This is a genomic window from Citrobacter sp. 50677481 (assembly GCF_001463265.1).
GTDB classification, from domain to species: domain Bacteria; phylum Pseudomonadota; class Gammaproteobacteria; order Enterobacterales; family Enterobacteriaceae; genus Citrobacter_A; species Citrobacter_A sedlakii.
In genome coordinates this window covers 1-57,671 of sequence record NZ_LNHZ01000039.1, presented here as the reverse complement: position 1 = coordinate 57,671, position 57,671 = coordinate 1, and the positions used below count along the sequence as shown (strand labels likewise).

Annotated in this window: 53 protein-coding genes (1 of these 53 running past the window's edge); 17 read left to right on the top strand and 36 right to left on the bottom strand. The window is 54.4% G+C overall.

The window, feature by feature from the left end:
* A protein-coding gene (locus tag APU02_RS09995) for a DUF3748 domain-containing protein (protein ID WP_060569969.1) crosses the window boundary here: on the bottom strand, window positions 1–1,166 show its 5' portion. It extends 61 nt beyond the left edge of the window; only the first 1,166 of its 1,227 coding nucleotides appear in the window; its start codon is at window positions 1,164–1,166; the stop codon falls past the left edge of the window.
* Window positions 1,167–1,265: 99 nt separating this feature from the next.
* Here APU02_RS09995 and cbrA point away from each other — a divergent pair, with 99 nt between their 5' ends.
* Window positions 1,266–2,372 carry a colicin M resistance lipid reductase CbrA gene (cbrA, locus tag APU02_RS09990; protein ID WP_060569968.1) on the top strand — a complete coding sequence of 369 codons (1,107 nt, stop codon included), beginning with the start codon at window positions 1,266–1,268 and terminating at the stop codon, window positions 2,370–2,372.
* Here the strand turns inward: cbrA and APU02_RS09985 are convergent.
* The 10 genes from APU02_RS09985 to dnaA form a co-directional block, all read right to left on the bottom strand.
* Complete coding sequence (locus APU02_RS09985) at window positions 2,369–3,706, bottom strand: MFS transporter (protein WP_060569967.1); 1,338 nt, start codon at window positions 3,704–3,706, stop codon at window positions 2,369–2,371. The genes cbrA and APU02_RS09985 overlap by 4 nt on opposite strands.
* Window positions 3,707–3,782: 76 nt before the next feature.
* Window positions 3,783–4,931: a galactonate dehydratase gene (gene dgoD / locus APU02_RS09980; protein WP_042287229.1), complete on the bottom strand. Its 1,149-nt coding sequence runs from the start codon at window positions 4,929–4,931 to the stop codon at window positions 3,783–3,785.
* The gene (locus APU02_RS09975; RefSeq protein ID WP_060569966.1) at window positions 4,928–5,545 is read right to left on the bottom strand and encodes a 2-dehydro-3-deoxy-6-phosphogalactonate aldolase; all 618 of its coding nucleotides are present in this window, start codon (window positions 5,543–5,545) and stop codon (window positions 4,928–4,930) included. The genes dgoD and APU02_RS09975 overlap by 4 nt, the downstream gene beginning before the upstream one ends.
* On the bottom strand, window positions 5,529–6,407 hold the full coding sequence (locus APU02_RS09970) for a 2-dehydro-3-deoxygalactonokinase (protein ID WP_060569965.1): 879 nt from the start codon (window positions 6,405–6,407) through the stop codon (window positions 5,529–5,531). The genes APU02_RS09975 and APU02_RS09970 overlap by 17 nt, the downstream gene beginning before the upstream one ends.
* The gene (dgoR, locus tag APU02_RS09965; protein WP_042287238.1) at window positions 6,404–7,093 is read right to left on the bottom strand and encodes a D-galactonate utilization transcriptional regulator DgoR; all 690 of its coding nucleotides are present in this window, start codon (window positions 7,091–7,093) and stop codon (window positions 6,404–6,406) included. The genes APU02_RS09970 and dgoR overlap by 4 nt, the downstream gene beginning before the upstream one ends.
* Before the next feature lie 269 nt (window positions 7,094–7,362).
* The gene (yidA, locus tag APU02_RS09960) at window positions 7,363–8,175 is read right to left on the bottom strand and encodes a sugar-phosphatase (protein WP_060569964.1); all 813 of its coding nucleotides are present in this window, start codon (window positions 8,173–8,175) and stop codon (window positions 7,363–7,365) included.
* 111 nt (window positions 8,176–8,286) lie between these two features.
* Window positions 8,287–10,701: a DNA topoisomerase (ATP-hydrolyzing) subunit B gene (gene gyrB / locus APU02_RS09955; RefSeq protein WP_042287244.1), complete on the bottom strand. Its 2,415-nt coding sequence runs from the start codon at window positions 10,699–10,701 to the stop codon at window positions 8,287–8,289.
* A gap of 28 nt (window positions 10,702–10,729) precedes the next feature.
* Window positions 10,730–11,803, bottom strand: coding sequence for a DNA replication/repair protein RecF (gene recF / locus APU02_RS09950; protein ID WP_060569963.1), 1,074 nt, complete (start codon window positions 11,801–11,803; stop codon window positions 10,730–10,732).
* Between the two features lie 147 nt (window positions 11,804–11,950).
* Window positions 11,951–13,051, bottom strand: coding sequence for a DNA polymerase III subunit beta (dnaN, locus tag APU02_RS09945; RefSeq protein WP_042287249.1), 1,101 nt, complete (start codon window positions 13,049–13,051; stop codon window positions 11,951–11,953).
* A 4-nt stretch (window positions 13,052–13,055) separates the two neighbouring features.
* Window positions 13,056–14,462: a chromosomal replication initiator protein DnaA gene (dnaA, locus tag APU02_RS09940; protein ID WP_060569962.1), complete on the bottom strand. Its 1,407-nt coding sequence runs from the start codon at window positions 14,460–14,462 to the stop codon at window positions 13,056–13,058.
* Between the two features lie 605 nt (window positions 14,463–15,067).
* On the opposite strand from dnaA, the gene rpmH reads away from it, so the two are divergent.
* From rpmH to APU02_RS09905, 7 genes are all read left to right on the top strand, one after another.
* Window positions 15,068–15,208: a 50S ribosomal protein L34 gene (gene rpmH, locus APU02_RS09935; RefSeq protein ID WP_000831330.1), complete on the top strand. Its 141-nt coding sequence runs from the start codon at window positions 15,068–15,070 to the stop codon at window positions 15,206–15,208.
* A 16-nt stretch (window positions 15,209–15,224) separates the two neighbouring features.
* Window positions 15,225–15,584, top strand: coding sequence for a ribonuclease P protein component (gene rnpA / locus APU02_RS09930; protein WP_042287256.1), 360 nt, complete (start codon window positions 15,225–15,227; stop codon window positions 15,582–15,584).
* Complete coding sequence (yidD, locus tag APU02_RS09925; protein WP_001307474.1) at window positions 15,548–15,805, top strand: membrane protein insertion efficiency factor YidD; 258 nt, start codon at window positions 15,548–15,550, stop codon at window positions 15,803–15,805. The genes rnpA and yidD overlap by 37 nt, the downstream gene beginning before the upstream one ends.
* A gap of 2 nt (window positions 15,806–15,807) precedes the next feature.
* Window positions 15,808–17,451, top strand: coding sequence for a membrane protein insertase YidC (yidC, locus tag APU02_RS09920; RefSeq protein ID WP_060569961.1), 1,644 nt, complete (start codon window positions 15,808–15,810; stop codon window positions 17,449–17,451).
* A 106-nt stretch (window positions 17,452–17,557) separates the two neighbouring features.
* The gene (gene mnmE / locus APU02_RS09915; protein ID WP_060569960.1) at window positions 17,558–18,922 is read left to right on the top strand and encodes a tRNA uridine-5-carboxymethylaminomethyl(34) synthesis GTPase MnmE; all 1,365 of its coding nucleotides are present in this window, start codon (window positions 17,558–17,560) and stop codon (window positions 18,920–18,922) included.
* Between the two features lie 201 nt (window positions 18,923–19,123).
* Window positions 19,124–19,873 (top strand): 4'-phosphopantetheinyl transferase superfamily protein, encoded by a 750-nt coding sequence (locus tag APU02_RS09910; protein ID WP_042287283.1) that lies wholly within the window; start codon window positions 19,124–19,126, stop codon window positions 19,871–19,873.
* Window positions 19,874–19,883: 10 nt separating this feature from the next.
* Window positions 19,884–20,450 (top strand): NADPH-dependent FMN reductase, encoded by a 567-nt coding sequence (locus APU02_RS09905; protein ID WP_060569959.1) that lies wholly within the window; start codon window positions 19,884–19,886, stop codon window positions 20,448–20,450.
* Window positions 20,451–20,511: 61 nt separating this feature from the next.
* On the opposite strand, the gene adeP is transcribed toward APU02_RS09905, so the two are convergent.
* Complete coding sequence (gene adeP, locus APU02_RS09900) at window positions 20,512–21,849, bottom strand: adenine permease AdeP (protein WP_060569958.1); 1,338 nt, start codon at window positions 21,847–21,849, stop codon at window positions 20,512–20,514.
* A 166-nt stretch (window positions 21,850–22,015) separates the two neighbouring features.
* Between adeP and yieH the strand changes: the two genes are divergently transcribed.
* Window positions 22,016–22,681 carry a 6-phosphogluconate phosphatase gene (yieH, locus tag APU02_RS09895; protein WP_060569957.1) on the top strand — a complete coding sequence of 222 codons (666 nt, stop codon included), beginning with the start codon at window positions 22,016–22,018 and terminating at the stop codon, window positions 22,679–22,681.
* A gap of 45 nt (window positions 22,682–22,726) precedes the next feature.
* On the opposite strand, the gene phoU is transcribed toward yieH, so the two are convergent.
* From phoU to asnC, 20 genes are all read right to left on the bottom strand, one after another.
* Window positions 22,727–23,452, bottom strand: coding sequence for a phosphate signaling complex protein PhoU (gene phoU, locus APU02_RS09890; RefSeq protein ID WP_012907987.1), 726 nt, complete (start codon window positions 23,450–23,452; stop codon window positions 22,727–22,729).
* Between the two features lie 26 nt (window positions 23,453–23,478).
* On the bottom strand, window positions 23,479–24,252 hold the full coding sequence (gene pstB, locus APU02_RS09885; protein ID WP_015961095.1) for a phosphate ABC transporter ATP-binding protein PstB: 774 nt from the start codon (window positions 24,250–24,252) through the stop codon (window positions 23,479–23,481).
* A 47-nt stretch (window positions 24,253–24,299) separates the two neighbouring features.
* Window positions 24,300–25,190 (bottom strand): phosphate ABC transporter permease PstA, encoded by an 891-nt coding sequence (gene pstA / locus APU02_RS09880; protein ID WP_042287297.1) that lies wholly within the window; start codon window positions 25,188–25,190, stop codon window positions 24,300–24,302.
* A complete protein-coding gene (gene pstC / locus APU02_RS09875; RefSeq protein WP_060569956.1) occupies window positions 25,190–26,149 on the bottom strand; it encodes a phosphate ABC transporter permease PstC in 960 nt (319 codons plus the stop codon). Before pstC ends, pstA begins: the two co-directional genes overlap by 1 nt.
* Before the next feature lie 124 nt (window positions 26,150–26,273).
* A complete protein-coding gene (gene pstS, locus APU02_RS09870; protein WP_042287304.1) occupies window positions 26,274–27,314 on the bottom strand; it encodes a phosphate ABC transporter substrate-binding protein PstS in 1,041 nt (346 codons plus the stop codon).
* 317 nt (window positions 27,315–27,631) lie between these two features.
* A complete protein-coding gene (glmS, locus tag APU02_RS09865) occupies window positions 27,632–29,461 on the bottom strand; it encodes a glutamine--fructose-6-phosphate transaminase (isomerizing) (protein ID WP_042287315.1) in 1,830 nt (609 codons plus the stop codon).
* Between the two features lie 318 nt (window positions 29,462–29,779).
* The gene (gene glmU, locus APU02_RS09860) at window positions 29,780–31,150 is read right to left on the bottom strand and encodes a bifunctional UDP-N-acetylglucosamine diphosphorylase/glucosamine-1-phosphate N-acetyltransferase GlmU (RefSeq protein ID WP_060569955.1); all 1,371 of its coding nucleotides are present in this window, start codon (window positions 31,148–31,150) and stop codon (window positions 29,780–29,782) included.
* Between the two features lie 311 nt (window positions 31,151–31,461).
* Window positions 31,462–31,881, bottom strand: a complete 420-nt coding sequence (locus APU02_RS09855; protein ID WP_001251971.1) for a F0F1 ATP synthase subunit epsilon — start codon at window positions 31,879–31,881, stop codon at window positions 31,462–31,464.
* Between the two features lie 20 nt (window positions 31,882–31,901).
* Complete coding sequence (gene atpD, locus APU02_RS09850) at window positions 31,902–33,284, bottom strand: F0F1 ATP synthase subunit beta (protein WP_042287321.1); 1,383 nt, start codon at window positions 33,282–33,284, stop codon at window positions 31,902–31,904.
* A gap of 26 nt (window positions 33,285–33,310) precedes the next feature.
* The gene (gene atpG / locus APU02_RS09845; RefSeq protein WP_042287324.1) at window positions 33,311–34,174 is read right to left on the bottom strand and encodes a F0F1 ATP synthase subunit gamma; all 864 of its coding nucleotides are present in this window, start codon (window positions 34,172–34,174) and stop codon (window positions 33,311–33,313) included.
* 50 nt (window positions 34,175–34,224) lie between these two features.
* A complete protein-coding gene (atpA, locus tag APU02_RS09840; protein ID WP_042287327.1) occupies window positions 34,225–35,766 on the bottom strand; it encodes a F0F1 ATP synthase subunit alpha in 1,542 nt (513 codons plus the stop codon).
* Between the two features lie 12 nt (window positions 35,767–35,778).
* The gene (atpH, locus tag APU02_RS09835; RefSeq protein WP_060569954.1) at window positions 35,779–36,312 is read right to left on the bottom strand and encodes a F0F1 ATP synthase subunit delta; all 534 of its coding nucleotides are present in this window, start codon (window positions 36,310–36,312) and stop codon (window positions 35,779–35,781) included.
* Window positions 36,313–36,326: 14 nt separating this feature from the next.
* Entirely contained in the window at window positions 36,327–36,797 is a 471-nt protein-coding gene (gene atpF / locus APU02_RS09830) for a F0F1 ATP synthase subunit B (RefSeq protein WP_003023796.1), read from the bottom strand.
* A 59-nt stretch (window positions 36,798–36,856) separates the two neighbouring features.
* The gene (atpE, locus tag APU02_RS09825; RefSeq protein WP_000429386.1) at window positions 36,857–37,096 is read right to left on the bottom strand and encodes a F0F1 ATP synthase subunit C; all 240 of its coding nucleotides are present in this window, start codon (window positions 37,094–37,096) and stop codon (window positions 36,857–36,859) included.
* A 46-nt stretch (window positions 37,097–37,142) separates the two neighbouring features.
* On the bottom strand, window positions 37,143–37,958 hold the full coding sequence (atpB, locus tag APU02_RS09820; RefSeq protein ID WP_042287334.1) for a F0F1 ATP synthase subunit A: 816 nt from the start codon (window positions 37,956–37,958) through the stop codon (window positions 37,143–37,145).
* An 8-nt stretch (window positions 37,959–37,966) separates the two neighbouring features.
* Complete coding sequence (gene atpI / locus APU02_RS09815) at window positions 37,967–38,347, bottom strand: F0F1 ATP synthase subunit I (protein WP_042287337.1); 381 nt, start codon at window positions 38,345–38,347, stop codon at window positions 37,967–37,969.
* 616 nt (window positions 38,348–38,963) lie between these two features.
* Window positions 38,964–39,587 (bottom strand): 16S rRNA (guanine(527)-N(7))-methyltransferase RsmG, encoded by a 624-nt coding sequence (rsmG, locus tag APU02_RS09810; protein ID WP_042287339.1) that lies wholly within the window; start codon window positions 39,585–39,587, stop codon window positions 38,964–38,966.
* Between the two features lie 106 nt (window positions 39,588–39,693).
* Complete coding sequence (gene mnmG / locus APU02_RS09805; RefSeq protein ID WP_060569953.1) at window positions 39,694–41,583, bottom strand: tRNA uridine-5-carboxymethylaminomethyl(34) synthesis enzyme MnmG; 1,890 nt, start codon at window positions 41,581–41,583, stop codon at window positions 39,694–39,696.
* A 378-nt stretch (window positions 41,584–41,961) separates the two neighbouring features.
* The gene (gene mioC / locus APU02_RS09800) at window positions 41,962–42,405 is read right to left on the bottom strand and encodes an FMN-binding protein MioC (protein WP_042287345.1); all 444 of its coding nucleotides are present in this window, start codon (window positions 42,403–42,405) and stop codon (window positions 41,962–41,964) included.
* Between the two features lie 90 nt (window positions 42,406–42,495).
* A complete protein-coding gene (gene asnC, locus APU02_RS09795; protein WP_000433016.1) occupies window positions 42,496–42,954 on the bottom strand; it encodes a transcriptional regulator AsnC in 459 nt (152 codons plus the stop codon).
* Window positions 42,955–43,105: 151 nt separating this feature from the next.
* Here asnC and asnA point away from each other — a divergent pair, with 151 nt between their 5' ends.
* The gene (gene asnA, locus APU02_RS09790; RefSeq protein ID WP_060569952.1) at window positions 43,106–44,098 is read left to right on the top strand and encodes an aspartate--ammonia ligase; all 993 of its coding nucleotides are present in this window, start codon (window positions 43,106–43,108) and stop codon (window positions 44,096–44,098) included.
* A 4-nt stretch (window positions 44,099–44,102) separates the two neighbouring features.
* Here asnA and viaA read toward each other — a convergent pair whose 3' ends face one another.
* Window positions 44,103–45,554, bottom strand: a complete 1,452-nt coding sequence (gene viaA / locus APU02_RS09785) for an ATPase RavA stimulator ViaA (protein ID WP_060569951.1) — start codon at window positions 45,552–45,554, stop codon at window positions 44,103–44,105.
* On the bottom strand, window positions 45,548–47,044 hold the full coding sequence (gene ravA, locus APU02_RS09780; RefSeq protein ID WP_060569950.1) for an ATPase RavA: 1,497 nt from the start codon (window positions 47,042–47,044) through the stop codon (window positions 45,548–45,550). The genes viaA and ravA overlap by 7 nt, the downstream gene beginning before the upstream one ends.
* A gap of 221 nt (window positions 47,045–47,265) precedes the next feature.
* Between ravA and kup the strand changes: the two genes are divergently transcribed.
* From kup to rbsR, 7 genes are all read left to right on the top strand, one after another.
* Window positions 47,266–49,134 (top strand): low affinity potassium transporter Kup, encoded by a 1,869-nt coding sequence (gene kup / locus APU02_RS09775; protein WP_042287358.1) that lies wholly within the window; start codon window positions 47,266–47,268, stop codon window positions 49,132–49,134.
* A 196-nt stretch (window positions 49,135–49,330) separates the two neighbouring features.
* Window positions 49,331–49,750: a D-ribose pyranase gene (gene rbsD, locus APU02_RS09770; RefSeq protein WP_042287361.1), complete on the top strand. Its 420-nt coding sequence runs from the start codon at window positions 49,331–49,333 to the stop codon at window positions 49,748–49,750.
* A 7-nt stretch (window positions 49,751–49,757) separates the two neighbouring features.
* A complete protein-coding gene (rbsA, locus tag APU02_RS09765; RefSeq protein ID WP_042287363.1) occupies window positions 49,758–51,263 on the top strand; it encodes a ribose ABC transporter ATP-binding protein RbsA in 1,506 nt (501 codons plus the stop codon).
* Between the two features lie 5 nt (window positions 51,264–51,268).
* Window positions 51,269–52,234, top strand: a complete 966-nt coding sequence (gene rbsC / locus APU02_RS09760; RefSeq protein WP_042287366.1) for a ribose ABC transporter permease — start codon at window positions 51,269–51,271, stop codon at window positions 52,232–52,234.
* Window positions 52,235–52,258: 24 nt separating this feature from the next.
* Complete coding sequence (rbsB, locus tag APU02_RS09755; protein ID WP_042287369.1) at window positions 52,259–53,149, top strand: ribose ABC transporter substrate-binding protein RbsB; 891 nt, start codon at window positions 52,259–52,261, stop codon at window positions 53,147–53,149.
* A gap of 112 nt (window positions 53,150–53,261) precedes the next feature.
* Window positions 53,262–54,191 carry a ribokinase gene (rbsK, locus tag APU02_RS09750; protein ID WP_060570011.1) on the top strand — a complete coding sequence of 310 codons (930 nt, stop codon included), beginning with the start codon at window positions 53,262–53,264 and terminating at the stop codon, window positions 54,189–54,191.
* A 3-nt stretch (window positions 54,192–54,194) separates the two neighbouring features.
* Entirely contained in the window at window positions 54,195–55,193 is a 999-nt protein-coding gene (gene rbsR, locus APU02_RS09745; RefSeq protein WP_082636810.1) for a ribose operon transcriptional repressor RbsR, read from the top strand.
* Here rbsR and mdtD read toward each other — a convergent pair.
* Window positions 55,159–56,586 (bottom strand): multidrug transporter subunit MdtD, encoded by a 1,428-nt coding sequence (gene mdtD, locus APU02_RS09740; RefSeq protein WP_060569949.1) that lies wholly within the window; start codon window positions 56,584–56,586, stop codon window positions 55,159–55,161. The two genes, rbsR and mdtD, sit on opposite strands and share 35 nt — an antisense overlap.
* 11 nt (window positions 56,587–56,597) lie before the next feature.
* Window positions 56,598–57,302: a FadR/GntR family transcriptional regulator gene (locus APU02_RS09735; protein ID WP_060569948.1), complete on the bottom strand. Its 705-nt coding sequence runs from the start codon at window positions 57,300–57,302 to the stop codon at window positions 56,598–56,600.
* Window positions 57,303–57,671 lie beyond the last annotated feature (369 nt).

Genomic DNA, 57,671 nt, shown 5'->3' with positions numbered 1-57,671 from the left:
ACCCACTTGCCATCCGGCGAGAACACGACGGCATCCGCAGACGGCGGATTCCCGTGTTGCTGGGTCAGAAACGTCGTCACCCCGTTTTGCGCATCGCAGCAGGCGATGCGGTTATCCAGCACAAATCCCAGCCATTTTCCCGACGGATGCCAGTTAAACGCAGACTGTATGCCCGTAGCATGGCGCGTCAACTGCCGCGGTTCGCCACCCTGCGCCGGAATAAGCCAGAGCTGCACAATCCCTTTATCATCGCGCATCAAAAAGGCAATTTCGCTTCCCTGTGGATTGCTACGTACCCAGTGGCGCGGCACGTTGACCAGCCCCGGGAAACGACGCGAGTGGGTGAACGTCAGGCGACGCTGATTCACGCCGCGCGGCGGCGCGGGCAAGGTTGACGCCGTACCTTCCAGCGGCGCGTCGCCGGGGGTTTTCCAGCCCGCCTCATCCTGAGGGAGATCGACCAGAAACAGTTCCGGCACCTTTTCGCCCGTCACGGAAAGCGTGTCGCCAATAAACGCCAACGCAGCGTTACCCACCCAGCCTTCTTCGTAGGCGCGGTTGATTTCATCGCTACCCGGCTGTGGCGAAGGCGTGGTCTGACTGACCAGCACACACCAGTGGCTGCCGCTGTACTCACGGGGATGCTCTGCGGAAACAGTAACCGGACCATACGGCGTCGCGACGCCAACGTTGCGTAAATCCAGCGCCAGGTCGCGCTCATGAAGCACATGATCGTTATAGGTAAAGCTGACAAATTTCCCGTTCGGGCTAAACACATGGACATGACTGCCGCCACGCAACGCGCCAGGCGTCCAGGGCGCGGTGATGTCCATCGCATCAAGAGTCGACACGCTTCCCGCTTCAGCGATGACTCCGCGACGGTGATGAAAATCGTACTGCCAGTGCGCATCCGGATGCTCCGGTCCGTGAATGAACACATATTTTTCAACCTGCGGATGAACGGTCACGACGCCAACGTGCGCCCCCCGATCGGCACGGTAAATCACCTCCCGCTCAGCGGTATATATATTGACCCGCTCAATGGTATCTCCCGTAAACGACGCGCCGGACGGGCGAACATCAAAAACCAGCCAACTGCTGTCCGGCGTCCAGGTATTGATATTGGTAAGCTGATGATGACGCGGCGTAAAGGTGACTTGCTTCATGAGTTAGCCCGTTGCAAAACGATTTTGCTCATCATACTTCACAAGGACTTCACTTTCAGGCTTTAGCGTAGCGTCATCTTTATTTTTGCGGACAGAAAGATGGAACATTTCGACGTTGCGATTATTGGCCTTGGCCCGGCGGGCGCAGCCCTGGCGCGTAAGTTAAGCGGTAAGATGCGGGTCATCGCGCTGGATAAAAAGCGTCAGTGCGGAAACGAAGGCTTTACTAAACCTTGCGGCGGCCTGCTGGCGCCAGATGCACAACGTTCATTTATTCGCGACGGAATGACGCTCCCTGTGGACGTGATCGCTAATCCGCAAATATTCAGCGTTAAGACGGTAGACGTTGACGCAGCCCTCACGCGTAACTACCCGCGCAGTTACATCAACATTAATCGCCATGCCTTTGATTTATGGATGAAGTCGCTGATCCCTGACGATGTGCAGGTTTACCATGACAGCCTGTGCCGTAAAGTCTGGCGGGAAGAGGGCAAATGGCACGTTATTTTTCGCGCCGACGGCTGGGAGCAGCAGATTAGCGCCCGCTATCTGGTCGGTGCCGATGGCGCAAACTCACTGGTACGCCGTGCTCTTTATCCACAACATCGGATTCGCAAATACGTCGCTATCCAGCAGTGGTTTGCGGAAAGCCATCCGGTGCCGTTTTATTCCTGCATTTTCGATAACGCCGCCACGGACTGTTATTCCTGGAGCATCAGTAAGGATGGCTATTTTATCTTTGGCGGGGCGTATCCGATGAAGGACGGACAAGCCCGTTTTGAAGCATTAAAAGCCAGGATGGAAGTATTTCAGTTCCGCTTCGGCAAACCGGTAAAAAGCGAGAAATGCACGGTTCTGTTCCCGTCGCGCTGGGCGGACTTCGTCTGCGGTAAAGAGAATGCCTTTCTGATTGGCGAAGCGGCAGGATTTATCAGCGCCAGCTCGCTGGAAGGCATCAGCTATGCGCTGGACAGCGCGGAGATCCTTCACGGTATTTTCGGGCAGAAAACAGCGGACAAAAATAGCGCTTACCAAAAAGCGACCCGCAAATTACGCCTTAAGCTGTATGGCAAAATCCTGAAGAGTCGGGTATTAACCTCGGCGATGACCCGTAGATGGATCATGCAAAGCGGCGTGGCGCATATTCCCGTAACGCAGGATGACCAGCCCACCGTTAACGCTGGCAGGCTGGTAAACACGCCTTAACCGACGCGTTTTACATCCCCCACCAGCAGGATATAAGAAAGGGCGCCCACCAGGGCAACGGCTGAAATATAGACCAGCGCCGGGCCAAAGCCGTAATCCTGCGCCAGGTAACCAATAACCAGCGGTACGGTGATCCCGCCGAGCCCACCGACAAAGTTAAACACGCCGCCGGTCAGGCCGATCAGTCGCATCGGGGCAAGCGATGAAACCAGCGACCAGGTGATAGAGGCAAACCCATTGCCAAAGAAGGCCAGCGCCATCAGAGTCATAATCCAGACCGGATCGTTGGTGTAGTTAGCCCCCATAATACAGGTTGAGATTAACAGGCCGCAGATAATCGGCGTTTTACGCGCCACGCCGAGGGAGAAGCCTTTTTTCACCAGTTTGTCTGCCAGCCAGCCGGAAAGCAGGACACCGAAGAACGCGGCGAGGAAAGGCACCGTCGTCATAAAACCGGCTTTCAGGGCAGTGATGCCTTTTTCCTGCGTCAGGTAGTTCGGAAACCAGGTCAAAAAGAACCACAGCGTCGAGGTTACCGCAAACTGCCCCAGATAGACGCCCACCAGCTTGCGGTGAAACACCAATTTCCAGTCGGCTTTGCTCAGCGGCTGGCGCGCCTCTTTCTTCACCGGCGCGTCGCCGTCCACCAGGCCGCCGCCGTCACGAATATAGTCCAGTTCCGCTTTGCTGATACTTTTGGTCAGGCGCGGCGGCTGGTAGACCTTAAACCAGATCAGCGACCAGATAATGCCAATCCCGCCAGTGACGATAAACACCCAGTGCCAGCTCAGCAGCTCCTGGATCCAGATAAGGAGTGGAGTGAGGAATGCCAGGCCGACAAACTGCCCTGAGGTGTAAAAACCCACAGCGGAAGCGCGTTCATGCTCCGGGAACCAACTGGTCACCATCCGGTTGTTGGTTGGGAAAGCGGGCGCTTCGAAAATCCCGGTAATCGCACGCAGGCCAATCAGCGACAGCAATCCGGTCGCGAATCCCTGGAACAGGGTCGCCACCGACCAGCCGAGAATGGCAATAAAGTAAGTCAGGCGCGACCCCACGCGGTCAAGGAACCAGCCGCCGGGGATTTGGCACAGCGTATACAGCCAGGCAAACGCCGAGAAAACATAGCCCATTTCCGCTTTGCTGATGCCAAACTCCTCCTGGATATGCGCTGAAGCCACGGCAAGGTTGGCGCGGTCAACATAGCAAATCACCACGGTAATAAAGATCATAATCAGCGTCACATAACGACGACGCCCGGTTTTTGCAGCAGTAACTGGAATATCCATCGCAATCTGTCTCCAGATTTTGGGCATAGCGAAGCCGCTCACCATGCCCTGTAATTTACAGAGGGTGTGTTTAATTTTTTTAATTAAAAACGTAACCGGAATGCGCGAAGTATGGCGCGTATTACCACTCCGCTACGCTGCCGTCTTCATGACGCCATAAAGGATTACGCCAGTCCGGCGCATTTTTGCTCAGCTCGATGACCTTCGCTTCATCAATTTCTACGCCCAGACCCGGTTTCATTAATGGCCTGAAGAAACCGCCTTCCATGTTGAAGTCTTCTTTATTCTTCACAAAGTCGAGCAGCTCCGCGCCCTGGTTGTAGTGAATACCCATGCTTTGCTCCTGGAACACCGCGTTGCGGGAGACAAAATCCACATGCAGACAGGCCGCCAGTGCGATGGGTCCAAGCGGGCAGTGCGGCGCCAGGGCCACATCGTACGCTTCCGCCATCCCGGCAATCTTGTAGCATTCAGTGATGCCGCCCGCGTGGGAGAGATCGGGCTGTAATATCGCAATGCCGCCGGCTTCCAGCACGCGTTTGAACTCAAAGCGCGAGAACATACGTTCACCCGCCGCGATCGGAATGTGCGTCTGTTCTGCCAGTTTCGGATAGTATTCCGCCTGCTCGGCCAGTACCGGCTCCTCAATAAACAGCGGGCGATACGGCTCCAGCTCTTTAATTAGCACTTTTGCCATCGGCGCGCTGACGCGTCCGTGGAAGTCCAGGCCAAACTCAATTTCGCTGCCAAAGGCTTCACGGATTTGCGCCACGGTATTGACGGCGCGGTCTATCGCCCGAGAATTGTCGATAACGCCCAGCTCTTCGCAGCCATTGAGTTTGAAGGTGTCAAAACCAATCCCACGCAGCTTATTGATGCCATCAATCACCTCTGCAGGACGGTCGCCGCCGACCCAGCTGTAGGCTTTGATTTTATCCCGCACCAGACCGCCCATCAGTTGCCATACGGGCGCATTCAGCACTTTCCCTTTGATATCCCATAACGCCTGGTCAATACCGGCGATGGCGCTCATCATGATCGGGCCGCCGCGGTAAAACCCGGCCCGGTACATGACCTGCCACAAATCGTTGATACGCGCTGGATCCTGACCAATCAGGTAATCGCCAAATTCATGGACTGCCGCTTCCACCGTGCGCGCGCGTCCTTCAATGACCGGTTCGCCCCAGCCAACTACGCCTTCATCGGTTTCGATTTTCAGGAACATCCACCGCGGAGGTAAACGGTACGTGGTGATTTTCGTTATCTTCATTTCACTGCCTCTCGATACGCTTTAACAAATGCTGCCGCCTGCTGCGCGGTTCGTTCCACTGACTGTCCGGCGCGATAAAGATCGCTGCCCAGCCCCGCCCCCACACAGCCTGCGTTTATCCACTGCGCCAGGTTTTCCGGCGTTACGCCGCCCACGGCAAAGACCGGCACGCTGGGGGGTAAGACCGCTTTCAGCGCTTTGATGTAATCCGGGCCAAAGGCCGACGACGGGAAAATTTTGAGAGACTGCGCGCCCGCATCGAGAGCGGTAAAGGCTTCTGTGGCCGTAGCGCATCCCGGGCAGACGGTCATGCCGTAGCCCACCGCGCGGCGAATCACGTCTGGGTTGATATTTGGCGTAACAATCAGCCTACATCCCCACTGTGCGAGCTGGTCTACCTGTTCGGGTTTAAGTACCGTTCCGGCCCCGATCAGCGCCCTGTTACCAAACGCATCGACGACTGTCGGAATGCTTTTTTCCCATTGCGGAGAGTTAAGTGGAATTTCAACCGCATCGAAACCGGCGTCGATGACCGCGCCGACGTGTGCCAGCGCTTCATCGGGCGTAATGCCGCGTAGAATTGCGATTAGCGGAAGATCAGTTTGCCACTGCATGTGCGATGCTCCTTATGCCTGCCTGAAATGCCGTATCGCCGGCTACCGTCGCCACCTCGCGCCCGACAGCGTGAAATGCCTGCTGATAGCGCGCGGTCAGCGATGAGCCAGCAACAAGGGTGATGGCCTGCTCGCCTGGGATAAAATCGCCCATACTGGCGACTTCCGCGCCAATCAGCAGGCCGGATAAAAATTCGCTGACCTGCTCTCGCGGCAGGCTTCCCAGCACGTGGGAAGCGCGAACTTCAAAGAGTTTTGGCAGAACGTCAGGCGAGTTGAGACCGCGCTCCAGACCGGCGCTGAACGCCTCCGGAGACGGAACCTGATCAGGCAAACCTGCGCCCACCAGCGAATGACGCAGCAGCAGGTGATGCAGTTCTCCTGTCATCACAGTGCGAAAATCGTGGATTTGCTCAGCATCGGTCTGCACCCATTTGCAGTGGGTTCCGGGCATGACATAGACAGCGGAAGGGGAGAGCGAACGGGCGCCCAGCAGTTGGGTTTCTTCGCCACGCATCACGTTATGATTATCCTCGCGCGAAACGCTAAGCCCGGGAATAATCCAGATATTGTCGCCAACAGACGTTACATGCTCGCCAATGGCCGAGAAACTGGCGGGAACCGGTAAATAAGGGGCGATTTTCCAGCCCACGTTACTGCCGATCATTCCCGCCATCACTACCGGCGTAGCGCCGTCGCGCCAGGCATCGGTCACTTCTGCTAACACCGCCTCCGGGGATTTACCGTTCAGACGCGTTACGCCCGCTTCGGATTGCCTGCTCTCCAGGCACTGCTCGCCCTGATATAGCCAGGCGCGCAGATTGGTCGATCCCCAGTCAATTGCGATGTAGCGTGCTGTCATGTGATTTCCTTGAGCCTTCGTGTCGAGCTGGCGATCATGGTTAAGGCCGCCTGCTCTGCCGCATCGCTATCCTGATGCCGTATTGCATCGAATAGCGCCTTATGTTCCTGGAGCGTTTTCGGCATATTGGCCTCATCGCCCATCCAGGTCCGTTCAAAAACTGCCCGCTGTAGCGAGCTAATCGCCACGCTAAGCTGCTGTAAAACCGGGTTATGTACCGACTGCAACACCGCCTCGTGGTAGCGAATATCCGCTTCATTGAAGGCATCCCGATCCTGGTTGTTGGCGATCATGTCATTGAGCGCCGACTCGATTTCTGCCAGATCGCTTGAGGTCGCGCGTTCCGCTGCCCAGCGTGCTATAGCCGGTTCGACCAGGTTACGCACTTCACTCATTGCGCTAATCAGGCGCGGGTCGTAGTCGTTTTCCAGTACCCATTGCAGGACGTCAGTATCAAGGTAATTCCACTGATTACGTGGCGTAACAAACGCCCCGCGATAACGCTTCATTTCAATAAGGCGTTTCGCCATCAGCGAACGGAACACTTCGCGAATGATGTTGCGTGAGGTTTCAAATTCCTCACACAGCTCCGCCTCTGCCGGAAGCGCTGAACCAGGTACGTACTTACCGCTAACAATCTGTTTGCCCAGCGTGATAACGATGCGATCGGTTTTATTGAGAGTCATGAAAAGTCCTTCTGCTCTGAATGTACCGCTCTACTTTACCGTTACCGCTGAAATTCGCCTCAATTTTGTAGTACTAACGTGACGTCATTCGTCATTGCCATGCGCGAACTGTAGTACAACACTATTGTGCTGTACTACAATTTAGATCACAAAAACGACAATCGGTAATAAAAATGTTATGAGAGAGAAACGAAAGACATAAAAAAACCCGCAATAAATGCGGGTGGGGTTGTTTGCCGAATAACGGCTCGCGTGTTAACGATCAGGCATTAATTCAGCACAAACTTTTCAATTGCGTATGCCACGCCGTCTTCCAGATTGGATTTGGTGACAAAGTTGGCGATCTCTTTCACCGACGGTATAGCGTTGTCCATCGCCACGCCCATACCAGCGTATTCAATCATGGCGATATCATTTTCCTGATCGCCAATCGCCATAATCTCTTCCGGCTTGATCTCCAGCGCATCGGCCAGCGACTTCACGCCGGTGCCTTTATTGACGCGTTTATCCAGGATTTCGAGGAAGTACGGCGCACTTTTCAGTACCGTGTACTTCTCTTTCACCTCTGCCGGAATGCGGGAAATGGCTTTATCGAGGATCGCGGGCTCGTCAATCATCATCACTTTCAGGAACTGGGTTGCCGGGTCCATTTTTTCCGCTTCACAGAACACCAGCGGAATGGTCGCAACGTAGGACTCATGCACGGTGTAATAACTTATGTCACGGTTGGCGGTATATAACGTGTTGCGATCCAGGGCGTGAAAGTGTGAACCCACTTCGCGGGAGAGTTTTTCCAGGTAACGGTAATCGTCGTAGCTTAGCGCTGTTTGCGCAACGGTACTGCCATCGCCTGCTTTCTGCACCAGCGCGCCATTATACGTGATGCAGTAGTCGCCAGGCTGTTCCATATGGAGTTCTTTCAGGTAGCTGTGCACACCAGCATAGGGACGACCGGTGGTTAACACTACGTTGACCCCCTTTTCCCGGGCAGCGGCAATCGCGTTTTTTACCGCAGGCGAAATGGTGTGATCGGGCAGCAGAAGGGTGCCATCCATATCGATAGCAATGAGTTTGATAGCCATGAATTCCCCGCATTAAATGAGTCCTGACTCATGCTAACGCGATTCCGCTCAAAAAACAGCTATCAAAAGGAGGATTGAAAGGGGAAACGGATTTCCCCTTTTGTGGTCCGATTAAATATCGATGTTCGCCGCTTTCAGGGCGTTTTCTTCGATAAAGGCGCGACGCGGTTCGACGGCATCGCCCATCAGCGTGGTAAACAGCTGGTCGGCGGCAATCGCATCTTTCACGGTAACGCGCAGCATACGACGGCTTTCCGGGTCCATGGTAGTTTCCCACAGCTGTTCCGGGTTCATCTCGCCCAGACCTTTATAACGCTGAATAGCGAGGCCACGACGAGACTCTTTCACCAACCAGTCCAGCGCCTGCTCGAAGCTGGCAACCGGCTGACGACGTTCGCCACGTTCGATAAATGCGTCGTCTTCGATCAGGCCACGCAGTTTCTCGCCCAGCGTGCAGATGCGACGGTATTCCGCACCGGTCACAAACTCGTGATCCAGCGGATAGTCGGTATCCACGCCGTGAGTACGTACCCGGACGATCGGCTCGTAGAGGTTCTGTTCCGCATTATGCTGAATGTCGAACTTCCACATGCTGCCGTGCTGCTCTTTCTCGTTCAGCTCGGTGATCAGCGCGTTCACCCAACGGGTGACCTTCTGCTCGTCAGAAAGATCGGCTTCCACCAGCGTCGGCTGATAAACCAGCTCTTTCAGCAGTGCTTTCGGGAAACGACGCTCCATACGACCAATCATTTTTTGCGTCGCATTGTACTCAGACACCAGTTTTTCTAACGCTTCACCGGACAGCGCCGGCGCGCTGGCGTTGGCATGCAGCGTCGCACCGTCCAGCGCGATGGAGATCTGGTACTGATCCATCGCCTCATCGTCTTTAATGTACTGTTCCTGCTTGCCTTTCTTCACTTTGTACAGCGGCGGCTGAGCAATGTAGACGTGCCCGCGCTCGACGATTTCCGGCATCTGACGGTAGAAGAAGGTCAACAGCAGCGTACGGATGTGCGAGCCGTCAACGTCCGCATCGGTCATGATGATGATGCTGTGATAGCGCAGTTTGTCCGGGTTGTACTCGTCGCGACCAATGCCGCAGCCCAGCGCGGTGATAAGCGTGGCCACTTCCTGCGAAGAGAGCATCTTGTCGAAACGCGCTTTCTCGACGTTAAGAATTTTCCCCTTCAGCGGCAGAATCGCCTGGTTCTTGCGGTTACGCCCCTGCTTCGCAGAGCCGCCCGCGGAGTCCCCTTCCACCAGGTACAGTTCGGACAGCGCCGGGTCACGTTCCTGACAGTCCGCCAGCTTGCCCGGCAGACCGGCTAAGTCCAGCGCGCCTTTACGGCGAGTCATTTCACGGGCGCGGCGCGCCGCTTCACGGGCGCGCGCCGCGTCGATAATCTTACCGACAACGATTTTCGCGTCAGACGGATTTTCCAGCAAGTATTCGCTCAGCAGTTCATTCATCTGCTGTTCCACCGCCGATTTCACCTCAGACGACACCAGCTTGTCTTTGGTCTGGGAGGAGAACTTCGGATCCGGCACCTTCACGGACACCACGGCAATCAGGCCTTCACGGGCGTCGTCGCCGGTGGCGCTGACTTTGGCTTTTTTGCTGTAACCTTCTTTGTCCATGTAGGCGTTCAGGGTACGGGTCATCGCCGCCCGGAAGCCAGCAAGGTGTGTACCGCCGTCACGCTGTGGAATGTTATTGGTAAAGCAGTAAATGTTTTCCTGGAAACCGTCGTTCCACTGCAATGCCACTTCCACGCCGATACCGTCTTTTTCTGTAGAAAAATAGAAGATATTCGGGTGAATCGGCGTTTTGTTTTTGTTCAGATACTCAACGAACGCCTTGATGCCGCCTTCATAGTGGAAGTGGTCTTCTTTACCGTCGCGCTTGTCTTTCAAGCGAATAGAGACGCCAGAGTTGAGGAAGGACAGCTCACGCAGACGTTTCGCCAGGATCTCGTATTCGAACTCAGTGACGTTGGTGAAGGTTTCCAGGCTTGGCCAGAAACGGACCATCGTACCGGTTTTGTCGGTGTCGCCGGTCACCGCCAGCGGAGCCTGCGGTACGCCGTGCTCATAAATCTGACGGTGGATTTTGTTATCGCGCTGGATAACCAGTTCCAGTTTCTGGGACAGGGCGTTTACCACGGAAACACCAACGCCGTGCAGACCGCCGGACACTTTATAGGAGTTATCATCGAATTTACCGCCTGCGTGCAGGACGGTCATGATCACTTCCGCCGCCGAGACGCCCTCTTCCGGATGGATACCGGTCGGGATGCCACGCCCGTCATCCTGTACGGAAACGGAGTTGTCAGCATGGATCGTGACGATAATGTCTTTACAGTGACCCGCGAGCGCTTCGTCGATAGCGTTATCTACCACCTCAAATACCATGTGGTGCAGACCGGTGCCGTCATCCGTGTCGCCGATATACATACCCGGGCGCTTACGCACCGCATCGAGTCCTTTCAGGACTTTGATACTGGAGGAGTCATAAGAATTCGACATCAACGTTTCTCGCTCATTTAATCTTGGGTTAATCCGTTATTTTACCCTTTTCCACGGTAAACATCTTCGAATTTTCATCCGACATGTCCAGAACGTGTTCAGCGCTGATTGCGCTGACGAAGACCTGCGATTGCGTCGCTTTTAAGCGGCTGGCCAGCAGCCCGCGACGCGCATCATCAAGTTCAGAGGCAAAATCATCTATCAGGTACAAACACCGCCGCCCGCTCTCGCGGGTGAGGTATTCGCCTTGCGCCAGACGTAAGGCGCACATTAGCAGCTTAAGCTGCCCACGCGACAAGGTATCTTCCACCGGCGCGCCATCGGCGCGAATGCGAAAATCCGCTTTGTGCGGACCGTGCGCGGTGTAAGTCAACATGCGGTCGCGTTCGAAACCGCGCTCCAGCACCTCGGCATACTCCGTCTCTTTCTCCCAGCCGCGCTGGAAAGAGAACGAGAGCGTGAATTCAGGAAGGAACTGCTGGCAAGTGTCCGCCATATCCTGCGCGATACCGGCGCTGTACGCAGCGCGCCAAGTGCTGATTTGTTCCGCCAGCGGAATGAGTTCTTTATCCCACGGACGCAGTTGTTCGTAACGACTCACCTGGCGTAGCGCGGCGTTACGCTGTTTCAGCAGCCGCTTCAGGTTGCTCCAGGCGGTAAAGAATCCGGTTTCGTTGTGAAAGCATCCCCAATCGAGGAACGCTCTTCTGTATTTGGGGCCGCCATTGAGCAAAGTAAACCCCTCGGGGGTAATCAGTTGCATTGGCATCAGGTGCGCCAGCTCCGCGACCTTGTGACCGTCGGTGCCATCGATGCGCACTTTGCTGTCGCCCTGTTTGTCTTTGGTCAGGCCGATGGCGGTTTCCCGCTCAGCGCCCTGCAAACGTCCATGCAGAACAAACGCGTCCTGTTCATGGCGAATCACGCGGCCTGGCTGCAAACTGCGAAACGCCCGGCCATGGCCGAGCGTATAGATGGCTTCGAGCACGCTGGTTTTGCCGCTGCCGTTGGCGCCAACCAGGAAGTTAAAGCCGGGGGATAAAGCGAGATCCGCGCTTTCGATATTGCGGAAGTCTTTGATTAAAAGGCGCGTCAGTGACATATCAGGGTTTCTTCGGGCCAGGGCGTAATCGGCGCAACCAGTTTCAACGCGGACTGCGCACAACCCCTGAAGCGTACACGAAGTACGTGACAGGGGCGAGCACAGCCCAGGTTGATAATGGCAAGCAAGATAGCCCGATATTTTTCACTAAAGTCTCATAGGCATGACGACGTATGCCGCGCTTTGTGATGCGGCATCTTCAATCTGTACGCTGGAGACGGAGTCGGTCAGCATAATGCGCACGGTTTCACACTTCAGCGCATTCAGCACATCCAGCACGTAGCTGACGTTAAAGCCGATCTCCATTTCCGTTCCCGGATAAGTCACATCCAGAATTTCTTCTGCTTCTTCCTGTTCCGGGTTATTGGCGGTAATTTTGAGCTGGTTTTCACTCACGTACAGGCGCACGCCGCGGAACTTTTCGTTCGAGAGGATCGCCGCACGGGCAAACGCCTGCTTAAGAATATCGCAGCCGGCTTCCAGATGTTTATCCGGATTTTTCGGCAACACGCGACGGTAGTCAGGGAAGCGGCCATCCACCAGCTTGGACGTAAAGATAAAGTCGCCCACATGAGCGCGGATGTTGTTGCTGCCGATCTGCACATGCAGCGGGTTTTCGCCGCCGTCGAGCATACGCATCAGTTCAATCACGCCTTTACGCGGCACGATCACTGAATGACTCGGCAGCGACTGGCCGATCGGCATGGAGCAGACCGCCAGACGGTGACCATCGGTCGCCACCGTACGCAGCTCTTCACCTTCAGTTTCGAACAGCATACCGTTTAAATAGTAACGCACATCCTGATGCGCCATGGAGAATTGCGTGGCCTCAATCAGACGTTTCATCGTCGCCTGCGGCAACGTGAATTCGACCTCGCTTTGCCAGTCGTCCAGATTCGGGAAGTCGGCGGCAGGCAGGGTGGAAAGCGAAAATCGGCTGCGACCAGAGCGCACCAGCATGCGATCGCCTTCCAGTTGAACGGCGATTTCAGCGCCTTCCGGCAGGCCACGGCAAATATCAAAGAATTTGCGTGCCGGGACTGTGGTCGCGCCAGGCTCATGCGGCTGAATCAACGCAACGCGCGCCACCATTTCCATTTCAAGATCGGTACCGGTCAGCGAAAGCGTACCGTCAGCCACCTGCAGCAACAGGTTACCGAGAATCGGCAGCGTAGGACGACCACCCAGCGGGCCGCTGACCTGCTGAAGCGGTTTTAATAAATGTTCACGTTCAACGGTAAATTTCATAGCGTCACGAAGATAATGTTCTGATTAAATTGGAGAAATCTTCTTTAATATCATGGCTTTCTTCACGCAACTGCTCAATCTTGCGGCAGGCGTGGAGTACGGTGGTGTGGTCACGCCCGCCAAACGCGTCGCCAATTTCCGGCAGACTGTGGTTGGTAAGCTCTTTGGCCAGCGCCATCGCCATCTGACGCGGACGCGCTACCGAGCGAGAACGACGCTTGGACAGCAGATCCGCAATCTTGATTTTGTAATACTCCGCCACTGTCTTTTGAATATTGTCGATAGTGACCAGTTTTTCCTGCAACGCCAGCAGATCGCGCAGCGCTTCGCGAACGAAGTCGATGGTGATCGCCCGACCGGTAAAGTTGGCGTTAGCAATCACGCGGTTCAGCGCCCCTTCCAGCTCACGCACGTTAGAGCGCAGTCGCTTGGCAATAAAGAACGCCACTTCGCCAGGCAGACGAATGTCGTTTTCATCTGCCTTTTTCATCAGGATCGCCACGCGGGTTTCCAGTTCAGGTGGTTCGATCGCCACCGTCAACCCCCAACCAAAACGGGATTTCAAACGATCCTCGACGCCGTTGATCTCTTTAGGATAACGATCCGACGTCAAAATGATCTGCTGATTACCTTCGAGCAAGGCGTTAAAGGTGTGGAAAAATTCTTCCTGGGATCGTTCTTTATTGGCAAAGAACTGAATGTCATCAATTAGCAGCGCGTCAACGGAACGGTAGTAGCGTTTGAACTCTTCGATCGCGTTGTTTTGCAGGGCCTTCACCATGTCCTGCACAAAGCGTTCGGAGTGCATATACACGACTTTCGCGTTGGGCTTGCGCGCCATAATACCGTTTCCTACCGCGTGCAACAGGTGGGTTTTCCCCAGACCGGTGCCGCCATACAGAAATAACGGGTTATAGGCGCCGCCAGGGTTGTCCGCCACCTGACGCGCCGCCGCGCGCGCCAGCTGGTTAGATTTACCTTCGACGAAGTTATCAAACGTGTGTTTCACGTTAACGTTAGAACGGTAGGTAGGCTCAGCGGGCGCCGGTACGTTGTCCCAGCCGGGACGCGCCGCCGCGGGTTCCTGACGCTGTGGTTGTACCTGAGCCACCTGAGCGGGCGCGGCAACATTGTTATTGACCGGCGTCTTCAGCGTCTGGGTGACCGGCTTCGTGCCGACCTCAAAGCGTAGCTGCGGGGCGTCAGCGCCGCAAAAATTATTCAGCAGCCCATTGATATTATTGAGATACTTGTCTCTTACCCAATCGAGCACAAAACGGTTTGGCGCATACAAAGCCAGCGTGTTATCGCTCAGTTCCGCCTGCAACGGGCGTATCCACATACTGAATTCTGTGGCTGGTAACTCATCCTGCAATCGGGCAAGACACTGCTGCCAAAGCGAAAGTGACACGGCGGACTCCACTCGAACAAAAGTCGATAAATGACAAAGGCTGAAACATTCATGATTGTTGACGCACATCGACAAGACCCTATGCAAAGGGTGACGTGCGAATTGCTATCTGCAATTTTACCCGATCAGGATCTCTGGAAACGATCGGGACCGCGGATCATAGCGTAAACTGAGAAAGAGATCTTCTGTTTCTCACAGATTCTTCCCGATTTATCCACAGGTCTTCACAAGACGGGGTAAGTGTAAACGATCCTGGAGAGGATCAGGGCGATTTCGCGCCCATATCGGAAAATTTAATGAGTAAAGACGGTTTACGCCTTAAACGATCTAATAAAGATCCCGGGCGATCCTTGCGCTTTACCCACCAGTCCGTATAATTCTCCACCCGTCGCGCGATGCCTGTGAAACGGCGTCAACGCTGTCTGTTTTTCGTGCGAAAAGGTGCGGAAAAAGGCAGGGATTTAAGGAAAGAGAATTGACTCCGGAGTGTACAATTATTACAATCCGGCCTCTTTAATCACCCACACTGTGGCGTAAGTCGTTCGAAACTCGTTCGGGTATACGCAAAAGTCAGTGAATTTATTCAAGTTTAGGTAGAAATCGCCATGAAACGCACTTTTCAACCGTCTGTACTGAAGCGCAACCGTTCTCACGGCTTCCGTGCTCGTATGGCTACTAAAAATGGTCGTCAGGTTCTGGCACGTCGTCGTGCTAAAGGCCGCGCTCGTCTGACCGTTTCCAAGTAATAAAGCTAACCCCTGAGTGGTTAAGCTCGCATTTCCCAGGGAGTTACGTTTGTTAACTCCCAATCATTTCACATTCGTCTTCCAGCAGCCACAACGGGCTGGCACGCCGCAAATCACCATCCTCGGCCGCCTGAATTCGCTGGGGCATCCCCGTATCGGTCTTACCGTCGCCAAGAAAAACGTTCGACGCGCCCATGAACGCAATCGGATTAAACGTCTGACGCGTGAAAGCTTTCGTCTGCGTCAGCACGAACTTCCTGCAATGGACTTCGTGGTGGTGGCGAAAAAGGGGGTTGCCGACCTCGATAACCGTGCTCTCTCGGAAGCGTTGGAAAAATTATGGCGCCGCCACTGTCGCCTGGCTCGCGGGTCCTGATAGCCCTTATTCGGGTCTATCAACGCCTGATCAGTCCGCTGCTTGGGCCGCACTGTCGTTTCACGCCAACCTGTTCAAGCTACGGAATTGAGGCATTGCGCAGGTTTGGAGTGATAAAAGGCAGTTGGTTGACGGTGAAACGCGTATTAAAATGCCACCCTTTACACCCTGGTGGTGACGATCCCGTCCCGCCCGGACCATTTGATACCAGAGAACACTAACGATGGATTCGCAACGCAATCTTCTTATCATCGCTTTGCTGTTCGTGTCTTTCATGATCTGGCAAGCCTGGGAGCAGGATAAAAATCCGCAACCCCAGATCCAACAGACCACGCAGACAACGACCACCGCAGCGGGTAGCGCCGCCGACCAGGGCGTACCGGCCAGTGGCCAGGGGAAACTGATTACGGTTAAGACTGACGTGCTTGATCTGACCATTAACACCCGTGGTGGTGATGTGGAACAGGCCCTGCTGCCCGCTTACCCGAAAGAGCTCGGTTCCAGCGAACCATTCCAACTGCTGGAAACTACCCCACAGTTTATCTATCAGGCCCAGAGTGGTTTGACCGGTCGCGACGGCCCGGATAACCCGGCTAACGGTCCTCGTCCGCTGTACAACGTTGAAAAAGACGCGTTTGTACTGGCAGACGGTCAAAACGAATTGCAGATCCCGATGACCTATACCGACGCCGCAGGCAACACGTTTACGAAAACGTTCGTCCTGAAACGTGGCGACTATGCGGTCAACGTCAACTACAGCGTGCAGAACGCCGGCGAGAAACCGCTGGAGATCTCCACCTTTGGTCAGTTGAAGCAATCCATCAATCTGCCGTCTCATCGTGACACCGGAAGCAGCAACTTTGCGCTGCATACTTTCCGTGGCGCAGCGTACTCCACGCCGGATGAGAAGTATGAGAAATACAAATTCGACACCATTGCTGAAAACGAAAACCTGAACGTCAACGCTAAAGACGGTTGGGTCGCAATGTTGCAACAGTATTTCGCAACGGCATGGGTTCCGCGTAACGACGGCACCAACAACTTCTATACCGCGAATCTGGGCAACGGCGTAGCGGCTATCGGCTATAAATCTCAGCCGGTACTGGTACAGCCTGGTCAGACTGGCGCGATGACCAGCACCCTGTGGGTTGGCCCGGAAATTCAGGACAAAATGGCGGCTGTTGCACCGCACCTGGATCTGACCGTGGATTACGGTTGGTTGTGGTTCATCTCTCAACCGCTGTTCAAACTGCTGAAGTGGATCCACAGCTTCGTGGGTAACTGGGGCTTCTCGATCATCATCATCACCTTTATCGTTCGTGGCATCATGTACCCGCTGACCAAAGCGCAGTACACCTCCATGGCGAAGATGCGTATGCTGCAGCCGAAGATTCAGGCCATGCGCGAGCGTCTGGGCGACGACAAACAGCGTCAGAGCCAGGAGATGATGGCGCTGTACAAAGCAGAGAAGGTTAACCCGCTGGGCGGCTGCTTCCCGCTGCTGATCCAGATGCCTATCTTCCTGGCGTTGTACTACATGTTGATGGGTTCCGTGGAGCTGCGTCACGCGCCGTTCGCGCTGTGGATCCATGACCTGTCCGCACAGGACCCGTACTACATCCTGCCGATCCTGATGGGCGTGACGATGTTCTTCATCCAGAAGATGTCGCCGACCACCGTGACCGACCCGATGCAGCAGAAGATCATGACCTTTATGCCGGTCATCTTCACCGTGTTCTTCCTGTGGTTCCCGTCAGGTCTGGTGCTGTACTATATCGTCAGCAACCTGGTGACCATCATCCAGCAGCAGCTGATTTATCGCGGGCTGGAAAAACGTGGTCTGCATAGCCGCGAGAAGAAGTCTTAATTCGGCGTCAGGCCGGGTAAGGCGAAGCCGCCATCCGGCACACGGAACATAACCTGAAGGGCGGTCTGATGACCGCCTTTTTTATTGCGAAATAACGAGATTTATCATGAGCCATAACGACACTATCGTCGCCCAGGCAACCCCACCGGGACGCGGGGGCGTCGGTATTCTGCGCATCTCCGGCCTGAAAGCGCGCGAGGTTGCCGAAGCCGTTCTGGGTAAACTGCCCAAGCCGCGCTATGCCGACTATCTGCCGTTTAAAGACGCCGACGGCTCGGCGCTGGATCAAGGGATCGCCCTGTGGTTCCCCGGCCCGAACTCTTTCACGGGCGAAGACGTGCTGGAGCTACAAGGACACGGTGGCCCGGTCATTCTCGACCTGTTGTTAAAACGCATTCTGACCCTTCCTGGTCTGCGTATCGCCCGTCCCGGCGAGTTTTCCGAACGTGCGTTTCTTAACGATAAGCTCGATCTGGCACAGGCAGAAGCCATTGCCGATCTGATTGACGCCAGTTCCGAACAGGCGGCACGCTCTGCGCTGAACTCTCTTCAGGGGGCGTTTTCTACCCGCGTTAATCATCTAGTGGAAGCGCTCACTCACCTGCGTATCTACGTAGAAGCGGCCATTGACTTCCCGGATGAAGAGATCGATTTCCTGTCGGATGGCAAAATCGAAGCGCAGTTGAATGACGTTATTGCCGACCTCGACGCGGTGCGCGCCGAAGCGCGTCAGGGTAGCCTGCTGCGCGAAGGGATGAAGGTGGTCATTGCCGGACGCCCTAACGCCGGGAAATCGAGCCTCCTGAATGCGCTGGCGGGACGTGAAGCAGCGATTGTGACCGACATTGCTGGCACCACCCGCGACGTGCTGCGCGAGCATATCCATATCGACGGCATGCCGCTGCACATCATCGACACCGCCGGTCTGCGCGATGCCAGCGACGAGGTTGAGCGTATCGGTATCGAGCGCGCCTGGCAGGAGATCGAGCAGGCCGACCGCGTGCTGTTTATGGTGGACGGCACCACGACCGACGCCGTCGACCCGGCGGAGATCTGGCCGGACTTTATCGCCCGTCTGCCGGCTAAATTGCCGATAACTGTCGTACGTAATAAAGCGGACATTACCGGAGAGACGCTGGGCATCAGCGAGGTGAATGGTCACTCACTGGTTCGCCTCTCTGCGCGAACCGGCGAAGGTGTGGATGTACTGCGTAACCATCTCAAGCAGAGCATGGGCTTTGACACCAATATGGAAGGCGGCTTCCTGGCCCGTCGCCGTCATCTTCAGGCGCTGGCTGAAGCCGCAGAACATCTCCAGCAGGGCAAAAACCAGCTGCTGGGCGCCTGGGCGGGCGAACTGCTGGCGGAGGAACTGCGTCTGGCGCAGCAGGCGCTGAGTGAGATCACCGGCGAGTTTACCTCGGACGATCTGCTGGGGCGGATTTTCTCCAGCTTCTGTATTGGTAAGTAACCCAAATAGCGCCGGATGGCGGCAGATGCCAACATCCGGTCAGCTTCTTTCTGACGCCACTTCTTTGGCATCTTTTCCCTGAAATGTAAAAGCACGTAAGAGACGCGGTTTCGGTCGCACTTTTTTGTGATTTCCTATGTCCATAAATCACGTAAATGTTACTCTCGTCATTATTAAGGACCATTAATCATGGAGCGAAAAATGGGGATACATTTTGCCAGAGGGATACTCACGGAGGGGCATTTGATTTCAGTGCGTTTACCCACCTCCTGCCACCTTGACGCGCGAAGCCTTCCGGCGCATCGACAGACACGTTTCCTGGCGTCCAGAGGCCTTCTCGCCGAGCTGATGTTCATGCTGTATGGCACGCTTGAGTTACCGGAAATCATCATAAAAGCGAAAGGCAAACCCGCGTTTCGTGAACAAAATCTCCCCAGTTTTTCTATCGCCTACGCAGGAAATGTCGTTGGTGTGGCACTGGCGACCGAAGGCGAATGCGGGCTGGATATGGAACTTCAGCGCGCCACCCGCAGCTTTGTCCCGCCTCACTGTTCGCCACCCCCTGTCTTCTCCAGTAATGAACGTCTGTGGATCAGCAAGCAAAACGATCCCAACGAGGCGCGCGCGCAGATGATCACCTTGCGTCAGAGCATCCTGAAACTCACTGGCGATGTTCGCAATGACGATCCCCGCGAGCTTCAACTGCTGCCGGGCGCGGGTCGCCTGAAGTGCGCGCATGTCGCACCGTTGGAAGCGATCTGCGATGCGGAAGATCTGCTGGTGTGGTCAGTGGCGGTTACGCCAGGCATTGATAAATTACAGGTTTGGGAGTTTGATGGTAAGCAGGGCTGGAAAAACCTGCCTGATATCCAGACCCGCGCTAATGCGGAAACGGGTCGTCTGATGCGATTCGCGCAATTATCCGCGGCGAAGTCTTATACGCATAACTGATGGAGTCACCATGTCTGAAACGTTAAAGGTTGTCACGTTACTGGGAAGTCTGCGCAAAGGGTCGTTTAATGGAATGGTCGCCCGTACGCTGCCGAAGATCGCTCCGGCAGGAATGGAGGTAAGTCCACTCCCGTCTATCGCTGATATTCCGCTTTACGACGCAGACCTGCAGCAGGAGGAGGGTTTCCCGGCGAGCGTCGAAGCGCTGGCCGAACAGATCCGCCATGCCGACGGCGTCGTCATCGTTACGCCGGAATACAACTATTCGGTACCCGGCGGTCTGAAGAATGCCATCGACTGGCTGTCCCGCCTTCCCGATCAGCCGCTGGCTGGCAAGCCGGTGCTGATTCAGACCAGCTCAATGGGCGCGATTGGCGGCGCGCGCTGCCAGTATCATCTGCGTCAGATTCTGGTGTTCCTGGATGCAATGGTGATGAACAAGCCGGAATTTATGGGCGGTGTTATTCAGAACAAAGTGGATCCGCAAAGCGAAGAAGTGATTGATCAAAGCACGCTGGACCACCTGACCGGGCAGTTAACGGCATTTGGCGATTACATCCAGCGCGTAAAAGCATAAGCGCCAATCTTCTTAGACATTTGCCGGAGACGCCGTTGCGCCATCCGGCAACATCGCAATATTAGTGCGCGTCGATAAACACAATCTTCAGCACGAACAGCAGAGCAACCACCACCACACATGGGCTGAGATCGCGCAGTCGTCCGGTACCCAATTTCATCACGCAGTAAGAGATAAAGCCCAGCGCAATCCCTTCGGTAATCGAGAAGCTGAACGGCATCATCACCGCGGTAATAAAAGCCGGAACAGACTCGGTTAAATCTTCCCATTTCACGCGCGCCAGGCTGGAGGTCATTAGCACGCCGACGTAGATCAGCGCGCCAGCCGCTGCGTAACCCGGCACCATACCCGCCAGCGGCGACAGGAAGATCACCAGCAGGAACAGCAGACCAACAACCACGGCCGTCAGACCGGTGCGCCCGCCAACGGACACGCCGGAAGACGACTCAATGTAGGCGGTCACAGAAGACGTCCCGATAAACGACCCCGTTACGGAAGAGACGCTATCGACAAACAGCGCCTGTTTCATGCGCGGGAATTTTCCTTTCTCATCGGCCAGACCCGCTTTATCAGTAACGCCGATCAGCGTACCGGAGGAGTCGAACAGGTTGACCAGCATGAAGGAGAAGATAACCCCCGCCAGACCGAGATTAAACGAACCCGCCAGATCGACATGGCCAACCACGGTAGAAATGCTCGGCGGAGCGGAGACGATACCATTGTAATGCACATCGCCCATCAGCCAGCCCAACAGGGTGGTAACGATAATAGACACCAGCACCGCGGCATGAATGTTGCGGGAGGCGAGGATCGCGATGATAAAGAAGCCGAGTACGCCCAGCAGCACGCTGTGGGAGGTCAGGTTACCAATGCTCACCAGGGTTTCCGGGTTCGCGACGATAACACCGGCGTTTTTCAGCCCCATCATCCCAATAAACAGGCCGATACCGCTGGTGATCCCCACGCGCAGGCTGACGGGGATGTTAGCAATCATCCAGTAACGCACGCGGAAGATGGTCAGCAGCAGCAAACCAACCGCCCCCCAGAAAATCGCGCCCATACCAACCTGCCACGGCAGCCCCATCGCGCCAACCACAACGAACGCAAAGAAAGCGTTCAGGCCCATCGCGGGCGCCAGCGCCACGGGCAGGTTAGCGAACAGACCCATCAGGATGCTGCCAAACGCGGCAATCAGACAGGTAGTGACAAAGACGGCGCTGGTGTCCATGCCAGCGACGCCGAGAATTTGCGGGTTCACAAAAACGATGTAAACCATCGTCAGGAAGGTGGTGAAACCGGCGATCACTTCGGTGCGTACCGTCGTGCCATGTTCGCGCAGTTTAAACACGCGTTCCAGCATCCCCTGACCAGAAGTCTGGGTTGTGTGTTGTTGACTCATTATCAATTTCCGAACAAGGAGGGAAAATTCGTCGCTATCCTATACCAAAATGCGACAATAGGGGGCGGTTGTGCGATGTTTTTTTCATTGAATTTGCTTATACGGCAACGATTGCGTCTCACGATCGCGCAGTACGTAAACGTTAAACTCGTAAAAAGGGAAAGGCATGTCCGGAATTGAAGCGGTATTTTTCGACTGTGACGGTACGCTGGTTGACAGTGAAGTTATCTGTTCCCGCGCGTATGTGGCGATGTTCCAGGAATTCGGTATCACCCTCGATCTCGACGAAGTATTTAAGCGCTTTAAAGGCGTCAAGCTCTACGAAATCATTGATATCATTAATGAGGAACAGGGCGTTTCGCTGGCAATAGCCGACTTAGAACCCGTTTATCGCGCCGAGGTCGCACGCCTTTTCGACGCCGAACTGGAGGTTATTGCCGGTGCAAACGCGCTGCTGGATGCGATGACGGTGCCGATCTGCGTGGTCTCTAACGGGCCGGTAAGCAAAATGCAGCACTCGCTGGGCAAGCTCGGTATGTTGCATCATTTCCCGGAAAAACTGTTCAGCGGCTACGATATTCAACGCTGGAAGCCCGATCCGGCCTTGATGTTACATGCCGCTAAAGCGATGAACGTTAACGTTGAAAACTGTATTCTGGTGGATGATTCATCCGCTGGCGCCCAGTCGGGGATTGATGCGGGAATGGAAGTTTTCTATTTTTGCGCCGATCCGCACAACAAGCCGATCGAACATCCCAAAGTGACGACCTTTACCGAACTGGCGCAGCTGCCCGCTTTGTGGAAAGCGCGTGGGTGGAATATTACGCGTTAAATGAAAACAGGGCGGGTAAGCGCTAAGCGCCACCCGCCTTAAACCTTACTCTTTCGGATCTTTACCCGCCAGCAGCTTGTCCAGTTCGTCACCGCCAACGTGACGGAAATCCTGTCCCTTCACGAAGTAGAAGATGTATTCGCAGATATTCTGGCAACGGTCGCCGATACGCTCAATGGATCGCGCGCAGAACAGCGCCGTCAGGACGCTCGGAATGGTACGTGAATCTTCCATCATGTAGGTCATTAGTTGGCGCACAATGCCTTCGTATTCCTGATCGACCTTTTTGTCTTCACGGTAGATACGGACCGCTTCGTCAAGGTCCATGCGCGCAAACGCATCCAGCACGTCGTGCAGCATCTGTACGGTATGGCGGCCCAGTGACTCCAGACTCACCAACAAAGGCTGGTGCTGCTGAGAGAACTTCTCCAGCGCGGTACGGCAGATTTTGTCCGCCACGTCGCCAATACGCTCCAGCTCGGCGATGGTTTTGATGATCGCCATCACCAGACGCAGGTCGCTCGCCGTCGGCTGGCGCTTGGCAATAATGCGCACGCAGGCCTCGTCGATCGCCACTTCCATCATGTTAACGTGTTTATCGCCGTCGATAACACGTTTCGCCAGTTCGCTGTCCTGGTTATGCATTGCGGTGATCGCATCAGAAAGCTGCTGCTCGACCATGCCGCCCATGGTCATCACCTGGGTGCGAATGCTTTCCAGCTCTGCGTTGAACTGGCCGGAAATGTGTTTATTAAGATTGAGGTTGTCCATGGTTTCTCCACATGCACTAAGGCAAATCAACCGTAGCGGCCAGTAATATAATCTTCGGTTTGTTTCTTCGCGGGCTTAGTGAACAGATCGTCCGTGTTACTGAACTCAATCAACTCGCCCAGGTACATAAACGCCGTGTGGTCAGAACAACGTGCAGCCTGCTGCATGTTGTGAGTAACGATCACTACGGTGTAATCCTGCTTCAGCTCGGTGATCAGCTCTTCAATACGCCCGGTTGAGATCGGGTCCAGCGCTGAACACGGCTCATCCAGCAGCAACACTTCCGGGCGAATGGCGATACCGCGCGCAATGCACAGACGCTGCTGCTGACCACCGGAGAGAGAGTACCCGCTCTGGTGAAGTTTATCTTTGGTTTCGTTCCATAATGCGGCCTTGGTCAATGCCCACTGCACGCGCTCGTCCATATCCGCACGGGAGAGTTTCTCAAACAGACGCACGCCAAAGGCGATGTTGTCATAAATCGACATCGGGAACGGCGTTGGTTTCTGGAACACCATCCCCACTTTCGCACGCAGCAGGGCGATATCCTGGGTATTGGTCAGGATGTTGTCGCCATCCAGCAAAATTTCACCTTCCGCACGCTGCTCCGGATAGAGCGAATACATCTTGTTAAAGGTACGCAGCAGCGTGGATTTACCACAGCCAGACGGACCGATGAATGCCGTCACCTGGTTCTTCGCGATATCCAGGTTGATATTCTTCAGGGCATGGAATTTGCCGTAGTAGAAGTTCAAATCACGAACCTGAATCTTACCCGGGGCAGTATCAACCATACTCATTGACTCATTTCCTCATTCGGCGCCGCGATGTGCCGCGCCGTAAAAATTTAACCGTGTTTCTGCTTCGCGAAAATGACGCGCGCCAGAATGTTCAGCAACAGTACGCAAAGGGTGATGATCAGCACCCCGGCCCAGGCCAGTTGCTGCCATTCCGCGAATGGGCTCATCGCAAATTTAAAGATCGTCACCGGCAGGTTGGCGATCGGCTGCATCATGTCCGTGCTCCAGAACTGGTTGGAGAGCGCGGTAAACAGCAGCGGCGCGGTTTCACCGGCAATACGCGCAACAGCCAGCAGCACGCCAGTAATGATCCCGGAAACAGACGCCTTCAGGGTGATCGCCGAAATCATCTTCCATTTCGGCGTGCCCAGCGCGTAAGCGGCTTCTCGCAGGCTGTCCGGTACCAGCTTCAGCATGTTTTCGGTCGTACGGATCACGATTGGCACCTGCAGCAGCGCCAGCGCGATTACGCCTGCCCAGCCGGAGAAGTGCTCCATCTGCGCCACCACGATGGTGTAGACAAACAGACCGACCACAATAGACGGAGCGGAAAGCAGAATGTCGTTAATAAAGCGAATCACTTCAGCCAGCCAGGACTTACGACCATACTCAGCCAGATAAATCCCCGCCATAATGCCCAACGGCGTGCCGAATACAGTCGCCCACAGAATCAGCAGACCGCTACCCGCCAGGGCGTTCGCAAGGCCCCCGCCCGCGGTATTCGGCGGCGGCGTCATTTCGGTGAACAGCGCCAGCGACATCCCGTCGATACCACGCGTAATGGTGGACATCAGGATCCAGATTAACCAGAACAAACCAAACGCCATCGTTGCCATAGAAAGCGTCAGGGCGATACGGTTTTTCACGCGGCGACGCGCCTGCATTTTGCGACGGGACTCTGCCAGCGCAGCGGTATTTTGCATTTCAAGCGTAGCCATTAGCGTGCCCCCTCGTTCTTCGCAAGGCGCATAATCATAAACTTAGACGCGGCCAGTACGATAAAGGTAATCACGAACAGGATCAGGCCCAGTTCCATCAGCGCCGCAACGTGCAGACCGGATTCAGCTTCCGCAAATTCGTTCGCCAGCGCAGAGGTAATGCTGTTGCCAGGCATGTACAGCGACGCGCTGTCGAGCTGGTACGTGTTACCGATAATAAAGGTCACCGCCATGGTTTCACCCAGCGCGCGGCCTAAGCCCAGCATAATGCCGCCAATCACCCCATTTTTGGTGAACGGAAGGACGATACGCCAGATAACTTCCCAGGTGGTGCAGCCGATGCCGTAGGCTGACTCTTTCATCATCACCGGGGTTTGTTCAAATACGTCACGCATCACCGCCGCAATGTACGGAATGATCATGATGGCGAGGATCACGCCTGCCGCGAGGATACCGATACCAAACGCCGGGCCGGAGAACAGCGCGCCAACAAACGGAATGTTGGAAAGAATATTGCCGACCGGCTCCTGGAAGTAAGTGGCGAACAGCGGCGCAAAGATAAACAGCCCCCACATGCCGTAAACGATACTGGGGATTGCCGCCAGCAGTTCAATGGCGATACCCAGCGGACGACGCAGCCAGCCGGGTGCCAGTTCCGTCAGAAACAGCGCAATGCCGAAGCTCACCGGAACGGCGATCAGCAGTGCGATAAAAGAGGTCACCAGCGTACCGTAGATCGGCACCAGCGCGCCGTAGATATCGTTTGGCGCATCCCATTCTTTGGTCCACAGGAACGAGAAACCAAACTTCTCAATGCTCGGCCAGGAGGAGATGATCAGAGAGACAATAATGCCACCTAACATCAATAGCACAATCAGCGCAGCCAGTTTTACCAGCGCGCTGAAGATCATGTCACCCTTTTTACCCGGTGGGTTAAAAGCAGGCTTGGTTGCAGCCATAAATCACTCTTTAAGTTTGGGCCAGGAAGCGCGTATTTTATCGTGCTTCCTGGCTAACGTAATGCCATACCCTAAATAATTCGAGCTGCAGCCAATACCGCTGCGGCTCACAATATGCGGGTATTTAGTACAGCGCTTTACCGCTGCTGTCCTTCACGTTGGTCTTCCATGCAGCGCGAATCTGCTCAACCACGCTGTCTGGCAGGCTGGCGTAGTCCAGGTCGTTCGCCTGTTTGCCGCCATTTTTGTAAGCCCAGTCGAAGAACTTCAACACTTCTGCGCCCTGCTCAGGTTTCTTCTGCTCTTTATGGACCAGGATGAAGGTGGTGGACGTGATTGGCCACGCATCGTCACCTTTCTGGTTCGTCAGATCCTGAGCGAAAGATTTGCTCCAGTCTGCGCCTTTCGCCGCGTTGGAGAAGCTCTCTTCCGTCGGACTAACCGGTTTGCCATCGGCAGAAATCAGCTTGGTGTAAGCCAGGTTGTTTTGCTTCGCGTAAGCGTACTCAACGTAACCAATAGAGCCCGGCAGACGCTGTACAAATGCGGCGATACCGTCGTTACCTTTACCGCCCAGACCGGTCGGCCAGTTCACGGTAGAGCCAGAACCCACTTTGGTTTTCCACTCTTCGTTCACTTTCGCCAGGTAGCTGGTAAAGACGAAGGAAGTACCGGAACCGTCAGCACGACGAACCACGGCGATATTCTGCGAAGGCAGTTTCAGACCCGGGTTCAGTTTGGTAATGGCTTCGTCATCCCACTTCTTGATTTTACCCAGGTAGATATCGCCCAGGGTTTTACCATCCAGTACCAGTTCACCCGATTTCAGACCCGGAATGTTTACCGCCAGCACCACGCCGCCGATCACGGTCGGGAACTGGAACAGACCTTCCTGGTTCAGTTTTTCGTCAGACAACGGCGCATCAGAAGCACCGAAATCAACGGTATTTGCTGTGATTTGTTTAACACCACCGGAGGAGCCGATACCCTGGTAGTTAACCTTACTACCGGTCTCTTTCTGATAAGTATCGGCCCATTTGGCATACACCGGCGCAGGAAAAGTTGCACCTGCGCCTGTCAGGCTTGCTGCTGCGAATACAGAGAAAGCGCTCATGGATAAGGTCGCGGCGACAACAGTTGCGACAGTGGTACGCATAACTTTCATAATGTCTCCTGCAAGATTTTCGTAAATCATTGTTAAGTGGCTACGATGAGCAAAATAGGACAAACAGGTGACAGTTAAATGTACAAAATATGACAGTTTTATGACAATGAAAATTTCACATAAAGCCAGTTAATTTAACCAATATATTTCAGTAAGTTAGCCATTAACATGACAGTCTGTTTTCAGAAAAATTTTCTTTCTGTGACACTGAAAAAAATAGCTGAAGATGACGATTTGTCACAGTTAAACGGCAGGAGAATTGATGAAAAACAGAACAATGAAGAAAAAAAGCCCCGCTTTCGCGGGGCCTTCTGGTTTTACTCTACGGTAACCGATTTTGCCAGGTTACGCGGCTGGTCCACGTCGGTGCCTTTAATCAGCGCCACGTGATATGCCAGCAGTTGCAGCGGAACGGTGTAGAAGATAGGGGCGATCACCTCTTCGACATGCGGCATCTCGATAATGTGCATGTTGTCGCTGCTGACAAAGCCCGCATCCTGATCGGCGAAAACATACAATTGGCCGCCACGCGCCCGGACTTCTTCGATGTTGGATTTCAGTTTTTCCAGCAGTTCGTTGTTCGGAGCCACCACAATAACCGGCATGTCCGCGTCAATCAGCGCCAGCGGACCGTGCTTCAATTCGCCTGCCGCGTACGCTTCCGCATGGATATAAGAGATCTCTTTCAGCTTCAGCGCGCCTTCCAGCGCAATCGGATACTGATCGCCGCGCCCCAGGAATAATGCGTGATGCTTGTCAGAGAAGTCTTCTGCCAGCGCTTCAATGCGTTTGTCCTGCGACAACATCTGCTCAATACGGCTCGGCAGCGCCTGCAGGCCGTGCACGATGTCATGCTCAATAGCGGCATCCAGTCCCTTCAGACGCGCCAGTTTCGCCACCAGCATCAGCAGAACGGTTAACTGCGTGGTAAACGCTTTGGTCGACGCCACGCCAATTTCAGTACCGGCATTGGTCATCATCGCCAGATCCGATTCACGTACCAGCGATGACCCCGGCACGTTACAGATAGCGAGCGAGCCCAGATAGCCCAGCTCTTTCGACAGGCGCAGGCCAGCCAGCGTGTCCGCCGTTTCGCCCGACTGCGACAGGGTGATCATCAGGCTGTTGCGACGTACGGCGGATTTGCGATAGCGGAACTCTGAGGCAATTTCGACATCGCAAGGAATGCCTGCCAGCGATTCAAACCAGTAACGAGAAACCATTCCGGAGTTGTAAGACGTGCCGCAGGCGATGATCTGAATGTGCTCAACCTGCGCCAGCAGTTCGTTGGCTTTCGGTCCCAGCTCGCTCAGATCCACTTCACCGTGACTGATACGTCCGGTAAGGGTGTTCTTGATCGCATTCGGCTGTTCGTAGATCTCTTTCTGCATGTAATGGCGGTAGATACCTTTATCACCCGCGTCATATTGCAGACTGGATTCGATATCCTGGCGCTGCACATCCGCACCGGTTTTATCAAAAATAGCGACGCTACGACGCGTCACTTCCGCGATATCGCCTTCTTCAAGGAAGATAAAGCGGCGAGTCACGGGCAGCAGCGCCAGCTGATCAGAGGCGATGAAGTTTTCGCCCATTCCCAGTCCGATCACCAGCGGGCTACCCGAGCGTGCCGCCAGCAGCGTATCCGGCTGGCGGGTATCCATGATTACTGTGCCGTATGCGCCGCGCAGTTGCGGGATCGCCCGCAGGACCGCTTCCCGCAGCGTACCGCCCTGTTCCAGCTCCCAGTGCACTAAGTGAGCAATCACTTCGGTGTCGGTTTCAGAAACGAAGGTGTAGCCGCGCGCTTTCAGCGTTTCGCGCAGCGGTTCATGGTTTTCAATGATGCCGTTATGCACCACCACAATGTGTTCAGAAACATGCGGATGCGCGTTTGCTTCTGAAGGTTCGCCGTGCGTTGCCCAGCGGGTGTGAGCGATGCCGGTACCGCCATGCAGCGGGTGTTCTTCCGCAGCCTGCGCCAGCATTTGCACTTTACCCAGACGACGCAGACGGGTCATATGACCTTCCGCATCCACTACCGCCAGACCCGCAGAATCATAACCACGGTATTCCAGACGACGTAAACCTTCGAGAAGGATTTCAGCTACATCACGCTGCGCGATTGCGCCAACAATTCCACACATATTTTTTTGATTCCGAATCCAGGCATTATGCCTCTCGTTGTCTTTCGACCTGTATTTATCCTTCGTCTTTCACGCCGTGGCTGTGCTGGCCGCACGCTTTCGCCATGGTCACTTACTCAGATAAGCTCCCATTGACTCATTCGCTTGCCGCTTTGCCACAATGCGAAATCCTTAAGATAAAACCCGTCTTTCCGGGCGCCCCGAGCCTTGTAGAGAGTGGGGTTATTTTTATGGGTACTGCATGTTGGCGGGCGATATATTTTTATCGCCTCATCCCGTGTCTGCCGGATATCGCTAACGCTTATCTGGCCGACAAAATCACTTTTTCTTCACCGGACGCTGCCAGCCTTGCTTATGAACCTGCGGCACGCGGCTCAGCACCAGCTCGTTATCCGCGATATCACGCGTCACGGTCGTCCCTGCGGCGATGGTCGCTCCTTTGCCTACGCTCACCGGCGCCACCAGTTGCGTGTCAGAACCGACAAAAACATCGTCGCCAATGATAGTTTTAAATTTGTTCGCGCCATCGTAGTTGCAGGTAATCGTCCCCGCGCCGATATTCACATTGTCGCCAATTTCCGCATCGCCCAGATAGGTCAAATGACCCGCTTTAGAGCCTTTGCCCAGACGCGCTTTTTTCATTTCAACAAAGTTGCCCACATGCGCGCCTTCCAGCAGCTCCGCTCCTGGACGCAGACGTGCGAACGGGCCAATGGTGCAGGCCGCTTCCAGATGCGCATCTTCCACCACGCTGTAGGGACTGATTTCGCAATCATCGCCAATAACGCTGTTTTTAATCACACAGCCCGCGCCAATCTTCACGCGATGACCTAACGTCACATTCCCTTCGATGATAACGTTAGTATCAATTTCAACATCGCGCCCGTGATTAAGGACGCCGCGCAGATCGAAACGCGCCGGGTCACGTAACATCACGCCTGCCAGCAGCAGCTTTTCCGCCTGCTCGGACTGGTAAATACGCTCAAGTCGGGAAAGCTGCAGACGGTTGTTCACACCGTCGGTTTCACTGATGCGAGCCGGGTGCACGGCGGCGATTTCACGCCCTTCCTGGTACGCCATCGCAATAATATCGGTGATGTAGTACTCACCTTGCGCATTGTTATTGTTCAGTTTCGCCAGCCAGCGCTTCATATCCGCGCCGTTAGCAATCAGGATACCGGTATTGATTTCCTGGATCTGTCGCTGTTCATCGGTGGCGTCTTTATGTTCAACAATGCCGGTAACCTGACCGTTCTCACGCGTAATGCGCCCGTAACCGCTTGGGTCATCCAGTTTAACCGTGAGCAGGCCAATGCCGCCCTGCGGTTTGGCGTCGCGCAGTCGGGTCAGCGTTTCAACGGAGATCAGCGGCACGTCGCCGTAGAGCATTAAAATGTCTTCGTCATCACTAAAGAAGGGCGCGGCCTGTTGCATCGCATGGCCGGTTCCCAGCTGTTCAGCCTGGAGTACCCAGTTAAGATTGTCATTTTTCAGCGTCTTTTTAAGCAGATCGCCACCGTGTCCATAGACCAGGTGAACGTGAGAAGCGCCTAATTCATTCGCCGCATCAATGACATGCTGGACCATCGCTTTACCGGCAAGGGTATGCAGCACTTTAGGAAGATCGGAATACATACGTGTGCCTTTGCCTGCGGCAAGGATCACTACGCTCATAGCTTTGTTCAACATACGCGTCCTGACTGTAATTTGAGAACGAATTTATACCGTTTCACTTTGAAAATACTACATTTTTTTCAGCGTGAAATGGGAAGAAGATAAAACGCTCATTATCGGACTTTCTCCGACGGCGAGAGCGACATTTTCGACCATTGACGCGGTTTTTGTCTTGCGAAAAGTCGCGTCGAACCTTGATTAAAGCGTTAGCACGATGTTTTTGCTATTTTTTTGAGACATAAAGAAAGATCGCGCCTGACGCCTGTTTCCCAGGCAAAAAAAAACCAGCCTGCAAAGAGACTGGTTTTTATGCTTTCAAGCCGGTGTTACATCGCTTTTTTGGTCAACTCGATAACGCGCAGTTTAGCGATCGCTTTGGCCAGTTCCGCAGACGCCTGAGCGTAATCCACGTCACCATGAGAGCTCTTAATGTGCTCCTCAGCCTTACGCTTCGCTTCCAGAGCTCGCGCTTCGTCGAGATCCTGGCCGCGAATCGCGGTATCAGCCAGAACGGTCACGCTACCCGGTTGCACTTCAAGAATGCCGCCGGACAGATAGATAAACTCTTCATGACCGTGCTGTTTAACGATGCGAATCATACCAGGCTTAATGGCGGTGAGCAGCGGGGCGTGACCCGGGTAAATACCCAGTTCACCTTCACTACCCGTTACCTGGATTTTCTCGACCAGACCAGAGAACATTTGTTGCTCTGCGCTGACGACGTCCAGGTGGTAAGTCATTGCCATATCACCCTCCGATTAAGGCGTTAAAGTTTTTTGGCTTTTTCCACGGCTTCGTCGATGGAACCGACCATGTAGAACGCCTGCTCCGGCAGGTGATCGTATTCGCCTTCCATGATGCCTTTAAAGCCACGGATGGTGTCTTTCAGAGAAACGTATTTACCCGGAGAACCGGTGAATACTTCCGCCACGAAGAACGGCTGGGACAGGAAGCGCTGGATCTTACGTGCGCGAGCTACCACCAGTTTATCTTCTTCAGACAGTTCATCCATACCCAGGATGGCGATGATGTCTTTCAGTTCCTGGTAACGTTGCAGGATAGACTGGACGCCGCGCGCGGTGTCGTAGTGCTCCTGACCAACCACCAGCGGGTCCAGCTGACGGCTGGTGGAGTCCAGCGGGTCAACGGCCGGGTAGATACCCAGAGACGCGATCTGACGGCTCAGTACCACGGTTGCATCTAAGTGCGCAAAGGTGGTGGCTGGTGACGGGTCAGTCAAGTCATCCGCCGGTACGTATACCGCCTGAACGGAGGTGATAGAACCGGTTTTGGTTGAGGTGATACGTTCCTGCAGAACACCCATCTCTTCCGCCAGAGTCGGCTGATAACCTACCGCTGAAGGCATACGACCCAGCAGTGCGGATACTTCCGTACCGGCCAGGGTGTAACGATAGATGTTATCGACGAACAGCAGAACGTCACGACCTTCGTCACGGAACTTCTCAGCCATGGTCAGACCGGTCAGTGCGACGCGCAGACGGTTTCCCGGCGGCTCGTTCATCTGGCCGTACACCAGGGATACTTTGTCGATAACGTTGGAGTCGGTCATTTCGTGGTAGAAGTCGTTACCCTCACGAGTACGTTCACCCACGCCCGCAAACACAGAGTAACCGGAGTGCTCGATCGCGATGTTACGGATCAGCTCCATCATGTTTACGGTTTTACCTACGCCCGCACCACCGAACAGACCGACTTTACCGCCCTTCGCGAACGGACACATCAGGTCGATAACTTTGATGCCGGTTTCCAGCAGTTCCTGAGAGTTAGACAACTCTTCATAGGACGGCGCGGCACGGTGGATAGCCCAACGCTCTTCTTCACCGATATCGCCTTTCATGTCTACTGGTTCGCCCAGTACGTTCATGATACGACCCAGCGTTGCTTTACCTACCGGGACTTCGATCGGGTGCTCAAGGTCTTTTACTTCCAGACCACGACGCAGACCGTCGGAAGAACCCATGGCGATGGTACGTACAATACCGCCACCGAGCTGCTGCTGAACTTCCAGCACCAGACGCTCATTACCATTCTGTACCTCAAGGGCGTCGTACACGCGCGGTACGGCATCCTGAGGGAACTCGACGTCAACTACGGCGCCGATTACCTGGACAATTTTTCCAGTAGCCATCTTGAATCCTCTACGAAATAACCTGGTTAAACCGCGGCGGCCCCCGAGACGATCTCGGTGAGTTCCTGAGTAATGCTGGCCTGACGAGCTTTGTTGTATACCAACTGCAGCTCTTTAATCAGGCTGCCGCCATTGTCGGTCGCGGCTTTCATCGCCACCATACGGGCGGCCTGCTCGCTGGCCAGGTTTTCTACCACGCCCTGATAAACCTGAGATTCCACATAACGACGCAGGAGGGTATCCAGCAGCGCTTTCGGGTCTGGTTCGTACAGGTAATCCCAGGCTTTACGTTTCAGTTCATCATCTTCTGAAGCCGGTAACGGCAGCATCTGAGTGATGGTTGGAACCTGAGACATGGTGTTAATAAATTTGTTGCTGACAATGTACAGCTTGTCCAGACGGCCTTCGTCGTAGGCCTGCAACATCACTTTAACCGGGCCGATCAGTTCGGACAGGGAAGGGTTATCCCCCATGCCCGTTACCTGGGCGACAACGTTGCCGCCAACGGAGTTAAAGAAAGACACGCCTTTTGAGCCGATCATTGCGAGGTCGCACTGAACGCCTTTATCGGACCATGCTTTCATATCCGCCAGCAGTTTTTTGAACAGGTTAATGTTCAAGCCGCCGCACAGACCACGGTCGGTCGACACCACCAGGTAGCCCACGCGCTTAACGTCGCGTTCTTCCAGATAGGGGTGCTTATATTCCAGATTACCGTTCGCAAGGTGACCAATCACTTTGCGCATGGTATCTGCATAAGGACGGCTGGCCGCCATGCGATCCTGCGATTTACGCATTTTGGAAGCGGCGACCATTTCCATCGCTTTAGTGATCTTTTGCGTGTTCTGGACGCTTGCGATCTTACTACGTATCTCTTTTGCGCCGGCCATGAGCTTCTCCTCAATGCCTTGCGGCCCGCCTTAAGGCAGGCCGCCAGACGTTACCAGGATTGGGTTGCTTTGAAGGAATCGAGGATGCCTTTCAGCTTGCCTTCGATTTCGTCGTTATAGCCACCGGACTGGTTGATCTCTTGCATCAACGGAGCGTGATCACGGTCGACGTAAGCCAGCAGAGCGGCTTCGAAGCTACCGATTTTCGCCAGTTCTACATCCGCCAGATAACCACGTTCTGCCGCGAACAGAACCAGAGACTGCTGCGCAACGGACATCGGCGCATACTGTTTCTGTTTCAGCAGTTCGGTCACTTTCTGACCGTGGTCAAGCTGTTTACGGGTTGCATCGTCAAGGTCAGAGGCGAACTGGGAGAATGCTGCCAGTTCACGGTACTGCGCCAGCGCGGTACGAATACCACCGGACAGTTTCTTCATGATCTTGGTCTGCGCTGCGCCACCTACACGGGATACGGAGATACCGGGGTTAACCGCAGGACGAATACCGGCGTTAAACAGGTTGGTTTCCAGGAAGATCTGACCATCGGTAATGGAGATTACGTTGGTCGGAACGAACGCGGAAACGTCACCTGCCTGCGTTTCGATAATCGGCAGTGCGGTCAGAGAACCGGTTTTCCCTTTCACTTCACCTTTGGTGAAGGCTTCAACGTATTCGGCGTTAACACGCGCAGCACGTTCCAGCAGACGGGAGTGGAGGTAGAATACGTCGCCCGGGAATGCTTCACGTCCAGGCGGACGACGGAGCAGCAGGGAGATCTGACGATAAGCAACAGCCTGTTTGGACAGGTCATCATAGATGATCAGCGCATCTTCGCCGCGGTCGCGGAAGTATTCGCCCATTGCGCAACCGGCATACGGCGCCAGGTATTGCAGTGCGGCAGATTCAGACGCGGTCGCGACCACCACGATGGTGTTGGACAGCGCGCCGTGTTCTTCCAGTTTGCGCACCACGTTAGAGATGGTGGAGGCTTTCTGGCCGATAGCGACGTAAACACACTTGATGCCGGAATCACGCTGGTTGATGATGGCGTCGATTGCCAGCGCGGTTTTACCGGTCTGACGGTCGCCGATGATCAATTCACGCTGACCACGACCGATTGGGATCATGGCGTCAACGGATTTATAACCGGTCTGTACCGGCTGATCGACGGACTGACGTTCGATTACGCCCGGCGCGATAGCTTCAACTGCAGAGAAGCCGTCGTGCTCAACCGGACCTTTACCGTCGATTGGCGCACCCAGGGTGTTAACCACACGGCCCAGCAGGCCACGGCCTACCGGAACTTCCAGGATACGACCCGTACATTTCACCTTCATGCCTTCGGCGAGGTCAGCGTACGGACCCATCACCACCGCACCCACGGAGTCGCGCTCCAGGTTTAATGCGATAGCGTAACGGTTACCCGGCAGGGAGATCATTTCACCCTGCATACAATCGGCCAGGCCGTGAATACGGATAACACCGTCACTTACAGAAACAATAGTACCTTCGTTGTGAGCTTCACTCACAACATTGAACTGAGCAATGCGCTGCTTGATCAGTTCGCTGATTTCGGTGGAATTCAGTTGCATGCTCCAGTCCCCTTAAGACTGCAAGACGTCTGCAAGGCGCTCAAGACGGCCGCGTACGCTGCCATCTATGACCATATCACCCGAGCGGATGATTACGCCTGCCATTACAGACTTATCGATTTTGCAATTCAGCTTAACTTTGCGTGACAGACGTTTTTCCATCGCAGCGCTAATCTTCGCAAGCTGTTCTTCACTCAGTGCGGTCGCGGACGTGACTTCTACCTCAGAGATAGACTCACTCGCGGCGCGCAGGTGAATGAACTGCTCAAGAACATCCGGGAGCGCGTTCAGACGGTTATTCTCAGCCATGACCCGAATCAGGTTCTGACCGTTTTCGTCCAGTTGCTCACCGCATACTGCGATAAACGACTCAGCGAGCGTTTCCGGCGCCAGCGCGCCAGAGAGAAGCTCAGCCATTTGTTCGTTTTTCGTTACCTCGGCGGCAAACGCCAGCATGTCCTGCCAGCGCTCTACACTTTGGTGTTCGACGGCAAAGTCAAAAGCTGCTTTGGCGTAGGGGCGAGCTACCGTAACAAATTCAGACATCAGCCCCTCCCTCCTTACAGTTCAGCGACAAGTTTATCCACGATGTCGCTGTTAGCAGCTTCATCCACGGAACGTTCGATGATCTTCTCGGCGCCAGCAACAGCCAGGATAGCAACTTGCTTACGCAGCTCTTCACGGGCACGTTTACGCTCGGCTTCAATTTCCGCCTGCGCCTGGGCCACGATTTTAGTACGTTCCTGCTCTGCTTCCGTTTTGGCTTCGTCCAGGATCTGAGCGCGGCGTTTGTTCGCCTGCTCGATGATTACCTGAGCTTCCGCCTTCGCTTTTTTCAGCTGGTCGGTCGCGCTGGCCTTTGCAAGGTCAAGATCCTTATGTGCTCGTTCTGCAGAAGCAAGGCCGTCAGCAATTTCTTTTTGACGCTTCTCGATGGCAGCCATTAACGGCGGCCATACGTACTTCATGCAGAACAGAACGAACAGGACAAACGCGATGGCCTGGCCGAGGATTGTTGCGTTAAGATTCACAGCACAATGCCTCTATCTAGTTAACGTTCTGATATTGCTCTTAATTCAAGCAACGCTTACTACGCGACAGCGAACATCACGTACAGACCCAGACCTACAGCGATCATCGGGATAGCATCCACCAGACCCATAACGATAAAGAACTGAGTACGCAGCAGAGGAATCAGATCAGGTTGACGCGCTGCGCCTTCCAGGAATTTACCCCCGAGGATGCCGATACCGATCGCAGCACCGATTGCCGCCAGACCCATCATCACAGCGGCAGCCATGTACAGCAGATCCATATTCAGGTTTTCCATGACAGTCTCCAGTTTGTTTCAGTTAAAACGTAGTAGTGTTGGTAAATTAATGCTCTTCAGACGCCATCGACAGATAGACGATCGTCAGAACCATGAAGATGAAGGCTTGCAGCGTAATAATCAGGATGTGGAAAATGGCCCACGGCACATTCAGGATCCACTGTGACCACCACGGCAACAGACCAGCAATCAGAATGAAAATCAGCTCACCGGCATACATGTTGCCGAACAGTCGCAGACCGAGAGAAACCGGTTTGGACAGCAGACTTACCCCTTCAAGGATTAAGTTGACAGGGATGAACGCCCAGTGATTGAACGGCTGCAGCGTCAACTCTTTCGTGAAGCCGCCGATGCCTTTCATTTTGATGCTGTAGAACAGAATGAGGATAAATACGCCGAGCGCCATAGACAGGGTGATGTTCACGTCAGCAGACGGGACCACACGCAGTGCCGGCAGACCGAGCCAGTGCTCCGCGATGTACGGCAGCAGGTCGATAGGCAGTAAGTCCATCAGGTTCATCAGGAATACCCAGACGAAGATCGTCAGGGCCAGCGGCGCAATCAGCTTGCTTTTGCCATGGTACATGTCTTTCACGCTACCATGCACAAAGCCGATCACCAGCTCAATCGCGGTCTGAAACTTGCCTGGTACGCCGCTGGTTGCCTTCTTGGCCACGCTACGGAACATAAGCAGGAACAACAGACCCAGCACCACCGAGAAAAACATGGAGTCAATATTGAGCGTCCAGAAGGTGGCTGGGGGGTTATGCGGATCCACCAGCGAGAATGTACGCAGGTCCAGCTGAAGGTTGTTCAGGTGGTGTCCTATGTAATCCTGCGGCGTCATATTTTCTGAAGCCATGATGCCTTTTACCCTTTGTTGTTAATTACAGCCGGCGCCAGTATCTGAACCACCAGCACCAAAACCCACGTAACGATCAGCGGCAAAAAAACCGCCTTCAAAACCGCCAGCGCCACCACCAGCAATATCAACATCGCTAACACCTTGAAGGCTTCACCGAAGGCGAACGTCCAGGCCACTCGGCCCTTAGCAGGTGTATGCGCCTGGTGACGCCAGGCAAATATCATAAACAACACGTTAGGCAGAAAGACTGCCATACCTCCGCAAAATGCGGAAGTGCCCCAGAAGGGGTCTTTGAGGCTGAACAGCAATCCACTTGCCACTACCGCCAGAAACTGAATGAACAGAAGCTTACGAGCAACGTTTCGACTCAAGAGCGACACAGACATCACGTTTTTAACTCCTGCTCCCTACGAGGTATGCCGCGTGTCGTATAAAACGTTCTTTAAGGCTTAGAGTCAAGCATCAAAAAGCGGACAAATTATACGGTGCGCCCTCGTGATTTCAAACAATAAGTAGCTAAAAGGTGAATAAATGTTTAAATATTTTTCGACAGGCCACATTTATTACTTTTTGCCAAACTGTGAACGTTCAAGCAAAACTGCAAATGCCGCGTAAACACTGGCGATAAAGCGTGCTTCAGATCACATATTGAGCATATTCGCCCCGACGCCATATATTTACTTGGCAAATGATGCCATTTCAACTTTCTGATATTTAAGCCTAAATTTACTCACTGTTTTAAAAACGGCAGCTTACACCTCGAAAACCTACCATTGACATTTTTAATAAAAACTTAACATGCCATTTTAATTGGTAGCCTCGATTTTTAGCAGGCTGATATTTTCCATGTTGACTAATTTTGTCTTTACCAAAAAAAGCCACGTTACCCAAGTGCTAACAGTCAGTGAAGATGGCGTTAAGCATACTCCGTTTTCGCGCTCCAAATGACGCCGCCTGTTAACACGCAACAGGGCCATTTTTCTTTAATTTTTTTGATAAAAATTAAATTTTATTTGGCTTAATCACCACCAGATGACGCTCGCCTTCCAGCTGCGGCACCGCCAGTTTGACAATGGAATCAACCTGGAACGGCGCTGGCAACGCGGCGATTTCATCCTCTGGCAAGAGCCCCTTCAACGCATAGAAACGGCCATTCTCGCCAGGCAAATGGCGACACCAGCTCACCATGTCATTGAGTGAGGCGAACGCGCGACTGATCACCCCGTCAAACGGCGGTTCAGCGGGGAAATCTTCAACGCGGCTCTGGACCGGGGTGATATTTTTGAGCGCAAGCTCATGCTGTACCTGGCGCAGGAAACGAACCCGCTTCCCCAGGCTGTCGAGCAGGGTGAAATGCGATTCAGGACGGACGATGGACAACGGAATACCCGGCAGCCCAGGGCCTGTCCCCACATCGATAAAACGCTCGCCCTGCAAATGCGGCGCAACCACAATGCTGTCGAGAATATGACGGACCAGCATCTCGTTAGGATCGCGCACAGAGGTCAGGTTGTAGGCTTTGTTCCATTTATGCAGCATGTCGACATACGCAATCAGCTGATTTTTCTGGTGATCGGTAAGCGAAATGCCAGCGTCAGCCAGCAGGCGAGAGAGTTTATTGAGCACGGTGATTACCTGTTGAGATGCTTACGTGGCGGGTGGCACCTGGCTAACCCGCCCTACGGGCTTGTAGGCCCGGTAAGCGTAGCACCACCGGGCGTTTTTCAAAACGTTATGCGCTGCGGCGCAGCATTCCCTGTTTTTTCAGCCATACCAACAGGATGGAGATCGCCGCCGGCGTCACGCCAGAAATGCGCGAAGCCTGACCGATAGAGACCGGTTTGTGATCGTTAAGCTTGGCGATCACTTCGTTCGACAGCCCGGAGACCTGACGGTAATCCAGCGTCGCAGGCAGCAGCGTGTTCTCGTTGCGCAGTTGTTTTTCGATCTCATCCTGCTGACGGGCGATATACCCTTCATATTTCACCTGAATTTCAACCTGCTCAGCGGCCTGAACATCGTCAAGCGCAGGCGCAAACGGCGTCAGCGCGGTAAGCTGTTGGTAGGTCATTTCCGGGCGGCGCAGCAGGTCTTCACCACTGGCTTCACGGGAGAGCGGCGCGGTCAGGTGAGCGTTGACTTCGTCCGCGGTTTCCGCTGTCGGCGTTACCCAGGTGGATTTCAGGCGCTGGCGTTCACGCTCAATATTTTCCAGCTTCTCGTTAAAACGCGCCCAGCGTTCATCATCCACCAGCCCCAGCTCACGGCCCATTTCGGTCAGGCGCAGGTCGGCGTTGTCTTCACGCAGCATCAGGCGGTATTCCGCACGAGAAGTAAACATGCGGTACGGCTCTTTGGTACCCAGCGTACACAGATCGTCCACCAGCACGCCGAGGTAGGCCTGTGAACGCGCAGGCGCCCAGCCCTCTTTGTCAGCAGACAGACGAGCCGCGTTAAGACCTGCAAGCAAACCTTGCGCAGCCGCTTCTTCGTAGCCGGTGGTACCGTTGATTTGGCCCGCAAAAAACAGCCCCTGGATGAATTTACTTTCCAGCGTCGGCTTCAGGTCACGCGGATCGAAGAAGTCATATTCAATGGCGTAACCCGGACGGACGATTTTGGCATTTTCCATGCCCTGCATTGAGCGAACAATTTGCATCTGCACGTCGAACGGCAGGCTGGTGGAGATGCCGTTCGGGTAAATCTCGTTGGAGGTCAGTCCTTCAGGTTCGAGGAAGATCTGATGCTGGTTACGATCGGCGAAGCGCATAACCTTGTCTTCGATCGACGGGCAGTAACGCGGGCCGATCCCTTCGATCACGCCAGCGTACATTGGGCTACGATCGAGGTTATTACGGATCACATCATGGGTTTTCTCGTTGGTGTGGGTGATGTAGCACGGCACCTGCTGCGGATGTTGCGCCGCATTGCCCATAAACGAGAAGACTGGCATCGGGTTGTCGCCATGCTGCTGCGCCAGCACGCTGAAATCAATGGTGCGCGCATCAATACGTGGCGGTGTGCCGGTTTTGAGACGGCTCACGCGCAGCGGCAGTTCCCGCAGGCGGCGGGAAAGGGGGATAGACGGCGGATCGCCCGCACGGCCACCGCTGTAGTTATCCAGACCAATATGTATTTTGCCGTCAAGGAACGTTCCGACGGTGAGAACGACCGCTTTCGCACGGAATTTAAGCCCCATTTGGGTTACTGCGCCAACCACACGATCGTTTTCGACAATCAGATCTTCAACCGCTTGCTGGAAGATCATCAGGTTCGGTTGGTTCTCCAGCGCCGTTCGCACCGCCTGGCGATACAGCACGCGATCCGCCTGGGCGCGCGTGGCGCGAACCGCGGGCCCTTTGCTGGCGTTTAGTATCCTAAACTGAATACCCGCCTGGTCGATCGCTTTTGCCATCAACCCCCCGAGCGCATCCACTTCTTTTACCAGGTGTCCCTTTCCAATACCGCCAATCGCCGGGTTGCAGCTCATCTGCCCCAGCGTGTCGATATTGTGTGTCAAAAGCAGGGTTTGTTGACCCATACGCGCTGCGGCCATCGCGGCCTCAGTGCCTGCATGACCCCCGCCAATGATAATGACGTCAAAAGGATCCGGATAAAACATGGTAATTGCCTCGCATAACGCGGTATGAAAATGGATTGAAGCCCGGGCGGTGGATTCTACTCAACTTTAGCCGATGGAGAAAGTCCCGGGATCCTGGGTATTAAAAAGAAGATCTTTTTATTTAGAGATCTGTTCTATTGTGATCTCTTATTAGGATCGCGCCAGGCTGTGGATAAGCCGGATCCCGCCAGTAAGATCAATGACCTGGTAAGGATCATTAGCTGTGAATGATCGGTGATCCTGGTCCGTATAAGCTGGGATCAGAATGAAGGGTTATGCACAACTCAAAAACTGAACAACGGTTATTCTTTGGATAACTACCGGTTGATCCAAGCTTCCTGACAGAGTTATCCACACTCGATCGCTCGATCTTTACACTTATTTGAGTAAATTAATCCACGATCCCAGCCAGGCTTCCGCTGGATCTTCCGGTATGTCGTGATCGAGAATGTTGATCTTCAGCGTTTCGCCAAGCTGTTTTGCTCCTGCGCCCTTCATTTCTGTTTCTATCTTTTCGATTGCGCCACAGAAAGTGTCATATTCGCGGCTACCGATGCCCACTGCGCCAAAACGAACCTGTGAGAGATCGGGGGTCTGCGCCTGAAGATCGTCATAGAAAGGCACCAGGTTGTCCGGAATGTCCCCTGCGCCATGTGTGGAACTGATTATCAGCCAGATCCCGGAGAGCGAGAGATCCTCTAACAGCGGGCCGTGCAGGGTTTCGGTTGAAAAACCGGCGTCTTCCAGCTTTTCTGCAAGGTGTTCCGCTACGTATTCCGCACCGCCAAGGGTGCTGCCGCTGATAAGGGTAATATCTGCCATGGATCGCTCGCTCATCTAAAGAGGCGGGTATTGTACGCTGTGAGCGAGCTGGGATCTACCTGTGGAAAAATGTGGGATTAAAAAAGCCGTTCATGGCTTGATGGTGCGCATAATCGGGTTCTGCAAGACGATCAGCGTTTCGGTGGACTGAATTTCATCAATTGTTTGGATCTTGTTGATAAGTACATGCTGGAGCGCGTCGATCGATTTGCACATGACCTTTATAAAGATGCTGTAGTGCCCGGTGGTGTAATACGCTTCAGTGACCTCATCAAGACTTTCCAGCCTGGCCAGCGCAGAGGGATAGTCTTTCGCGCTTTTAAGGATAATGCCGATGAAACAGCCAACGTCATAACCCAACTGCTTAGGACTGACATCGATGCGTGCGCCGGTGATGATCCCTGCCTGCTTCATCTTTTCTACACGCACGTGAATGGTCCCGGGACTTACGCCAAACTGTTTTGCCAGTTCGGCGTAGGCGGTGCGGGCGTTTTCCATTAAAGCGTCGAGGATGCCGCGGTCCAGATTGTCGATCTGATAATTTTCCATAGGTTTTTCTTATGTTGATTAATGATTCACTCTATTTTAGATCCGATTTTTATCGAATTAAAATCGGCAACGGCTTTTTGTTTGTGGATTATTGAATAATGACCGCATTCTGTTGCTTAATCAGAGGCAACAGGACGCAGGAGTAAATACAATGAAAACCGCTTATATCGCCAAACAACGTCAAATTAGCTTCGTGAAATCGCACTTCTCTCGCCAGTTGGAAGAGCGTCTGGGTCTGATTGAAGTCCAGGCGCCGATTCTCAGCCGGGTTGGTGATGGCACGCAGGATAACTTGTCAGGCTGTGAAAAAGCGGTACAGGTTAAAGTGAAGGCGTTGCCTGAAGCCCAGTTTGAAGTGGTGCATTCACTGGCCAAGTGGAAACGTCAGACACTGGGACAACACGACTTCAGCGCGGGCGAAGGGCTGTACACGCACATGAAAGCGCTGCGCCCGGATGAAGACCGACTTTCCCCGCTTCACTCGGTCTATGTCGATCAGTGGGACTGGGAGCGCGTCATGGGTGACGGCGAGCGTCAATTCTCCACCCTGAAAAGCACGGTAGAGGCGATCTGGGCAGGGATTAAGACGACCGAAGCCGCCGTAAGCAAAGAGTTTGGTCTGGCGCCGTTCCTGCCGGATCAGATCCAGTTTATTCACAGCCAGGAATTGCTGGCGCGTTACCCGGATCTCGATGCCAAAGGCCGCGAGCGGGCGATCGCCAAAGAACTGGGCGCAGTATTTCTGGTCGGCATTGGCGGGAAACTGAGCGACGGTCATCGTCACGACGTTCGCGCCCCGGATTACGACGACTGGAGTTCCGATTCCGATCTGGGCTATGCCGGTCTGAACGGCGATATTCTGGTGTGGAACCCGGTTCTTGAAGACGCTTTTGAGCTGTCTTCAATGGGGATCCGCGTTGATGCCGACGCGCTGAAACGCCAACTTAAACTGACCGGCGATGAAGATCGTCTGAGCCTGGAGTGGCACCAGGCGCTGTTGCGCGGTGAAATGCCGCAAACTATCGGCGGTGGTATCGGCCAGTCCCGTCTGACCATGTTGTTACTGCAACTGCCGCACATTGGCCAGGTTCAGTGCGGCGTGTGGCCAGCGCAGGTGCGTGAAAGCGTCTCGTCTCTGCTGTAATTCTCTAGCGCCGCCAGCGTCTCAGCAGGCGGCTTCGCATCCCGGTGTCAAAGCGCCAGATATGATCGAAAATACGCATGATGCCGGGTTTGCCATGCGCGGACATCGCTACCGCATGAAACCGATGTTGATGAACGCGCTGGAGTTCCCCTACCTGACTTATCACGTCATCCGGCAGGCGCTGGGCAATAAAGTCCGAAATCACCACCGCGTCGGCATCAGACCACTCCCGTCCATCCATCCGTTCAATGATGGCGCGAAAACAGCTGGCGATATCCGTACCGCCGCGAAAGCGCTGGCTTAAAAAGCGAATCGCCTGTTCGATACCTTCCGGCCCGGAAAGCTCATAACGCACCACTTCAGTGGAAAACAACATAATAACGCAGCGACGGTTATCGGCGAGGGCGATGCGCATCAACGCCAGGCAAAACGCCTTTGCGCACTGTTCGTTAAAGCCGCCCATGGAACCAGACGTGTCCACACAGACGATAAACGGCCCGCGCGGCTGCTCGTCGACAGCCTGGTGAACCACCGGCCGCTCGGTGACTTTTTCACGCCAGGCCTCGCCCTGCAGACGGTAAGTGAGCAGTTGCTTTTCCAGGAGCCGCCGATAAAACTCATATTCCAGCTCTGTAATGCCGAGCGTCGCCAGTTCCGGTGGCAGCAGACGCAGAATGTCATCACTCTGTTGAATGCCATCAACCTGCTCAGGCACCGTCGCGGGTTCGCGCACCAGCGTGCGGAAAGTCTCCATTGGCGCGTCCTTACGCGGGAAGGATTTCGCCTCTCTGGAGCGCCCTAACTGTTCCGCCAGCCGCTGAAGCTCTGGCTGATCGGCCAGGAAGTCGCCGTATTTGACGATCAATTGATAATCGCCGCGCCTGAGCTGTCCGGCGCTCATGTCCCACAGGCGACCTGCCGCGGTATCGTTTTCCGCCAGCACGGGATCCAACTGGCCGCTGAGGGTCATTCTTTCCTGAACCTCACTGAGTAATTGCTCGCGTTCTTCCTCCAGCAACTGCTGGTTTAACGTGGTGGCTTGCACGACCAGGCTTAAGCGCCAGCGCTGGAGAAAAAGCGTATGCAGGGCAGGGGTAAACACCGCATTGTTGTCCACCAGCTGCTGCGCCTGCGCGGCCCAGGGAGAATGTAATCGGTGCAGCAGCGCGAGAATGCGTGGAAGCTGCACGACGAACTGAGCGCTGGAGAGAAGCTGGCTCTGCTGGTAGCACATCACCTCCTCCGTGAGCGCTGGCGGCACCCTCGTATCTTTTAGCCGACTACGTAACGCTTCACGCCAGCGCGGGAGATCGTTCGTTATCGCTGTTTTCAGGCGAGGAAATTTTTCAAAGAACACAGCCAACTGCGGCGAGGCCAGTAGCGCGAGGATCATCTCTTCGATCATCCCCTCTTCGCTGACGGCTAACATCACATTCAGCGTATCCAGCGTCAGCATTGTTGCGCCTGACGGATCTGCTCACCAACGTCCTGCAGGCTGGCTTCAATGCGTCCCAGCCAGTCGCTATGAATGAACAGGCATTTTTGCTGCTCGCTAAAGCGGGTATGTTGCAGATGCCAGTCGTTAGCCAGTTCTTCCAGCTGTTGTTTGATTTCGCCGGGCATGGCTTCTTCAGAGGAGCCGGGGAGCGCCAGACGTGTGCCCTGTAAGCTGACATCGCGCACAACCAGATGCTGAGCGCTATCCACCTCCATGTTCAGCGTCTGGGCAAATCCAATCCCGTTGAGTTTACCGCGGATCTCTCCACCTTTCGCCAGCCACTGCTCCAGCGCGCTACGTTCAAAAGCGATGTGGATCACTTCCATATCGTGCAGCTTCAGCGGCTGTTGTAGCAGCAGCGTCAGGGATGAGGCGGTGATGTCAGGCGGCAAGTCGTAATGTGGACGGCGGCTGAACATGCCGCCCTGGCGAATGACGGTAAAAGCGGTTTTATCGCTTTGTTGCTGTTGAAGCTGAATGCGCCGCTGGACGATACCGGCAAGGCGTGTCAGCATTGCCTGCTGCTGCCAGGCGTGCCCGGTCATCAATATTTCGAGCTGTTGTTGCATCAAATTCAGGCTCTGGGCGTCGTACCACAGACAATCTTTCAGCAGAATAAGATCGATTGGCGCCACCGCGTCGCGTCCGCTGAAGAAGGCGCTGGCCTGCAACAGGCGTATGGCTTTCTTCCAGCGTCGGTCAGAAACATAGGGCGCGTTGGGGACATTTTCCAGCTGCTGGCGCAGGGTAAAAACCAGCTCAAATACATGATCGGGCAGCAAAACCGCGCCAATCTCCTTTTGCCACTGATGATACTCATCATCGCTAATCTGGAGCGACGCGGCGACGGGGTTTTCATTTTCGTCCTGCTGGCTGGTCAGCATGGCGCGGAAGTTGGTTTTGTCCTGGACTTTATCCAGCCACAGGCGGATCAGCATTCGGTCATACAGTGCTTCAAGACTGCTGTCCGCCTCCGGCAGTTCGTTGGACGCCGCCACCAGCAGGCGCATCGGAATTTTTTCTTCATGCGCGCCGTTACGAAAATGGCGTTCATTGATGGCGGTTAACAGCGTGTTCAGAATGGCCGGACCCGCTTTCCAGATCTCATCAAGAAAAACGATTTCAGCTTCGGGCAGATACCCGGCGGTTAAGCGTTCGTAGCGGCCTTCATCTTTTAGCGCCTGAATGGAAAGAGGTCCAAAAACCTCTTCCGGCGTGGAAAAACGGGTCATCAGATATTCGAACGCGCGCGCATTCTGGAACGCGAATTTCAGCCGGCGCGCGATCAGGCTTTTAGCTATTCCTGGCGGGCCGAGCAGGAAAACGCTCTCGCCGCTCAGGGCCGCCAGCAGACAAAGTCGAATGGCGTGGCTGCGCTCAAACAATCCTTTTTCCAGCGCACTGCTCAGACGTGAAATTCTTTCTGCTAAGAGATGTGGGTGAGCCATAATAGAGTGGCGTCCTTCTGTAAAAAGTACTGCGTTAACAGCGAGTATAGACGTTTCGCTCCGTGGGCTGAACGGGTCCGGGAGGTGGATTTATTTTTTTTGAGCCAGGTTAATCTGGACTCATTTAGGGGTACGATTTTGCGATTAATCGTGCATACTGTGCGCTTTTTTGTGGGCCAAGGGACCAGGTACACATTTCTTTTATAACGAAAGACTAGTCTATGAGCACTGATAAAAAGCAATCATTGTCTGCGATTACGCTCGCGGCCATTGGGGTTGTCTACGGTGATATTGGTACCAGCCCACTTTATACACTTCGTGAATGTTTGTCCGGTCAGTTTGGTTTTGGCGTTGAACGCGATGCCGTGTTTGGCTTCCTGTCGCTAATTTTCTGGCTGCTGATCTTTGTTGTTTCCATTAAGTATCTGACCTTCGTCATGCGCGCGGATAACGCCGGTGAAGGGGGGATCCTGACGCTGATGTCGCTCGCCGGGCGGAATACCTCTGCGCGAACGACCTCCCTGTTGGTGATCATGGGGCTGATCGGCGGCAGCTTTTTCTATGGCGAGGTCGTGATCACTCCAGCCATCTCGGTGATGTCGGCCATTGAAGGTCTGGAAATTGTCGCGCCGCAGTTAGATACCTGGATTGTACCGCTGTCGATTGTCGTCCTGACGCTGCTGTTTATGATTCAGAAGCACGGTACCGGGATGGTAGGCAAATTGTTCGCGCCGATTATGCTGACCTGGTTCCTGGTTCTGGCGGTGCTGGGCGTGCGCAGTATTATCGGTAATCCGGAAGTCCTGCACGCATTAAACCCGATGTGGGCGGTACATTTCTTCCTTGAATATAAAACCGTCTCTTTTATTGCGCTGGGCGCGGTAGTGCTGTCGATCACCGGTGTGGAAGCGCTGTATGCTGATATGGGGCACTTTGGTAAGTTTCCGATTCGCCTGGCGTGGTTTTCGGTGGTGCTGCCTTCGCTGGTACTGAACTACTTTGGTCAGGGGGCGTTGTTGTTGAAGCAACCGGAAGCGATCAAAAACCCGTTCTTCCTGCTGGCGCCTGACTGGGCGCTGATCCCGCTGCTGATCCTTGCCGCGCTGGCGACCGTTATCGCCTCGCAGGCGGTCATTTCCGGCGTTTTCTCGCTCACTCGCCAGGCGGTTCGTCTGGGATATCTGTCACCGATGCGCATTATTCACACATCCGAAATGGAGTCCGGGCAGATCTACATTCCGTTTGTGAACTGGATGCTCTATATCGCGGTGGTGATCGTTATTGTCAGCTTCGAGCATTCCAGCAACCTGGCGGCGGCATACGGTATTGCCGTTACCGGTACGATGGTACTGACATCTATTCTGTCCACCACCGTGGCGCGTAAAAACTGGCACTGGAATAAGTACTTTGTGGCGCTGATTCTGGTGGCGTTCCTGTGCATCGATATTCCGTTGTTTTCCGCCAACCTCGATAAACTTCTGTCCGGCGGCTGGCTGCCGCTTTCTCTGGGGCTGGTGATGTTCACTATCATGACCACCTGGAAAAGCGAACGCTTCCGTCTGCTGCGCCGTATGCATGAGCACGGAAACTCGCTGGAAGCGATGATCGCTTCGCTGGAAAAATCGCCGCCGGTGCGTGTGCCGGGGACGGCGGTGTATATGTCCCGTGCGCTGAATGTGATCCCCTTTGCGTTAATGCATAACCTGAAGCATAACAAGGTGCTGCACGAACGGGTGATCCTGCTGACGTTGCGAACCGAAGATGCGCCGTATGTACATAACGTCCGCCGCGTACAGATTGAGCAGCTGTCGCCGACCTTCTGGCGCGTGGTGGCCAGCTACGGCTGGCGCGAAACGCCAAATGTTGAGGAAGTGTTCCACCGTTGCGGTCTGGAAGGGCTGAGCTGCCGGATGATGGAGACGTCGTTCTTTATGTCGCACGAGTCGTTAATTATCGGCAAGCGCCCCTGGTACTTGCGCCTGCGGGGCAAGCTGTATCTTATTTTGCAACGTAACGCCCTGCGCGCGCCTGACCAGTTTGAGATCCCGCCTAACCGCGTCATTGAGTTAGGCACCCAGGTCGAGATTTAAGTTTGCTTGAAATGTCGGGTGGCGCTTCGCTTACCCGGCATACTCCCCGCTTTATCTTCCCGCCCATATGACGTTCTGTTTCACGTAGCGAAACGTTTCGACGCCGATCACAAATCTGTTACGTCATGATGGTTTTCTGAACACCGTTAAGATAAAACTGATGTCAGCGAAACGTTTCGCTAGTGGAGCAAGAAAAATGAAGAAAGGCGCAGTACTTAACTCTGAGATTTCATCGGTGATTTCCCGTCTGGGACATACCGATACGCTGGTAGTGTGTGACGCAGGTTTACCCATCCCAAACAGTACAACGCGTATCGATATGGCATTAACCCAGGGTGTACCTTCGTTCATGCAGGTACTGGAGGTTGTCACCCGTGAGATGCAGGTTGAGTCGGCCATTCTCGCGACGGAAATAAAACAACATAATCCGCAACTCCACGAAGCGTTGCTCAATTCTCTTGAGCAACTGCAGCAACACCAGGGAAACACTATTGAAATTCGTTACACCACGCATGAACACTTTAAACAACAAACCGCAGACAGTCAGGCGGTAATTCGCAGCGGGGAGTGTTCCCCGTATGCGAATATCATTCTCTGTGCCGGCGTCACTTTCTGAGGCCACCATGGACGCATTACTGCAACTCAAAGGGATCGATAAGTCGTTCCCGGGCGTGAAGGCGCTTTCCGGCGCCGCACTCAACGTCTACCCGGGCCGCGTGATGGCGCTGGTGGGCGAGAACGGTGCGGGCAAATCCACCATGATGAAAGTGCTGACCGGTATCTATACCCGCGATGCGGGGTCATTGGTATGGCTGGGGAAAGAGACCACTTTTAACGGACCGAAATCTTCGCAAGAAGCCGGGATCGGCATCATCCACCAGGAACTGAACCTGATCCCGCAGCTCACCATTGCGGAGAACATCTTTCTTGGTCGCGAATTTGTTAACCGTTTTGGCAAAATCGACTGGAAAAAAATGTATGCCGAAGCGGATCAACTGTTAGCGAAACTCAACCTGCGCTTTAAGAGCGATCGGCTGGTAGGGGAGCTGTCGATTGGCGATCAGCAGATGGTCGAGATCGCCAAAGTGCTGAGCTTTGAGTCCAGAGTCATCATCATGGATGAACCGACCGACGCTTTGACCGATACCGAAACCGAATCTCTTTTCCGCGTTATCCGCGAGCTGAAATCGCAGGGGCGCGGCATTGTCTATATCTCCCACCGCATGAAAGAGATTTTCGAGATCTGCGACGACGTCACCGTTTTCCGTGACGGGCAGTTTATTGCCGAACGGGAAGTGGCCTCGCTGACCGAAGATTCACTGATTGAAATGATGGTGGGGCGCAAGCTGGAAGATCAGTATCCGCGGCTGGATAAAGCGCCGGGCGACGTGCGTCTGAAAGTCGACAGCCTGTGCGGCCCCGGCGTGAACAATGTCTCGTTTACCTTACGCAAAGGGGAGATCCTCGGCGTGTCCGGATTGATGGGGGCAGGCCGCACCGAGCTGATGAAAGTGCTGTACGGGGCACTGCCGCGCACCAGCGGTAACGTGACGCTCGACGGGCACGAGGTGATCACCCGCGCGCCACAGGACGGACTGGCGAATGGCATTGTCTATATCTCCGAAGACCGCAAACGCGACGGCTTAGTGTTGGGGATGTCAGTGAAAGAGAACATGTCACTGACCGCGCTGCGCTATTTCAGCCGTGCCGGCGGCAGCCTGAAGCATAAAGATGAGCAACAGGCGGTGAGCGATTTTATCCGTCTCTTTAACGTCAAAACCCCGTCGATGGAGCAGGCGATTGGCCTGTTGTCCGGCGGGAATCAGCAGAAAGTGGCGATTGCCCGCGGGTTGATGACCCGGCCTAAGGTGTTGATTCTTGATGAGCCTACCCGCGGCGTCGACGTCGGCGCGAAGAAAGAAATTTATCAGCTGATCAACCAGTTTAAGGCCGATGGCCTGAGCATCATTCTGGTCTCCTCTGAGATGCCAGAAGTATTAGGCATGAGCGATCGCATTATCGTCATGCATGAAGGGCATCTCGGCGGTGAATTCACTCGCGAGCAGGCCACCCAGGAAGTTCTGATGGCTGCCGCTGTGGGCAAGCTTAATCGCGTGAATCAGGAGTAAAAAAAATGACTACCCAGGCTGTTTCTGGTCGCCGTTATTTCACCAAAGCGTGGTTGATGGAGCAGAAGTCGCTCATTGCGCTGTTGGTGCTGATCGCGATTGTATCGACCTTAAGCCCTAACTTTTTTACCGTTAATAACCTGTTCAACATTCTTCAGCAGACCTCCGTAAACGCCATTATGGCGGTCGGGATGACGCTGGTGATTTTGACGTCGGGTATCGATCTGTCCGTCGGTTCCCTGCTGGCACTCACCGGCGCCGTTGCCGCTTCCATTGTTGGACTGGAGGTGAACGCGCTGGTGGCCGTTGCCGCCGCGCTGGCATTAGGTGCCGCCGTGGGCGCGGTGACTGGCGTTATCGTGGCGAAAGGGCGAGTACAGGCGTTTATCGCCACGCTGGTAATGATGCTGCTGTTACGTGGCGTGACGATGGTTTACACCAACGGAAGCCCGGTGAATACCGGCTTTACCGAAAACGCCGATCTGTTTGGCTGGTTCGGTATTGGCCGTCCGCTGGGTGTTCCGACGCCGGTGTGGATCATGGGGATTGTCTTCCTGGCGGCGTGGTACATGCTGCACCATACCCGGCTGGGCCGCTATATTTACGCGCTGGGCGGTAACGAAGCGGCAACCCGCTTGTCCGGTATCAGCGTCAGTAAAATCAAAATTATCGTTTATTCGCTCTGCGGCCTGCTGGCGTCGCTGGCGGGCATCATTGAAGTGGCGCGTCTTTCCTCCGCGCAGCCTACAGCCGGGACGGGCTATGAACTCGACGCCATTGCGGCTGTTGTGCTTGGCGGGACCAGTCTGGCGGGAGGTAAAGGGCGCATTGTTGGGACCTTGATCGGCGCATTGATTCTTGGTTTCCTGAATAATGGTTTGAATTTGTTAGGTGTTTCCTCCTATTACCAGATGATCGTCAAAGCGGTGGTGATATTGCTGGCGGTACTGGTAGACAACAAAAAGCAGTAACAACGACTACAGGACATCTTAAATATGAACATGAAAAAACTGGCTACCCTGGTTTCAGCTGTTGCGCTAAGCGCCACCGTAAGCGCGAATGCAATGGCGAAAGATACCATTGCGCTGGTGGTCTCCACGCTGAACAACCCGTTCTTTGTTTCCCTGAAAGATGGGGCGCAGAAAGAAGCCGATAAATTGGGCTACAACCTGGTGGTGCTGGATTCCCAGAATAACCCGGCGAAAGAGCTGGCGAACGTTCAGGACTTAACCGTTCGTGGCACTAAAATCCTGCTGATTAACCCAACTGATTCCGACGCGGTAGGTAATGCCGTGAAGATGGCAAACCAGGCGAAGATCCCGGTCATCACCCTTGACCGCCAGGCGACGAAAGGCGATGTTGTCAGCCACATCGCGTCTGACAACGTGTTGGGCGGCAAAATCGCGGGCGACTACATTGCGAAGAAAGCTGGCGAAGGCGCGAAAGTCATTGAATTGCAGGGCATAGCCGGTACATCTGCGGCGCGTGAACGTGGCGAAGGTTTCCAGCAGGCGGTCGCCGCACACAAATTTAATGTACTGGCCAGCCAGCCAGCTGACTTCGACCGCACTAAAGGTCTGAACGTGATGCAGAACCTGCTGACCGCGCATCCGGACGTGCAGGCGGTATTCGCTCAGAATGACGAGATGGCGCTGGGCGCACTGCGTGCGCTGCAAACCGCCGGTAAATCTGATGTGATGGTCGTCGGATTTGACGGCACGCCAGATGGCGAGAAAGCGGTAAATGATGGCAAACTGGCTGCGACTATCGCTCAGTTACCTGACCAGATCGGCGCGAAAGGCGTAGAAACGGCAGACAAAGTACTGAAAGGCGAGAAAGTTCAGGCCAAATACCCGGTTGACCTGAAGCTGGTCATTAAGCAGTAGTAGGCGATTCAGACGACCTCGCGTCGTCTGAGGGACATCAAATAAAGAAAAGTAAAGTGTGGCATACGCCACCGGGTCACACCGGTGGCGCTCTCTGATGGACACCCCGAACATGAAAACCGCAGGCAAACTTGTCGTTCTCGGCAGCATTAATGCTGACCATATTCTTAATCTTGAGACATTTCCTGCACCTGGTGAGACGGTCACCGGAAATCACTATCAGGTCGCTTTTGGTGGTAAAGGCGCGAATCAGGCAGTGGCTGCGGGACGCAGCGGGGCAAACATTGCGTTTATTGCCTGTACCGGTGATGACGATATCGGAAGTAGCATTCGTCAGCAACTGGCGAGCGACAATATCAACGTCGACCCTGTCAGCGTAATTGACGGCGAACCCACAGGCGTAGCGCTGATTTTCGTCAACGGCGAAGGTGAAAACGTGATCGGTATTCATGCCGGGGCTAACGCGGCGCTGTCGCCTGCGCGGGTTGAGGCGCAGCGTGAGCGCATCGCTGAGGCTTCCGCATTGCTGATGCAACTGGAATCGCCGATCGACAGTGTACTGGCAGCCGCCAACATCGCGCATGAAAATCATACCACTGTCGTACTGAATCCTGCGCCAGCCCGCGTATTATCAGACGAACTGCTGGCGCTGGTGGATATCATCACTCCGAACGAAACTGAAGCGGAAAAGCTAACCGGTATCCGTGTCGAAAATGATGAAGATGCGGCAAAAGCCGCGCGGGTTCTGCATAAAAAAGGTATCGATACGGTGCTCATTACATTAGGCAGCCGCGGTGTCTGGGCCAGCGTGAAAGGTGAAGGTCAGCGCGTGCCGGGCTTTAAGGTAGAGGCTGTCGACACCATTGCCGCGGGCGATACCTTTAACGGCGCGCTAATTGCGGCGTTACTGGAAGACAAGGCGCTGTCTGATGCGATTCGTTTCGCGCACGCCGCCGCAGCGATTGCCGTTACCCGTAAAGGCGCTCAGCCTTCCGTACCGTGGCGTGAAGAAATTGAGGCGTTTTTAGGTCAGCAGAGGTAACGCTTGGCTACAATGAAGGATGTTGCCCGCCTGGCGGGCGTTTCCACTTCTACCGTTTCGCACGTCATTAATAAGGATCGCTTTGTCAGTGAAGCGATTACTGACAAAGTCGAAGCGGCGATCAAAACGTTGAATTACGCCCCTTCAGCCCTGGCGCGTAGCCTGAAGCTGAATCAAACGCGCACCATCGGTATGCTTATCACCGCGAGTACCAATCCCTTTTACTCTGAACTGGTGCGCGGCGTAGAACGCAGTTGCTTCGAGCGCGGCTACAGTCTGGTATTATGCAATACCGAAGGCGATGAGCAACGTATGAACCGCAATCTGGAAACGCTGATGCAAAAACGGGTAGATGGTTTACTGCTGCTTTGTACCGAAACGCACCAGCCGTCGCGCGAAATCATGCAGCGTTACCCGTCGATCCCCACCGTAATGATGGACTGGTCGCCCTTTGACGGCGAGGGCGACAGCGATCTCATTCAGGATAACTCATTGCTCGGCGGCGACTTAGCCACGCAGCATCTTATTGCTAAAGGCTTTACCCGTATCGCCTGTATCACCGGGCCTTTGGATAAAACGCCGGCCCGGCTGCGTGTTGAGGGGTATCGCGCCGCGATGCAGCGCGCGGGGCTTACCGTTCCTGCGGGCTATGAAATCATGGGCAATTTTGAGTTTGGCGGCGGGTTTGCGGCTATGCAGGAACTGCTCGCGCATCCGCAGCGACCCCAGGCCGTGTTTGCCGGGAATGATGCGATGGCTGTCGGCGCGTATCAGGCGTTGTATCAGGCTGGATTGCGGATCCCGCAGGATATGGCGGTGATTGGCTATGACGATATCGAACTGGCGCGCTACATGACGCCGCCGCTGACTACCATTCATCAGCCCAAAGATGAACTGGGTGAGCTGGCCATCGATGTGCTAATACATCGCATGGCGCAGCCCGATTTGCAGCAACAGCGTTTGCAGCTCACTCCTGTTCTGATGGAGCGGGGGTCGGTTTAGGCGCGTGACGGTCTTTGATCAGGTTGCGACCATCTTTCGCTTTCAGCAGCATGAACATCAGCGCAGACACGATCGTGATCGCGCCCATCGTAATAAAGGTGTAGTGGAACTGTTCAACCGTACTGGTTCCCTCTACGCCTTCATAAATGCGCAGCACGGCGGCGCTTATCGCCACACCTAAGCTAATCGAAAGTTGCTGCGTTACGGCCAGCACGCTGTTGCCGCTGCTGGCATTGTCATCGGTCAGGTCGGCAAGTGTGATGGTATTCATCGCTGTGAACTGCGTCGACATCGCCATGCCGAGCACAAACAGCGGCAGGATCACCATCCAGACTGGCATTGCGGGCGATTGCAACGAGAATTGCGCAATCATCAGGCCGATAAATACGGTTATCCCCACCAGCGTGGTGCGATAACCCAGACGGCGCAGCACCTGGGTCACCATTGATTTAGCCAGTATTGAGCCCAGCGCGGTGGGGGCCATCATGCAACCCGCGATTAACGCCGGAAAACCAAATCCCACCTGGAGCATCAGCGGCATCAAAAAAGGCACGCACCCGGTCCCCAGCCGTGTCGCAAGGTTGCCGGTAATTCCGACGGAAAAGGTCCGTGTCTTAAATAACGACAGAGAAATGAGCGGCGTGGGATGGCGGCGAGCGTGGCGTACATAAGCCAGCAACAGCACAATGCTGAGCAGGATAATGCTCAGCGCAATCCAGGTGGCGACTATCTTTTCGCCGAACAGCTCCATTCCGCTGGAAAAGAGCACCAGGCTGAGGCCAAACAGAAAGAAGCCAGTCATATCAAATTTGCGGCGCGGTGTGGTGAAATTCGGCATATATTTGCGCGCGTAAAGAATACCGGCGACGCCAATCGGAATGTTTATCAGGAAGATCCAATGCCAGCTGGCCCAGGTGACCAGTACGCCGCCCAGCACCGGACCCAGAATCGGTCCTACCAGCCCCGGCATGGTGACGAAGTTCAGAACGGGCAGCAGCTCGCTACGTGGATAGGCGCGCAACAGCGCCAGACGAGCAACCGGCATCATCATCGCCCCGCCAATACCCTGAACAACGCGAAAGATAACCAGTTCCGGAAGCGAGCTGGAAAGCGCGCAGGCAAGTGAACCGAGCGTAAACAGGCTCACCGCCAGCATAAACACACGACGGGTGCCGAAGCGGTCGGCCAGCCATCCGCTTACCGGTATCAGCATCGCCACCGTCAGGGTATAACTGATAATGGCGGACTGCATGGCCAGCGGTGAACGGTTGAGACTCTGCGCAATGGCAGGTAAAGCGGTGTTCAGAATGGTGGCGTCCAGCGCCTGCATAAAAAAGGCCATTGCCGCTATCCACGGCAATCCAGCCATACTGCGCGCTTTTTTTCTGATCATTCTGTATCCCGTTAGTTTCCCGGACGCTCGTTAGGCGCCATCAGTAAAGCCTGGCAGGCTTTAAACGCGCCGTCAGCGTCGCTTTGCGCAATGGCATCTACTATCGTCTGGTGCAAATCCAGTTTCACAACGGTGTTATAGGTAATGGCATTGAAATAGGTGTGATAGACAGAGTGAAACAGTGAGGCAAAAGAGGTGAGGAACGGGTTCGCGCTCATCTCATAAATATGCTCATGCCAGGCCATATCCACTTCAATCCAGCGCTCACGTTTAAAGTTCTTTTTTAGCGCGACCATTTCTTCCATTAAGGTGTTCAGATGCGCTTTTTGTTCTGCCGTACCCACCGTTGCCGCCAACGCGCAAGCCTGTGGCTCAAGGCTTATCCGCATCACCAGAAAATGATCGATCACCTGCTGGAAGTTTTCCTCTGTCATCCACCAGTTCAGTAACTCCTGGTCGAGAAAATTCCAGTTAGCCTGTGGCATGACCCGTGTTCCGATACGTGGGCGCGGTAATACCATACCTTTGGCGGTTAACGTTTTGACGGCTTCTCTTACTGCGGTGCGGCTAACACCAAACTGATCGCCCAGTTCAATTTCACCGGGAAGAATGTCGCCGGGTGCGTAATCCCCTTTTAAGATCCGCTGCGCCAGCTTTTCAGCCAGTACCCAGGAAATGTTTTTCTGTGCAGCCAATTGTTGTGCGCTTAAAGGCATGACTGATTGTCCTTTCTCTTTTTCTTATTCATTAGTATGCCATCAGGAAGTGTGATTGCGGCTGCAAAAACAGCAAATCGCTTATTTTATGGCACGTTAACGCCTGTTTTGGTGAAAAAAGGAACAGTTGCGAAATTATTTTAAATTTCCTCTTGTCAGCCCGAAATAACTCCCTATAATGCGCCACCACTGACACGGAACAACGGCACGCAAGCCGCCGGGTCAGCGGGGTTCAGACCAGAACCTCACGGAGAAAAGCAAAAATAAATGCTTGACTCTCAAGCGGGAAAGCGTATTATGCACACCCCGCGCCGCTGAGAAAAAGCGAAGCGGCACTGCTCTTTAACAATTTATCAGACAATCTGTGTG

Coding starts and splice junctions, on each gene's coding strand:
- yidD (WP_001307474.1), top strand. CDS start 15,548: ATGGCGCCGCCACTGTCGCCTGGCTCGCGGGTCCTGATAGCCCTTATT.
- rbsK (WP_060570011.1), top strand. CDS start 53,262: ATGAAAACCGCAGGCAAACTTGTCGTTCTCGGCAGCATTAATGCTGAC.
- atpG (WP_042287324.1), bottom strand. CDS start 34,174: ATGGCCGGCGCAAAAGAGATACGTAGTAAGATCGCAAGCGTCCAGAAC.
- atpI (WP_042287337.1), bottom strand. CDS start 38,347: ATGTCTGTGTCGCTCTTGAGTCGAAACGTTGCTCGTAAGCTTCTGTTC.
- APU02_RS09970 (WP_060569965.1), bottom strand. CDS start 6,407: ATGACAGCACGCTACATCGCAATTGACTGGGGATCGACCAATCTGCGC.
- dgoR (WP_042287238.1), bottom strand. CDS start 7,093: ATGACTCTCAATAAAACCGATCGCATCGTTATCACGCTGGGCAAACAG.
- mnmE (WP_060569960.1), top strand. CDS start 17,558: ATGAGCCATAACGACACTATCGTCGCCCAGGCAACCCCACCGGGACGC.
- APU02_RS09855 (WP_001251971.1), bottom strand. CDS start 31,881: ATGGCAATGACTTACCACCTGGACGTCGTCAGCGCAGAGCAACAAATG.
- viaA (WP_060569951.1), bottom strand. CDS start 45,554: ATGCTGACGCTGGATACGCTGAATGTGATGTTAGCCGTCAGCGAAGAG.
- yidC (WP_060569961.1), top strand. CDS start 15,808: ATGGATTCGCAACGCAATCTTCTTATCATCGCTTTGCTGTTCGTGTCT.
- atpE (WP_000429386.1), bottom strand. CDS start 37,096: ATGGAAAACCTGAATATGGATCTGCTGTACATGGCTGCCGCTGTGATG.
- APU02_RS09905 (WP_060569959.1), top strand. CDS start 19,884: ATGTCTGAAACGTTAAAGGTTGTCACGTTACTGGGAAGTCTGCGCAAA.
- glmS (WP_042287315.1), bottom strand. CDS start 29,461: ATGTGTGGAATTGTTGGCGCAATCGCGCAGCGTGATGTAGCTGAAATC.
- pstB (WP_015961095.1), bottom strand. CDS start 24,252: ATGAGTATGGTTGATACTGCCCCGGGTAAGATTCAGGTTCGTGATTTG.
- atpD (WP_042287321.1), bottom strand. CDS start 33,284: ATGGCTACTGGAAAAATTGTCCAGGTAATCGGCGCCGTAGTTGACGTC.
- dgoD (WP_042287229.1), bottom strand. CDS start 4,931: ATGAAGATAACGAAAATCACCACGTACCGTTTACCTCCGCGGTGGATG.
- cbrA (WP_060569968.1), top strand. CDS start 1,266: ATGGAACATTTCGACGTTGCGATTATTGGCCTTGGCCCGGCGGGCGCA.
- atpA (WP_042287327.1), bottom strand. CDS start 35,766: ATGCAACTGAATTCCACCGAAATCAGCGAACTGATCAAGCAGCGCATT.
- glmU (WP_060569955.1), bottom strand. CDS start 31,150: ATGTTGAACAAAGCTATGAGCGTAGTGATCCTTGCCGCAGGCAAAGGC.
- yieH (WP_060569957.1), top strand. CDS start 22,016: ATGTCCGGAATTGAAGCGGTATTTTTCGACTGTGACGGTACGCTGGTT.
- pstS (WP_042287304.1), bottom strand. CDS start 27,314: ATGAAAGTTATGCGTACCACTGTCGCAACTGTTGTCGCCGCGACCTTA.
- rbsA (WP_042287363.1), top strand. CDS start 49,758: ATGGACGCATTACTGCAACTCAAAGGGATCGATAAGTCGTTCCCGGGC.
- mdtD (WP_060569949.1), bottom strand. CDS start 56,586: ATGATCAGAAAAAAAGCGCGCAGTATGGCTGGATTGCCGTGGATAGCG.
- phoU (WP_012907987.1), bottom strand. CDS start 23,452: ATGGACAACCTCAATCTTAATAAACACATTTCCGGCCAGTTCAACGCA.
- atpH (WP_060569954.1), bottom strand. CDS start 36,312: ATGTCTGAATTTGTTACGGTAGCTCGCCCCTACGCCAAAGCAGCTTTT.
- ravA (WP_060569950.1), bottom strand. CDS start 47,044: ATGGCTCACCCACATCTCTTAGCAGAAAGAATTTCACGTCTGAGCAGT.
- asnA (WP_060569952.1), top strand. CDS start 43,106: ATGAAAACCGCTTATATCGCCAAACAACGTCAAATTAGCTTCGTGAAA.
- adeP (WP_060569958.1), bottom strand. CDS start 21,849: ATGAGTCAACAACACACAACCCAGACTTCTGGTCAGGGGATGCTGGAA.
- rbsB (WP_042287369.1), top strand. CDS start 52,259: ATGAACATGAAAAAACTGGCTACCCTGGTTTCAGCTGTTGCGCTAAGC.
- pstC (WP_060569956.1), bottom strand. CDS start 26,149: ATGGCTGCAACCAAGCCTGCTTTTAACCCACCGGGTAAAAAGGGTGAC.
- kup (WP_042287358.1), top strand. CDS start 47,266: ATGAGCACTGATAAAAAGCAATCATTGTCTGCGATTACGCTCGCGGCC.
- APU02_RS09975 (WP_060569966.1), bottom strand. CDS start 5,545: ATGCAGTGGCAAACTGATCTTCCGCTAATCGCAATTCTACGCGGCATT.
- rpmH (WP_000831330.1), top strand. CDS start 15,068: ATGAAACGCACTTTTCAACCGTCTGTACTGAAGCGCAACCGTTCTCAC.
- rbsD (WP_042287361.1), top strand. CDS start 49,331: ATGAAGAAAGGCGCAGTACTTAACTCTGAGATTTCATCGGTGATTTCC.
- recF (WP_060569963.1), bottom strand. CDS start 11,803: ATGTCACTGACGCGCCTTTTAATCAAAGACTTCCGCAATATCGAAAGC.
- pstA (WP_042287297.1), bottom strand. CDS start 25,190: ATGGCTACGCTTGAAATGCAAAATACCGCTGCGCTGGCAGAGTCCCGT.
- APU02_RS09985 (WP_060569967.1), bottom strand. CDS start 3,706: ATGGTGAGCGGCTTCGCTATGCCCAAAATCTGGAGACAGATTGCGATG.
- mioC (WP_042287345.1), bottom strand. CDS start 42,405: ATGGCAGATATTACCCTTATCAGCGGCAGCACCCTTGGCGGTGCGGAA.
- APU02_RS09910 (WP_042287283.1), top strand. CDS start 19,124: ATGGGGATACATTTTGCCAGAGGGATACTCACGGAGGGGCATTTGATT.
- mnmG (WP_060569953.1), bottom strand. CDS start 41,583: ATGTTTTATCCGGATCCTTTTGACGTCATTATCATTGGCGGGGGTCAT.
- yidA (WP_060569964.1), bottom strand. CDS start 8,175: ATGGCTATCAAACTCATTGCTATCGATATGGATGGCACCCTTCTGCTG.
- dnaN (WP_042287249.1), bottom strand. CDS start 13,051: ATGAAATTTACCGTTGAACGTGAACATTTATTAAAACCGCTTCAGCAG.
- gyrB (WP_042287244.1), bottom strand. CDS start 10,701: ATGTCGAATTCTTATGACTCCTCCAGTATCAAAGTCCTGAAAGGACTC.
- rbsC (WP_042287366.1), top strand. CDS start 51,269: ATGACTACCCAGGCTGTTTCTGGTCGCCGTTATTTCACCAAAGCGTGG.
- asnC (WP_000433016.1), bottom strand. CDS start 42,954: ATGGAAAATTATCAGATCGACAATCTGGACCGCGGCATCCTCGACGCT.
- atpB (WP_042287334.1), bottom strand. CDS start 37,958: ATGGCTTCAGAAAATATGACGCCGCAGGATTACATAGGACACCACCTG.
- APU02_RS09735 (WP_060569948.1), bottom strand. CDS start 57,302: ATGCCTTTAAGCGCACAACAATTGGCTGCACAGAAAAACATTTCCTGG.